The 47,827-nt window shown below is 66.8% G+C and carries 31 protein-coding genes and 1 pseudogene; 15 read left to right on the top strand and 17 right to left on the bottom strand.

The window, feature by feature from the left end; genetic code table 11:
• Nucleotides 1-1,295 precede the first annotated feature (1,295 nt).
• The 10 genes from haaN to queC all read right to left on the bottom strand — a co-directional run bounded on the left by haaN (nucleotide 1,296) and on the right by queC (nucleotide 11,402).
• Nucleotides 1,296-1,793 carry a cyclophane-containing RiPP N-acetyltransferase HaaN gene (haaN, locus tag WA762_RS31320; RefSeq protein ID WP_335940284.1) on the bottom strand — a complete coding sequence of 166 codons (498 nt, stop codon included), beginning with the start codon at nucleotides 1,791-1,793 and terminating at the stop codon, nucleotides 1,296-1,298.
• Between the two features lie 54 nt (nucleotides 1,794-1,847).
• Nucleotides 1,848-2,999, bottom strand: coding sequence for an FxsB family cyclophane-forming radical SAM/SPASM peptide maturase (locus WA762_RS31315; protein ID WP_335940282.1), 1,152 nt, complete (start codon nucleotides 2,997-2,999; stop codon nucleotides 1,848-1,850).
• Between the two features lie 13 nt (nucleotides 3,000-3,012).
• Nucleotides 3,013-3,207 carry a HaaA family cyclophane-containing RiPP peptide gene (gene haaA / locus WA762_RS31310; protein ID WP_335940281.1) on the bottom strand — a complete coding sequence of 65 codons (195 nt, stop codon included), beginning with the start codon at nucleotides 3,205-3,207 and terminating at the stop codon, nucleotides 3,013-3,015.
• Between the two features lie 107 nt (nucleotides 3,208-3,314).
• A complete protein-coding gene (gene haaT, locus WA762_RS31305; protein WP_335940280.1) occupies nucleotides 3,315-6,089 on the bottom strand; it encodes a cyclophane-containing RiPP biosynthesis TPR protein HaaT in 2,775 nt (924 codons plus the stop codon).
• 316 nt (nucleotides 6,090-6,405) lie between these two features.
• Complete coding sequence (locus tag WA762_RS31300; RefSeq protein WP_335940278.1) at nucleotides 6,406-7,629, bottom strand: hypothetical protein; 1,224 nt, start codon at nucleotides 7,627-7,629, stop codon at nucleotides 6,406-6,408.
• Between the two features lie 372 nt (nucleotides 7,630-8,001).
• Nucleotides 8,002-8,433, bottom strand: coding sequence for a hypothetical protein (locus WA762_RS31295; protein ID WP_335940277.1), 432 nt, complete (start codon nucleotides 8,431-8,433; stop codon nucleotides 8,002-8,004).
• A gap of 499 nt (nucleotides 8,434-8,932) precedes the next feature.
• Nucleotides 8,933-9,709, bottom strand: a complete 777-nt coding sequence (locus WA762_RS31290) for a GTP cyclohydrolase I FolE2 (protein WP_335940276.1) — start codon at nucleotides 9,707-9,709, stop codon at nucleotides 8,933-8,935.
• A 3-nt stretch (nucleotides 9,710-9,712) separates the two neighbouring features.
• On the bottom strand, nucleotides 9,713-10,069 hold the full coding sequence (queD, locus tag WA762_RS31285; protein ID WP_335940274.1) for a 6-carboxytetrahydropterin synthase QueD: 357 nt from the start codon (nucleotides 10,067-10,069) through the stop codon (nucleotides 9,713-9,715).
• Entirely contained in the window at nucleotides 10,069-10,704 is a 636-nt protein-coding gene (gene queE, locus WA762_RS31280) for a 7-carboxy-7-deazaguanine synthase (protein ID WP_335940273.1), read from the bottom strand. The genes queD and queE overlap by 1 nt, the downstream gene beginning before the upstream one ends.
• 2 nt (nucleotides 10,705-10,706) lie before the next feature.
• On the bottom strand, nucleotides 10,707-11,402 hold the full coding sequence (gene queC, locus WA762_RS31275) for a 7-cyano-7-deazaguanine synthase QueC (RefSeq protein WP_335940271.1): 696 nt from the start codon (nucleotides 11,400-11,402) through the stop codon (nucleotides 10,707-10,709).
• Nucleotides 11,403-11,858: 456 nt separating this feature from the next.
• Here queC and WA762_RS31270 point away from each other — a divergent pair, with 456 nt between their 5' ends.
• The 13 genes and pseudogenes from WA762_RS31270 to dpdD all read left to right on the top strand — a co-directional run bounded on the left by WA762_RS31270 (nucleotide 11,859) and on the right by dpdD (nucleotide 36,964).
• Entirely contained in the window at nucleotides 11,859-12,419 is a 561-nt protein-coding gene (locus WA762_RS31270) for a hypothetical protein (protein ID WP_335940270.1), read from the top strand.
• Complete coding sequence (dbpB, locus tag WA762_RS31265) at nucleotides 12,419-13,552, top strand: DGQHR domain-containing protein DpdB (protein ID WP_335940268.1); 1,134 nt, start codon at nucleotides 12,419-12,421, stop codon at nucleotides 13,550-13,552. The genes WA762_RS31270 and dbpB (WA762_RS31265) overlap by 1 nt, the downstream gene beginning before the upstream one ends.
• A complete protein-coding gene (dpdA, locus tag WA762_RS31260; protein WP_335940266.1) occupies nucleotides 13,549-14,769 on the top strand; it encodes a tRNA-guanine transglycosylase DpdA in 1,221 nt (406 codons plus the stop codon). Before dbpB (WA762_RS31265) ends, dpdA begins: the two co-directional genes overlap by 4 nt.
• 38 nt (nucleotides 14,770-14,807) lie before the next feature.
• The gene (dbpB, locus tag WA762_RS31255) at nucleotides 14,808-15,911 is read left to right on the top strand and encodes a DGQHR domain-containing protein DpdB (RefSeq protein ID WP_335940264.1); all 1,104 of its coding nucleotides are present in this window, start codon (nucleotides 14,808-14,810) and stop codon (nucleotides 15,909-15,911) included.
• A gap of 735 nt (nucleotides 15,912-16,646) precedes the next feature.
• Nucleotides 16,647-17,578, top strand: a pseudogene (locus WA762_RS31250) (IS5 family transposase).
• Between the two features lie 1,252 nt (nucleotides 17,579-18,830).
• Nucleotides 18,831-22,442, top strand: coding sequence for a protein DpdE (gene dpdE, locus WA762_RS31245; RefSeq protein WP_335940262.1), 3,612 nt, complete (start codon nucleotides 18,831-18,833; stop codon nucleotides 22,440-22,442).
• The gene (gene dpdF / locus WA762_RS31240) at nucleotides 22,439-25,042 is read left to right on the top strand and encodes a protein DpdF (RefSeq protein WP_335940260.1); all 2,604 of its coding nucleotides are present in this window, start codon (nucleotides 22,439-22,441) and stop codon (nucleotides 25,040-25,042) included. The genes dpdE and dpdF overlap by 4 nt, the downstream gene beginning before the upstream one ends.
• Nucleotides 25,042-25,965 (top strand): protein DpdG, encoded by a 924-nt coding sequence (dpdG, locus tag WA762_RS31235; protein WP_335940258.1) that lies wholly within the window; start codon nucleotides 25,042-25,044, stop codon nucleotides 25,963-25,965. Before dpdF ends, dpdG begins: the two co-directional genes overlap by 1 nt.
• The gene (dpdH, locus tag WA762_RS31230) at nucleotides 25,962-29,054 is read left to right on the top strand and encodes a protein DpdH (protein ID WP_335940256.1); all 3,093 of its coding nucleotides are present in this window, start codon (nucleotides 25,962-25,964) and stop codon (nucleotides 29,052-29,054) included. Before dpdG ends, dpdH begins: the two co-directional genes overlap by 4 nt.
• Complete coding sequence (locus WA762_RS31225; protein ID WP_335940255.1) at nucleotides 29,051-29,761, top strand: hypothetical protein; 711 nt, start codon at nucleotides 29,051-29,053, stop codon at nucleotides 29,759-29,761. Before dpdH ends, WA762_RS31225 begins: the two co-directional genes overlap by 4 nt.
• The gene (gene dpdJ / locus WA762_RS31220) at nucleotides 29,758-34,239 is read left to right on the top strand and encodes a protein DpdJ (RefSeq protein ID WP_335940253.1); all 4,482 of its coding nucleotides are present in this window, start codon (nucleotides 29,758-29,760) and stop codon (nucleotides 34,237-34,239) included. The genes WA762_RS31225 and dpdJ overlap by 4 nt, the downstream gene beginning before the upstream one ends.
• Nucleotides 34,236-34,748 (top strand): phospholipase D-like domain-containing protein DpdK, encoded by a 513-nt coding sequence (gene dpdK / locus WA762_RS31215; protein ID WP_335940251.1) that lies wholly within the window; start codon nucleotides 34,236-34,238, stop codon nucleotides 34,746-34,748. The genes dpdJ and dpdK overlap by 4 nt, the downstream gene beginning before the upstream one ends.
• Nucleotides 34,745-36,964, top strand: a complete 2,220-nt coding sequence (dpdD, locus tag WA762_RS31210; RefSeq protein WP_335940249.1) for a protein DpdD — start codon at nucleotides 34,745-34,747, stop codon at nucleotides 36,962-36,964. Before dpdK ends, dpdD begins: the two co-directional genes overlap by 4 nt.
• 666 nt (nucleotides 36,965-37,630) lie before the next feature.
• Here dpdD and WA762_RS31205 read toward each other — a convergent pair.
• The 6 genes from WA762_RS31205 to WA762_RS31180 all read right to left on the bottom strand — a co-directional run bounded on the left by WA762_RS31205 (nucleotide 37,631) and on the right by WA762_RS31180 (nucleotide 43,397).
• Nucleotides 37,631-38,134, bottom strand: a complete 504-nt coding sequence (locus WA762_RS31205; protein WP_335940248.1) for a GNAT family N-acetyltransferase — start codon at nucleotides 38,132-38,134, stop codon at nucleotides 37,631-37,633.
• Between the two features lie 5 nt (nucleotides 38,135-38,139).
• Nucleotides 38,140-38,277: a hypothetical protein gene (locus WA762_RS31200; protein ID WP_335940246.1), complete on the bottom strand. Its 138-nt coding sequence runs from the start codon at nucleotides 38,275-38,277 to the stop codon at nucleotides 38,140-38,142.
• Nucleotides 38,278-38,462: 185 nt separating this feature from the next.
• On the bottom strand, nucleotides 38,463-39,590 hold the full coding sequence (locus WA762_RS31195; RefSeq protein WP_335940245.1) for a hypothetical protein: 1,128 nt from the start codon (nucleotides 39,588-39,590) through the stop codon (nucleotides 38,463-38,465).
• 98 nt (nucleotides 39,591-39,688) lie between these two features.
• Nucleotides 39,689-40,588: a hypothetical protein gene (locus tag WA762_RS31190; RefSeq protein WP_335940243.1), complete on the bottom strand. Its 900-nt coding sequence runs from the start codon at nucleotides 40,586-40,588 to the stop codon at nucleotides 39,689-39,691.
• A 462-nt stretch (nucleotides 40,589-41,050) separates the two neighbouring features.
• A complete protein-coding gene (locus tag WA762_RS31185; RefSeq protein WP_335940241.1) occupies nucleotides 41,051-41,821 on the bottom strand; it encodes a hypothetical protein in 771 nt (256 codons plus the stop codon).
• 604 nt (nucleotides 41,822-42,425) lie between these two features.
• Complete coding sequence (locus WA762_RS31180) at nucleotides 42,426-43,397, bottom strand: rubrerythrin family protein (RefSeq protein WP_335940239.1); 972 nt, start codon at nucleotides 43,395-43,397, stop codon at nucleotides 42,426-42,428.
• Nucleotides 43,398-43,827: 430 nt separating this feature from the next.
• On the opposite strand from WA762_RS31180, the gene WA762_RS31175 reads away from it, so the two are divergent.
• On the top strand, nucleotides 43,828-44,109 hold the full coding sequence (locus tag WA762_RS31175) for an SHOCT domain-containing protein (RefSeq protein WP_335940237.1): 282 nt from the start codon (nucleotides 43,828-43,830) through the stop codon (nucleotides 44,107-44,109).
• A gap of 76 nt (nucleotides 44,110-44,185) precedes the next feature.
• On the opposite strand, the gene WA762_RS31170 is transcribed toward WA762_RS31175, so the two are convergent.
• A complete protein-coding gene (locus WA762_RS31170) occupies nucleotides 44,186-46,006 on the bottom strand; it encodes a choice-of-anchor A family protein (RefSeq protein ID WP_335940235.1) in 1,821 nt (606 codons plus the stop codon).
• Between the two features lie 415 nt (nucleotides 46,007-46,421).
• On the opposite strand from WA762_RS31170, the gene WA762_RS31165 reads away from it, so the two are divergent.
• The gene (locus WA762_RS31165; protein WP_335940234.1) at nucleotides 46,422-47,798 is read left to right on the top strand and encodes an alkaline phosphatase; all 1,377 of its coding nucleotides are present in this window, start codon (nucleotides 46,422-46,424) and stop codon (nucleotides 47,796-47,798) included.
• The last annotated feature ends 29 nt before the right edge of the window (nucleotides 47,799-47,827 follow it).

The following is a 47,827-nucleotide window of genomic DNA, read 5'->3' as shown; positions in this document are numbered from 1 at the left end:
CTTAGGGGTGCCGCTGGCGTCCCGACTTACAGTCAGGGGCAGGAGCACACCATCGAGTGGATCCTGATCTCTCCCTGACGACAGCTGACCGGACTGGAGCATCGGAAGGACCCAGGTCAGCTGGCTCAAGTCGGTCGAGCCAGCTACTCAATGGGGTCCGTGCCAACAACTGCGACAGCCTCCAGAGTGGATGTGGATGGGGGGCTTGGAGCACGCCAGTGAGGGCTGCGGAGTCGCATTCAGGTGACGCTTATAGCTTGACGCTCTGCGTAGGAGGGAGGGGGTTTGGCTCCCGACTTGGCAACTACAGCAGGTGGCTCCTGCAGGGCATCGTCTTGCGCACTCACCCGACGGCCATTTGCTGTGGCGCAGCACCGTCCCGTACCGCCTTGCCCGCGAGGAACCTGATGACGATCCGGAACGCTGAGTTGGGCCAGTTCCGAACGACGATCGACCAGTACTAATCTGCGTCGCCCTGACGCTGCGAGTGTGTACCCTCCCCACCGCGCGTACGCGGCTCAGATCACATGCGGAAAGACCCAGCATTCCTTCCCTTCGGCTCCTCATCACGGGGAGAGAGTCCGGCCCGACGCGCAGCGCGAAGCCAGTAGTGCCCGCAACCTTGCCTGAGACCCGAGCCCTGCACCTGGAAGCCGTGAAGGTCGACCAGCACTTGACGCCGCCGCTCGGCAGCTCCCATTCCTGGAGTTTGGCCTGGGCGCAGGCGGCCGGCCAGGCCGCTGCCCTGGCCACTGATGGGGAGAGGGGCAGCCCGTAAGCAGAGACAGCTGCGCGACGAGGACCACTGGAAAGCAACCGTCTGCCCAGTCCTAACCCCCCAGGGCTGCAGCGTCCGGCTACAGCCCTGTGAGCGGCCACCTGGCGAGCCCAGGTCGGTCACGCGCAACCGCGCCCACGGCGGCTTAGATCACGACAATGCCGAAACTGACACTTCGCGCACCGTCGTATCGCCTGCCATGCGGTGTTCCCCTCTGTCGCGGTCGCCGGGTGGCTGCTGCTCAACCGGTCCCAGAGCCCGGGGGCGGTTCGGGGATCCAGCCCCAGCGCGGGGCCGTTACCAACTCCTCGGTCAGGTGGGCGCAGGCCCCGGGCCGGTGCGCGTACCGCGTCGGCGAGATCAGGATCGTGTCCGCGGGGAAGCGCCGCCACTCCTGCCTGTGCTGCGGTACAGCACGTCTTTCCGATACGACCCCGTTTGGCAAGCAGGCGCATCCCAACCCGACGATGCATTCACACCGGTCGCACCGCTCTTCCTTCACAGCCGCACCCCGCCCTCAGCCCGTGTTGGTGTCCACCCGGTAGACGATCTTCCCATCGAACTCCGCGAATCCCAGCGACTTGTAGAAGGCCCGCGCGTTCGGGTTGTCGCGGTCCGTCATCCACTCGACCCGGCTGCACCCGGGGCGTGCGGCGGCCAGGGCACGGAGCTCGTCTATGAGGCGGGCGCCAACGCCCTGGCGGCGGAGGGTGTCGCGGACGTAGAGCTCCTTCAGAAACAAGGAGTGGGAGGAGCCGGCCGCTGGCCAGAGGAACGAGTAGGCGGCGAGCCCGACGAGGTTGCCAGCCCCGTCCTCGACCAGGAGCGCGGACGCCAGCGGTGGCGAGCCGAAGAGCGCCTCCTCCACCTGGGAGTGGCGTTCCTCGAGCGGCTGGATCTCGGTCGATCCGTAGAACCGCTCGATCTCCTCGATCAGTTCGGCTACAGCCACGATGTCCCGCCTGTCGGCGGGTCGGATCGTCACGGTCATCGACATCTCCTGTCGCTCTTCCATCGCTTCACTCGCTCATTCCAACGCATGATCCTGCCGTGGCGGCACGGCTCATGGCTACGGGTGCGGGGCCGCCGGGTCCCAGCCGTGCCGGCGTAGGGAGCCCTGGACATGCCGGATGAGGTACTCCAGGTCTGCGCAGTAAACGGAGGGATTCAGGTAGCCACGGGCGGTGCTGAAGCGATGCGGGAGGTAGCCTCCGCCGCACACCTCCACCAGAGGGCAGCTCTGGCACTGCTCAGCGAGCGCGACCTTCCCGTACTGCCGGTGCAGGAGCTTTGGATGGTGAAGGACCTCGTCGAAGGACTGCCTGAAGACGTCGAGCCCCAGCCAGGAGGCGCCTTCCTCGACGGACCGCAGGGTGTCCACGCCCTCGATCGTGCCGTCGGACTCGATCACGACACTCGTCGGCGGGGCCAGACCCAGGGATTCCACCGAGCCGCGCACGCCGGAACTGAGCGCCACGATGTCCTCCAGCATCCGTATGCCGTGCCTGTCTTCGGGCCGGGCAAGCCAGGCGTCGTAGACGCGGCTCATCCACACCCCGTACTCGGGCACGCTCGGATCGCTGCGGTGCGGTGGCTCGTCGTGCGTCCCGTGCGGCAGACCGAAGTCGATCACCGGAGGCTCGAACGACGCCAGGTAGTCGTGGACCTCGACCGGGTCGTTGGCCAGGTCCACAACGGCGAGCACTCCTGCGAACAGGTGGGGTCGGGACCGCAGGAGGTCGATGCCGCGTACGGCCGAGGCGGCGCTCGACCGGGAGGCATGGGTCAGCCGATGCCGATCGTTCGCGGACGGCGGCCCGTCGAGGCTGACGCCCACGACAACCTCATACCGCTCGAAGAGGTCCAGCCACGGCTCCGTGAGAAGCGTCCCGTTGGTCTGGAGCTCGAAACGTACCTCCACACCGGCCGGAACGCTTTCCCGTACGACGCCGAGCAGGTCAGCCATGTGTCGGGGGCCGGCGAGTAGGGGCTCTCCACCGTGCAGAACGACATGCGCGCCCGGCAGGCCGTGCGCCACGGCGTGCTCACCGATCCTCCGCCCGGCAGCCTGGGCGACATCCACACTCATCCGGGCGGGTAGACGCTGCCACGCCTGGTCCGCGGAGTTGAAGACGTAGCAGTAGTCGCAGTCGATGTTGCAGCGATTGGCGACCTTGAGAATGAAGGACCGAAAGGGAGCGATGTTCTCGCGCGGCGTCATCGAGCGGGAGAGCTCACAGGGGCCAGGTCCAGATCAGTGAAGCCTGGTGACCACCTTCGCCTGTACTGTTCGCCACGGTCCGCTCGGCTGCCAGTCGCTGCCGTACACGGGCGGCGACGCGGTCCAGGACAACCGAGCTCTGCGTGGGTTCCGGGGCCACGGGCGTCACCGGGGCGTGCGGCGTGGGAACGGACGTGCGTGCCAGCATTCAACGCTCCTCGTAACAGTGCGACGGCGGTTGAGTCGGCAGATCGGCCCGCAACGTAGCAGTCCCACTGCCTACGATGGCATACCGAATCCGGCCACAAGCTCGGCTCACCCCGCCTGCGACGCAAGCAGCCGCTCGAGAGTGTCGGCAGCCCCGTTCGCGCCCAACTGCCTGTACACGGCGAGTGCTTCGCTCAGCAAGCCCTCAGCCTGCGCGGGTCCGTCTGCCATCCAGCCGCAGCGTCCGATCCCTTCCAGTGCCCGCGCTTTCTCCAACGGGCAGCGGATGTCCCGAGCCAATTCCAGCGCCTGCTCGAAATGCTCCCGCGAGGCGGCCCAGTCGCCAGAAGCGTGCAGCAGTATTCCCCAGTGGTTCAGGACCTCAGCCTCCCCGCACCGGTCGCCGAGCTCCCGCAGAATCTCCAGGCTCTGCTGGAACGCTTCGACAGCGTGGTCCTGCTCCGCGACGATTCCGTGCGCCACACCCAACTCGCCCAGAGTGGCGGCCTCACCGCCACGGCTACCGAGATCACGGTACGAATCCAGTGCGTCCTCCAACACGCGGATCGCCTCGGTGACGTTCCCTTCCATGCGGTCCAGCACCCCGAGGTGGCGGACGCTATTCGCGCGCCCGAACCGCTCGCCGAGCACGGTGTAGTGATCCAGCGCCTGGGCATGGGCCTCCCGTGCCCCGGGCAGGTCGCCGGTCAGCCGCCGTACGACGCCGAGCTCGTTGAGGGCGTACGCCTGGTGGACCCGGTCGTCGAGCTCCTGATAGATGTCGAACGCCTGACGGTGCCACCGCGTGGCCAGCTCATACTCACCCATGAGGCAGTGCACGATGCCCAGGTCCCGCAGCGAGTTGGCCTCTCCGTAGCGGTCACCCAGCTCGCGATAGATCGACAGGGCCTCGGTCTGCGCCTCCACCGCCACGTCGAACTGGCTTGTCTGCCGGCGCACCATGCCGAGGTCCGCGAGCGCGTTCGCCTGGCCGAGCCGGTCGCCGATGTCGCGGTAGAGGGCGAGGGCCTCGGTCTGGGCGCGGGCCGCGGCGTCGTTGTCCGCGATCATGTACGAGACGATGCCCGCCTGGTTCAGAGCGTCCGCCTTGCCGCGTCGCTCGCCGACTGCCTCGTACTCCGTCACCGCCTCGTTCAGGGCCTCGATCGCCTCAGGGTAGGCGGCCATGAAGCGCTGTACGACTCCGACCTCGGCGAGCGCACCGGCCAGCGCGTGCCGGTCGCCGGTGTGCCGGGCGGCCTCGACGGCCGTGCGGTGAAGGTTGACGGCCTGGTCCCACGGGCCGGCCTGCCGCAGGAAAGGGGCCATGGCCGCGGCCATACGGATGACCAGCTCATGCAGCGCGAGCCTGTTCGCCCGCCGGATGCAGGCAAGGACGTTCGCCCGCTCGTTCTCCAGCCAGCCCAGGGCCGCCGTACGCGACTCCATGGGCGGCGTCTCCACCTGCGCGGCGACGTCTGGTGGCGCCGGTGTGGCAGCGCCACCGCGAAGGATGTGTCCGTTCGCGACAGAGAGGGCGGCCAAGTAGTAGGTGCACACGCGCTGAACGGCCTGAACATGTTCCATGGTGCCTCCCTCGTCGGCGAGACCGCGGGCGTAGTCGCGTAAGAGGTCATGAAGCCGGTAACGGCTTCCAGGGTGTTCGTCGATCAGATGGGCGTCGTAGAGCGCGTCGAGTTGCTCGCGCGCCGCGGCCACCGAGACTGAGCAGAGCGCGGCACCGGCATAGGCGTCGAGGTCGGTACCAGGGTAGAAGCCGAGACGCTGGAAGAAGCGCTGCCGCTCCGGCGCGAGGTCACGGTAAGACAGGTCGAACGTTGCGGCGACTGCGCGCTCCCCGGCCCGGAGTTCTCCCAGTCGGCCCCGTGCCGCCACCAGCCGCGCCCGCAGGTCCTCGGCGCTCCACGACGGATGATGGCGCAGCCGCGCTGCGAGCAACGAAACCCCCAGCGGCAAATACCCGCACAGCCCCACCAGCTCCGCGAGCACGGCATGGTCGAGCGAGTCCGCCGGCCGCCTGCTGAGGCGTACGAAGAGGTCGACCGAGTGCTCCGGCGGCAACGCCGCCACCGGCAGGACCACCTCCTCGTACGCCGCCAGCCGCTTCCGGCTGGTCACCAGCACGAGACAGCCGCTCCCGCCCGGGAGCAGAGGCTCAAACTGGCGATAGCTGGCCGCGTTGTCGAGGATGAGTAGCGCCTTCTTGTCCGCGAGCCGACTCCGCCACATGGCCGCCCGCGCCTCGGCGACCGCGCCCACGTCGTCGCCGACGGGAATCCGCTGCACAGGCACGCCGGTCGCGGCCAGCAACGAAGCCAGTGCCTCGGTGGCTTGCACCGGCGCGCGCCCCGTCGTATGCCCGTTGAGATTTACGAACAGCTGCCCGTCCGGGAATCGTTCCGACAGCACATGCCCGGCGTGCACGGCGAACGTCGTTTTGCCGACCCCTGGCATTCCGTCGATCACGTGCACGGGCAGCGCTGAGCCGCTCTCCTGCGAGACACTCACGGACCGGACAAGCGCTTCGAGTTCGGCGCTCCGGTCGGTGAACGCTGCGGTGTCGCGCGGTAGCGACCGCAGCACCAAAGCGGCCCCTGGAGGTTCCGACCCGTTCCTCGATTGATGCGGCTCAGGGGACCGCAGGGGCGTGCGGGTCTCCGACAGTGCGGTGAGCAGCACGGTCAGCCCGACCGTGGCCCCGCCCAGCACTGCGAACGAGAACCAGGCATGCCGCTGTAACCACCCCAACCAGCCCGGCCACTCCGACTCAGACACCGCGTTCGTGACGAGTCCCACGAGCATCGTTGTCACGGCACCCCCGGCTGCCACGACGCCGATCGTGATCCCCCGCCGGAGCCTCATGCGCAGGCCGCCCGTCCACCGAGCGGAAAGACTGAATCCGCCTTGCTACCACGGGCGCGACACATCGAACCGAGAACAGCCCTGATCACGCAGCCCCCCGAGTCCGACGCCTCAACTTCCCAAGCGCATCAGCTATTGAGGACCTTGGTCAAGGCCGCCTCCACGCCAATAAACGGGCTCTTCGCAGTTGAGGGTGTAGCCGTGGGGCGTCCGGCGATCGCCGAACTGGGTCGAGCCCGTCGAGGCATACCCAGGGGGAGAGACTTATTTGTCCAGTCCAACCCGAGAGCCCACACGGTTGACGGCCGACGCTCGCTCACTCCTCTTCGCCGGGTTCTTCGCAGGCAAGGGCGGTGCGGCTCGCCCAGACCCCCGCAGCCCCCACGACCGCCACACCCGCTCCTATGGCCGCTTTGCGTCCCGCCTCTGCGGCGGCGTTCTTCAATTGCGTCGAGTCTCGGGCCGCGTCCCACCATCGTGTCGCCTCCAATGAATGTCGACCAGACTCGATTCCGAGCGGCCTGTGAAAGTTATCGACGGCGATGCCGACATGGTTGACCGAGCCCACCACAGCCCGGTGCGCGGGCAAGTGCAGCAGCACATTCGAGTTGGCCGTGTCGGCAGCCGCATCCATGCGTGCCATCAGGTGCTCAATCTTCTGTGAAATGAGTTCCCGCCGCTTCTGCCGGTCATCCTTCAGCACGAGCCGACGCCCGTCCAGTTCGTCGGGAGACTTGTCCAGCACCCGCTCCAGTCGCAGCACGTCGAGCGAGTCTTGCAGTTCGAAGCAACGAGCCACAACGGCGAGCAACTCCTGAACCTCGGACTCTGCTTCCTTGGCCATCTTGGCGAGATCACCGATCTTGGTCGTGCTTTCCACCCTCTCCGCGAGTGCGTCGAGTCGACCCAGCGCCCACCCCAGGGCGTCCGTGATCGTATGGGTCCTGGCCTGCACGGTCGACCACGTATCGTCGTCGACCCGACCCGTTCGTTCCAGAACGGTCATGGCGGACTCGATGTCGAGGCCCGCTCCGAACACCTTCGCCAACTCGGCATCCTTCTGAGCGCGGAGCACGTCGTCGACCTTCTTGTCGATCGTCGCGAGATAGCTCTTGATCTCGCTCATCTCGTGCTGCCTCGCGAGTTGCGCCATAATCCCCGCGGCACCAGCAAGAATCGCCGGGTTGGTCAGGAGCGAGCCGGGCCCCTTCGCGATCTGGAGCCATGACTTGATTGATCCCGGTTTCCCCACCATTGCATAGCTGACACCTGGCGTCTTGCTTTCCATCAGCCCGAATTTCTTGACAAGCTGCGTGGACTCCTCGGTCAGCTTCACCCAGCGACCTGAGTTGGCGGCAATTTCAGAACTTGCCTGTGCGACTCCAGCCCCGGCACGGAGGAGAGGTCCGAGCCTTTGCAATCCGAGGTCCTTCGACAACGACAACAGTCCCTCTGAGGCGAGGAAGCGATCGACATCCGTCGGGTTCCCGATGACCGCAAGTCCATCGCCGTCACTGATCAGCTGAATCTCGTTATCCATCGCCCGCTCCTGTAGTGACTCCTCGCAGTTGAGGGTAGTTGGGGTGAGCGGCGCAAGAGCCTCCATCATCGGAAGACGTCGATCCCTAGCCAGCCACCGACGCGCGCACCGCACGCCCTGCGGCTACCCCCTCAACTGCGAAGAGCCAATAAACGCCCTGCTTCAGGCCGCCTGTCTCAGAGGAGGAAGATACCCAATGCACTGAATGCTCCGGAGCTAGGATGCCCGTGGTCATCGAACTCGATGCAGGGTGCGCCGCCGCTATCTGCCCAGGGCCCGATCTTGCCTGTCACACAGATGGGATCCTCGTGATGGCCCGTAGGTAAGCAGATCGCTGACCAGGGCGTGTCGGCCGGCGCTGCGGCGCCACTCTCACCGGAGAGTGATGGGGCCATCAGGAATCCATCCTTCGACGTAACCGGTGACCAGTAAGACGATCCCCTCTGGGGAGATTTCCCTTCTTCGCCGTTGCAGTTCCTCGATGCTCCATCGGGCGTGTGTGACCGACTGCTTCTCAATTGCCGACCCTTCGCCGTCGCTGATGCGGACGATGAAGACCCGCGTAGCCGTGGCTCGGTCGAACTCCCAATCGTCACCGATGCGTGACTGCCGGATGCCATACACCGATCCATAGCGTGGAGCCGCCACTTCGAATCGCTCCTGCAGGAACCGGGTGGCTGACTCCAGGAAACTGGCGCTGGATGTCATGCGCACCTGGGGGACGGTCCAGCCGCCGCAGCATCCGCCGCACAGAAGGAGCCGACGCTGGTCATCCAGCAGGAGGAGGTAGGCGCGACGGTCCAAGCGGGGCCATGGGACCCAAGGGGCAGTGGGAGACGGCATGCCCCAATCTTGAGGCGCCGCTACTTGAGTAGCAATATCTGGGCGTCGGATGGGTGAACTGTCATGCAGGGAGGGCCGGGCTGAGGTGCGTCACCCTAAGCGACCTGATGGAAGGGCGGCCAAGGTCGACCACCAATGTGGTCAACATGCGATCGCCGAGCAGGCCGCCGATTGAGCCTTCTTCTGACCGGAGCGATTCATGTAGCGCAAGCTCCTGGCTTCTGTCGGCGGCCCCGCCGTGCGCCGCGTGCGCGCCGCACACGGCGCACGGCAGGACGCGAGACGATGGGCTCGGGCCGGGCATGCTCGGGTGCGCGAGGGGTGCTTCTTGGGCTGGATTCGTGCACGGGGGTTGGCTTCTCGCCTTGGCGGTGACCGGACCGTTGGTGTTGGTGCGACCCGGGTAGGCAGTCGCCACATTGATCGTTGCGTGGTGGCGGTCGGGGCCGCCTGTGGCGGGTCAGTAGTGGTTGTAGGTAAGGGTGGCGATGGCGTCGTGGCTGTGAATGCTTTCCAGGTTCTTCGCCGTGACGGTGTGGGTGAGTCCTTTGTCGCGGCAGGTGAGGCTTATGTCCCGGATGATGTCTTCGACAAAGACGGGGTGGTCGTAGGCCTGCATGGTGACGACGCGTTCATCAGGCCGCTTGATAAGCGGGATGACGGGAGCGGAGCCAGTCGCGCGCAGCAGCTGGATGATCTCGTGGACGGGCAGGGGGTACGGGGTGTCGTCGGTGCCGGTGATCTCCAGGGTGATCTCGCTGCGCTGGTTGTGGGCGCCGTAGTCGGAGATGGCTTTGGAGCAGGGGCACAGGCTGGTGACGTGCGTGGTCACCGAGGTGGTGACAGTGCATCCGGAAGCGGTGATGCGGCCGGTGACGGTGACGTCGTGGGCCTGCCAGGATTCCCGCTGGCTGGCAGGGGCGGTGACAGCCGTGGCGATGGGCAGGGACAGAATGAGGGTGAGAGCCGGTGCATCGAGCAGGGCGAGGCCACGCTTGAGGGCGATGGGAAACTCCTGCGGGGTCAGCGTGGCGACTTCCTCGTGCACGAGCGCGATCATGCGGCTCATGTGGGTGCCGCGCCGGTCGGCTTGCAGGCCGACGGTGGCGCTGATGTCAGCAATGCCCTGCTGTCGTGTGTAGCCGTCGTCGAAGGTGAGGGGGTAACGCAGGCCGCTGATGCCCACCTCGTCGATGGCAATGCCGCGCCGGTCGGGTTCGTTTTGGATGTCGTGCATGCCTTACGCGCCTCGGTAGGTGCAACCGGAGGTGCAGGTTTCGCGCACGGTGATCTCGGACAGTGCGGGAAGTTCGCCGATCAGGCGGTCCCAGATCCAGCGGGCCAGGTTCTCGCTGGTGGGGTTGTCCAGGCCTTCGATGTCGTTCAAGTAGTAGTGGTCGAGTTGAGCATCGATGGGCTTGAAGGCCCGTTTGATGTCGCCGAAGTCCATTACCCAGCCCAGTTCTGCATCGACGGGGGCTTCGACGTGCACGATCACCTTGTAGGAGTGGCCGTGGAGGCGGGCACACTTGTGGCCCTCAGGCACGCGCGGCAGGCGGTGCGCTGCTTCGAAGGTGAACTCGCGAAAGATTTCCATTACTGAATTCCCAGATACTTGTGCGTCTGGAGGGAGAGAGTCCAGCGCGGGTTCTTCATGCAGTATTCGACGGTCGCACGGGTGTGGGCTTCGCGGTGAGCGTCATCCAGCGGTTGCAGCCTGAAGTGCCGGAACTCCAGTTCTTCGAACTGGACAGGATCACCGCCAGCCTGCGGGTAGACCAGTTTCAGTTCGTCACCCTGAGTGAGGACCAGAGTGGAACCGATCTTGGGGCTGACGCACAGCCAGTCGATTCCTCGGGGGGCCGGGCGAGTGCCGTTGGTTTCCACTGCGACTTCGAAGCCGCGCTCGTGCAGAGCCTCGATGGCTTCCTCGTCCAGTTGCAGCAGGGGCTCTCCGCCGGTGCACACCACGAACCGGTGGGCTCGATCGGTCGTGGGCCAGGCGGCCTCGACGGCATCGGCCAGGTCCTGCGGGGTGTGAAAGCGGCCGCCGCCTTCACCGTCGGTACCGACGAAGTCGGTGTCACAGAACTGACAGATGGCGCGGGCCCGGTCCTGTTCCCGGCCCGTCCACAGGTTGCAGCGGGAGAAACGGCAAAAGACCGCTGGACGTCCTGCGTGGCTGCCTTCTCCCTGCAGGGTGTAGAAGACTTCCTTGATCAGGTAGGCCATGCTCAGACGCTCTGGTAACGGACGGGGTCCTTCACACCGGCTTCAGCGAAGCCCTTCAGACGCAGCAGGCAAGTGTCGCACTTACCGCAGGCCCGCCCCTGCTCGTCGGGGTCGTAGCAGGAGGAAGTAAGGGAGTAGTCCACGCCCAGCCGCAGGCCCTCGCGCACGATGTCGGCCTTGGACAGCGCGATCAGGGGGGAGTGCAGGGTGATCTTGGAGGTTCCCTCTACCCCGGCCCGGGTGGCGAGGTTGGCCATGGTGGCGAAGGCGTCCATGTACTCGGGGCGGCAGTCGGGGTAGCCGCTGTAGTCCACCGCTGTGACCCCGGTGAAGATGTCGCTGGCACCAACCGTCTCGGCGAACGCCAGCGCGAACGACAGGAAGATCGTGTTGCGGGCCGGCACATACGTGATAGGCACCCCACCCTCCTCGACGTCCTCCAGCGTCTCGTGCTTGGGCACCTCGATGTCGGAGGTCAGGGCAGAGCCGCCGAAGACCCGCAGATCGATGTCGGCAATGACATGACGGGCCACGCCCTGAGTCTGCGCCACGCGCTGAGCCGCCTCCAACTCGATGCTGTGCCGCTGGCCGTAGCGGAAGCTGAGCGCGTAGGGAGTGAATCCCTGGTCCTTGGCGATGGCCAGCACCGTGGTCGAGTCCAGGCCGCCGCTCAGCAACACGATCGCGGGACGGTCCATGCTGTCACTCCCCTATCTGCAGTCCAGTTTCCTCGGTTGAGGCAGGTGCAGCCTACCCTCCTAACTACCGGCTACAGTAACCACAACAAAAATCGAGTTACGGAAGCCAGGGGTCGAGTCGCAGTGAACGAGTTGCCCATCGTGGTCACGTGCACGGACCGGAAGGCCTCACCACCCCCCGCGGACCTGCAGGCCCGCACCCTGCCCACCGGCGACCTGCCGCAGCGAGCCGCGGAATGGGCACGTCGCCTGCAGGCAGTCCAGGGCCGGCAGGCGAAACTGCAAGACCTCTACCAGGGGGATCAGTGGCGGCGTGCGCTCGCTCTCACCGACGCCGCAGCCCGCGCAGGGTTTGCCCCTCGCCTCTATGTAGCCTCGGCCGGCCTGGGCCTACGGCAAGTCTCCAGCCTGGCGCCGTCGTATGCAGCGACTTTCGTACCACGACACGCAGATTCCGTGGCTTTCGCCAGTCCTGAGGCATCCCGGTGGTGGGATCACCTGCAGCACCTAGACGGCACCAGCGATCTATCTAAGATCGCCACGGCCGCCGGACGGGCACTGGTGGTGCTGTCGGAGACCTACGCCCAGGCCATGCAGCGGGACTTGCGTGGGCTCGCGGCCGCCGACGCCGAGGTGGTGCTGATCGGGGGCGCCTGCGATCTGGACGGGGTGTTGCGTGTGCCGGCCAATGCTGCCCTGCGGCAGGCCCTCGGCGGAACCCTCACCAGCTTGAACACCCGCATGGCAGCCTCCTGGCTCGAGCACTGCACGCCGGGCCGCCTCATCAGCCCTGAGGCACAGGCGCGTTGGGATGCCTGGGCCTCTCAGGCGGCCCGGCCCGAACGTTACGCCCGCACACCTATGTCGGACGAGCTGGTGATCGCCTTCATTAAAGAGATGAAGGCCCTCCACCCCGACTCCTCCCGCACTCGTCTGCTGCGCCTCTTCAGAGACAAGGGAATGGCCTGTGAACAGAAGCGCTTCGCAGACCTGTACACATCAACGATTGGCCGCTGATGACTTTCACTGTGCTTAAGCGTCGGGCCCTGCGGATCGAGCAGCACCCCACGATCCCGCTGTATGTGTTCACGTTGGCGGCCGAAGAGGTGCGCCAGGTCGCCGACGTGGCGCGGATCTCTCGGGACGAAGCGGGCAAACTCATCGGCTATCAGCGCCCCGAGAAGAAGCAGCACGTCAAGCAGATCCTGGAGTACCTCGACGGTGATGAAGTCCTCTTCCCTAATGGGCTGATCCTCGCCCTGCCCTCCAGCGTGCGGTTCAAGTCCAGCCCCGGCCCGAGCAGCAGCGACGGCCTGTGTACCTCCGGGACGCTGGAGATCCCTCTGCCGGATTCCCCCGATGCCCCCCGTCCGGCCTGGATCGTCGACGGCCAGCAGCGCAGCCTCGCTCTGGCCCGCACCAGCAACACCCGCCTGGCCGTGACCATTGCCGGTTTTGTTGCCGAAGACCTGGAAACCCAGCGAGACCAGTTCCTGCGCGTGAACACGGTCTCCCCGCTGCCGACCAACCTCGTCACCGAGCTGCTTCCCGAAGTCGGCACGGTCCTGCCGACCAAACTGTCCGCCCGCAAACTGCCCTCCGTCCTGGTCGAAGCCCTCAACCACGACAAGGACTCCCCCTTCCGTGGACTGGTGCGCCGCCCCTCCACCACCGCCGAACAAAAAGTGGAGGCCGTCGTCACGGACAACAGCCTCACCACAGCCATCCAGGAATCCCTCAATTCCCCCTCGGGCGTCTTCTTCCCCTACAAGAACCTGTCCAATGGCACCGTCGACACTGCCACCATCCGGCAGATCCTCGTCATCTACTGGAGCGCCGTCCGCGACACCTTCCCCGAAGCATGGGGCCTGCCTGCGACCCGTAGTCGGCTGATGCATGGCGTGGGCATCCGTTCTATGGGACGCCTCATGGACCGCGTGATGATGGCCATCCACCCCGGCTCGCCCCACGCGTTCGAGCAGACACAGGCTGAACTCGCCCTGATCGTTCCGCACTGCCGCTGGACCGAAGGGCGCTGGCCGGACCTGAACACCCCCTGGAACGAACTTCAGAACAACCCGCGCCACATCAGCACGCTCTCGAACTACCTCCTCCGTATCTATGTGCAGGAAAAGGCAAAGGCCGCGTGAAATTCTATTTCCCTGACAGTCAGGACCTGGTGAGTCCCACCTACGACTTCGTCAACGACGAGTACTCGCCCTACCGAGTGCGCCAACGTGATGACGTCTACGCTCACCAGGTTGTGACGCCGATCCCCTATGACGGGATCCTCGTCAGCAAGGCGGTTGTCGACGGATCCGTGAAAGGCTCGGGAAAATATTCCTCCCCGCAGCGCGAGCGTTTCTACCGCCTGGGCGTGAGAAATTTTTTCCGTCTCCCCGAAGCCTGTGCCACCATAGGTGACTGCGGCGCCTTCAACTATATCGAAGAAGAGCGCCCGCCTTACGAGGTGGGCGAAGTCATGGACTTCTACGGCCGTTGTGGATTCGATGCGGGAATCAGTATCGACCACATCATCTTCGGGTACATTCCCGAAGAGTCCGATACGCAACCCGAGGACGCCTGGATCACCCGGCAGCAAATCTCCCTAGAACTCGCCGAAGAGTTCATCACCGCAACACAAAAATCAGGCGCGCGCTTTGAGCCGGTCGGTGCAGCGCAGGGTTGGGGCCCACAAAGCTACGCGCACAGCGTGAAGCAGTTGCAGAAGATGGGATACCGGCGCATCGCACTGGGTGGCATGGTCCCCCTCAAATCACACGAAATCCTCACCTGCCTACGCGCTATCGACGGCATCCGCTCTCCGGAAACGGAACTGCATCTCCTCGGCATCAACCGGGTCGACAGCATGGAACAGTTCGCCCGTCACGGCGTGACCAGTTTCGACAGTACCTCCGTCTTCCGGCAGGCCTTCATGGATGACCGCAACAACTACCACTCGGCTACTGACTCTTATACGGCGATCAGAGTCCCCCAGGTCGACGGAAATCCCGCACTCAAGCGGCTCATCCTGTCCGGGAACGTGTCGCAGGCAGAAGCGATCGCCGCCGAGCGAGCCAGCCTGCGCGCCCTGCGCGAATTCGATCGCGAGGAAACCTCCATAGAGGAGGTTCTGACTGCCCTCGGAACCTACGAATCCCTCGTACTCGGGCCGAAAAAGAAAAGCTACCTCGAAGTGTACGAGCGTACCCTGAGCGATGCGCCTTGGCGCATCTGCCCCTGCGCCCTATGCAAGAAGCACGGAATTGAGATCGTGATATTCCGGGGGAGTGAGCGAAACAAGCGTCGCGGATTCCATAATTTGACCGTGCTCGAAGCGAAAATGCGATCACTCACCTTCGGGTAAAATCCGCCATCTACTTTTTAACCATGTCAGGAGATGCGATGGCCGACCGCTATGAACTCAGGCTCCCCGCACTTGAAGTGCGTCAGGGAGACAGAAAAATCTACTGCTTCGCTGTCGACGGAAAGAAGATCCACAGCTTCGCCGCCGTCTCCCGCGTCCGGCGGGACGACAGCAGCAGCCTGCAGGGCTACCAGCGGCCCGAAGTCCTCAGCCACATCCGGGGAATCCGCCGCTACCTCGAGTCCGACAACGCCATGCTCCCCAACGCCCTGGTCCTGGCGTTCGACGAGTCCGTCAGGTTCGAGACCGGAGCACGCCGATCTGCCGACGTCGACTACTCCGTCCCGGGAGAATTGGTCATCCCCGTCGACGAATCCCTTCCCGATGAGGGAAAGCCCGCCCTGATTGTGGACGGTCAGCAGCGCACCGCCGCCATCCGCGACGCGGACCTGGCCGAATTCCCCGTCGCTGCCGTCGGATTCATCGCCGACGATCAACAAGACCAGCGTTCCCAGTTCATCCTGGTCAACTCCACCAAACCGCTCCCCAAGGGCCTCATCCACGAACTGCTGCCCGAAACCAGCGGACACCTCCCTCCCTCCTACGCCCGCAAGCGCCTGCCGGCCCAGTTGATGACCCGCCTCAACACCGACGGCAAGGGGCCCTTCTACGGCCGCGTCGCCAGCCCCACCTCCCCCCACGGCAACATCAAGGACACCAGCCTGCTGCGCATGCTGGAGCACAGCCTTTTCGAGGGGGCCCTGTACCAGTACCGCAACCCCGAAGACGGCTCCGGCGACGTCGAACGCATGCTCCTGCACTTGCGCTCCTTTTGGACCATCGTGCAGGAAACCTTCAGCGACGCCTGGAAACTCCCGCCCCGCCAGTCCCGCCTCACCCACGGAGCAGGCATCCAAGCCATGGGCTTCGTCATGGACAGCCTCACCGACGGCATGGCGGCCGAAGACGTCGACTGCGACCGCGTCCGCAACGCCATCCTGAGCCTGATGCCGGTCACCGCCTGGACCTCTGGCATGTGGCGCTTTCCCGACGGTGAACAGCGCCGCTGGAACGGCCTGCAGAACACCCCCAACGACATTCGCCTGCTCACCGACCTGCTGGTACGCGCAGGGCGAGGCTGACCTGCGGTTCACCGTGTCCGAGGGGACACGGTGAAAGCCGCCCCTCACCTACTGGCACAGCGTGTTGACGTGGACGCCGACGCTGGGCCCTGCAGCGTGCGCGAATGACTCAGTTCGTGGACGTGATGCCGGCGAGGACTGACGGATGACGATGGCTGCGGGTCTCCCCGCGTTAAGAGGCGGCTGCAGGGCGTTCTGAACGCCCAACGGCGGGCATGTCGCTAAGGGCAGCACGGGCGGCGTTTCCATGATCATCTTGACTCTCCCGGCCGTCCATAGATGCTGCGCCCGGCCCGGCTTCCGTCTCGGGTCTCGGCCAGGCGGGGGCGGAGTAGCAGCGAGAAGACCATCGGCTGCTGGGGGAGGAGATGCGGCCCATGGTGGAAACGCCGTACGGGAATTGAGGATCTCCATCGCCCTCAAGGACGCGACTGCCCTCTCGATGACGCCGTCCACCACCCACACCCGGGCCGTACATCGCAATGCCCCGGCATTCCTGGGTGCGAGGGCGGTGTCGGTGCTGCTTCTTGCCGTTGTGCTCGCCAGCGGCAAACGGCGTGCATGGCGTCGAGCGGCATGCGGACCTCGTTTGCTTGCGGAGGCGTTGTGGCCAGTTCGGCGCTCGGCGCGCAGGAGAACTGCAGATCGCACGGTGATTCACCGGTCGCACCCAGGGCTAGGCACTGTTTCTCGGATCTCCTGACATAGGCGGGGTGTTGGGGGCAGGCTGGCTGTATGGGCCGTGGTGATCTGACGAATGCGGAGTGGGATCGGCTGGAGTCGTTCCTACCTCCTGGTGGTGCGCGTGGAGGTCGGTGGAGCGACCACCGCCGGATCATCAACGGGGTTCTCTACCGGGTGCGGACCGGCGTGCAGTGGCGGGATCTGCCGGAGCGGTTCGGGCCGTGGGAAACGGTCTACAAGCGGCATCGTCGCTGGTCAGCCGATGGAACGCAGCAGATGCTGCTGTCTCGCATCCAGGCTACCGAGGACGCGGTGGGCGCGATCGACTGGGACGTGTCGGTGGACTCGACAGCGGTGCGAGCCCACCAGCACGCCGCCGGCGCGAGGAAAGCGGCCCCGGTCGCCGTTCCTCAAAAGGGGGCCGAGCGGGGGACGAACCAGGCCGATCTGGTCTTGCGGAAACTGGCAGTCCGCCTGGAGGCGGTGGTCAGGTCGGCGAGTGTCTGGGACGTTCCCGCGGAGGATTCACCACCAAGATCCACCTCGCCGCCGAGGGGCGATGCCGGCCCCTCGCGTTCGTCCTGACACCCGGACACTACGGTGACGGGCCCCAACTCGAGCGGGTACTGGAGCAGGTTTCGGTGCCCCGAACCGGAGTCGGCCGGCCTCGCACCCGGCCCGACCATGTCCTGGCGAACAAGGCCTACACGTCCCGGCGGAACCGCCTCTACCTGCGACGACGCGGAATCCGGCACACCATCCCCGAACGTCTCGACCAGCAGAGGCATCGGAAGAACCGAGGTTCCCGAGGCGGTCGACCCATCAGTTTCGACAGCGAGCGCTACAAGAAACGCAACACCGTCGAACGCGCCGTCAACCGCCTCAAAGGCTTCCGGGCTGTTGCCACCCGCTACGAGAAACGCGCCTACATCTACCTCGGCACCGTCACCCTCGCAGCCCTCGCTATCTGGCTCCGAACATGATCCGAGAAACAGTGCCTAAGGGACTACCGGTTTCGGAGCGCTGTGGAGGCGCGCTGCCGGGATGCCGCGGCGGGCTCCATGAAGTGACGTATCGTCACTTGTGTGCGCGGTCCCGGACGCTCCGGTTACCTGCCTTGATCTCCTGTGCGGGGGCGGGACGTCATCTGGCCCCAGGCGCACGGTGCTTGAACAGACCGGCGCGTGCGGGGATCACGCGGCGGGCTGATCCGGTCTCCAGGTTGGTCTCTTGTGGGCTCGTCGCCCAGGTGCATGCAGGCGGCGAAGCTGCCAGCCGCACCAGCAGTCCGGGTCCACGAGCGCCGCAGATCGTTGCCGAACTGCCGTGCATATATAGCAACGGGTGACGCGGCGTCAACCGCGCATCGCGCGTGTGTATCCATTGACGGCTGATGGGTGCGCGATCGGCGTCATGTTTCGAATAAGCGTTCAACTGCGCCGCCTTGGGGCACCTGCGGTCAGCGGACTGGGGTCGCGTCCGGAGCGCCTTCGTCATCGGCTTCTGGGCGCAAGGCATCCGCTGCGCTTGCTCGCCGCGCCTTCTGGCCCGCCCGGCCCTGTGCGGCTCGGTGGTCATCTCGGGCCCTTCGTGCACGGCTCGGACTGAGCCCCTGCCGACCCGGTGCATCAACACTCGCGCCTGTTGCTTCAGTGAAGGCAGTCCATCGCCTTGCGTGTGCGCCATGGATCAGCTATCCCGTAGAGATCACGAACGACACGATCGCCGCAACGTGAACTGAACTCCACGTACGGGGCAGGATGGCATGAGTTGCTACGTGCAGCCCCGGGTGGCGGTGAGGAGTAGGTGGGGGTGTCGATCGCGGTGAGCAGCGGTTTGGTATCTCGCGCCCAGGCCGGACCGGTGTACTCCTCCCATGAGCGGAGGGATTGTCAGTGGCTGCGTCTACGCTGCAAGCAGCTAGATGTGAACACTCTGTGAAGGAAATGTAATGTCGGGGCTGAGGGTGGGGGATTTTGTTGGCGGTGTCGGTTGTTCGGGAGTTGGCCGGGTCGCGTCGGTTGAGGGGGGAGAGGGCCAAAGGTGCCCCCTTTGAGCCGATAGCAGGCCCTGTCGTGCAGGCGCAGCACGCTGCTGCGACGCTGCGCCTGTCGGTGTGTCCGCTGGCGACTGCCCGAGCCTGCCGGTGTGATTCAGGCACGGGGGGATGGAGCGTGCAACGGGTGCGGGGGAGCGGTGTGCCGTGGCGCCACGCCCCGTTGCCCCTCTGCCCGAATGTGCCGCTGCGCGCCGACGGGACGCGTGCCTGTGCCCGGCGGGACTGGCCGGCATCGAATTCCGTGGAGACCCGTCGGGAGGGCGTGCGCGAGTGTGTTTCCTTCCACGCGGCCCACCCGCCGAGACCGTGCGCCCGCGCCTGCTGTAGAGGGGCGACCATTGATGGATAACGCTGTCCTGTGCCCTGTCTGCGGGGCCGGTATGAAACTGCAGTTTGCATCCAGAGGATCCAATGCAGGCAACTGCTTTTGGGGTTGCTCACGCTTCCCGCAGTGCCGTGGGTCGCGCAACGTCGATACTCAGGAGGCCCAGGGAGCGACCACCCGCCCCCGCGCAGCGAGCAAAAGCCGTCCAGCGCCCCGTAGTCGTGCCCCCCGCACATCGCTGAAGCGCGGCGACCTGCTCGTATCCAGCGCCAATGCCCTGGGCCCTGGGAAATTGGTGGCTCGCAACGGTGACGAGTTGGTCCTGGAGTACTTCGACACTCCCGGACAGGATCCGGACGAGCGCCGTCGTCATACCGTGCCCAGGGAGGGGCTCAAGCGGTTCACGCTGGCACCCGAGACGCGGGTGTTTTGGCACACGGGCACCGCATGGCGCTCCGGGCGCGTCATCGAGGCCACAGCCCATCGGGACATCCACGTGCGGGCGCGCAACTGGGAGGGATACCTTGCCGAAGAGGACCTGTATGTCCGCTGGGACCAGCCGCTGACCGACCCCGTCGGCTTTGCCGGCGCCGGACTGCTGGAATCGCCTCTGCTGGCCGACATGCGGCGCCCCTTCCTGCAGAGCACCCTGACGCAGCGTTCGGCGGCCCATGGCATGCGCGGCGCCCTCTCGAGCGGTATCGAGTTGTACGAGCACCAGGTCGAGACCGTGTGGCGCGTGCTGCAGGACCCGGTGCAGCGCTACCTCCTGGCTGATGAGGTCGGTCTTGGCAAGACGATCGAGGCCGGCCTTGTCGTGCGGGAACTCCTGCTGGACCAGCCCGACCTCACCGTGCAACTGATTCTCCCGCCGTTCCTGGTGGAGCAATGGCGCCGCGAACTGTCGGGCAAGTTTCGCACCGGTGACTTCCCGGGCGCCCGCATCATGTACTCCCGCGACGACGCACCCGACACGTGGGTACCGGCTGATCTCGTCGTGGTCGACGAGGCGCACCATCTGGCCCGCCTGGCGCACAGCGAGCAGCCCGAACTGTCCAGCCGTTACACGCGCCTTGCCGAGGTTGCCACCGCCAGCCCGCGCCTGCTGCTGCTGTCGGCGACGCCCGCGCTGCACAACGAACGTGCCTTCCTGGCCATGCTCAAACTGCTCGACCCGGCCGTGTACCGGGACACGACGGCCGAGGACCTGCGACGGCGCATGGAGGCGCGTTCCGCGCTGGGCCGGCTGTTTCTTGGACTGCAGCCCCACTTTCCTGGCGTGCTGCTGAACAAGCGCCTCACGGAGATCGGCGCCGCGTTCCCTGAAGACGCTGAAGTCGGCGCCTTGATCGGTGAGGTCAGGCAGGCAGTCGCAGGACCGGACCGGCATGCGTTGGCCGTTGCGATCGGCGCGCTGCGCACCTACGTGTCCGAGGTGTATCGGGTCCACCGCCGGATGCTGCGCACCCGTCGTACCGCTGCGCTGCATGAGTCGTACCGGGTCACCGGGCGTTTGCGCCCCCAGCAGGTGGTTCTTCCCTCGTCCGCTTTTGCTGGCCTTGCCTCCCTTTTGGACAACTGGCGCCAGGAGGCTCTTGCTGCTTGTGAGTTCGACGAGGAGGCCCGCCGCGAGGCAGCGTCGGCCTTCGCGACGGCCGTGGCATTGTCCTTGGATCCGGACGCCCTGTGCGCGTGGGCCCAGTCCCGAGTGGCCGCCACGCCGGGCGAGCAGGACGCGCTCGACCGCGTCGAGAGTGACCTGCGCTTCGTCAGCCGCCGCCGCGACATGGCACGCCCGCTGGCCGATGCACTGACCTACCTGTTCAAAGCACGTGAGCGGGTGGTGGTCTTCTGCCCGACCCCGCAGTTGGCAGGGGAGTTGGCCGGGGCGTTCAAGGAAGTGCTTCCCGGGGCTGTCTACCAGCACCTGGTGAGCGACTCGCCCACAGCCTCCGAGCAGGCAGTGCGGGATTTCGAGCAGAGCCGGACGGCAGCTGTCCTCGTTGCTGACCACTCAGCGGAAGAAGGACGAAACCTCCAGTTCGCCGATCTCCTCATTCACGTGGGTCTGCCGCCCAGGGCAAACCGCCTCGAGCAGCGGATCGGCCGATGTGACCGGTGGGACGCACAGCGCGAAGGCGGCGTCTGGCGCTCCTACTCGGTGGCGGAGACGACCGACACGCAGTCGTTTGCCGCAGCGTGGATGCGGATCCTCAGCGAAGGGTTCGCCGTCTTCGACAAGTCCGTAGCCAGCCTGCAGCATGCGGTGGACGCCGCCACAGACGCCGCCTGGGACATGCTGTTCGAGCACGGTGTTGCGGCGGCACCCGATGCCGTCCGCATGGTCCACACCATGCTCGAGGACGAGGTCCAGCGCGTCCAGGAACAGGACGCCCTGGACAGCATCGAAGCACCTGCCGACGAGCGCTCCGTGTACGGCCGGATGATGGCTTCGGAGGGCGAGGCGGCCTCGTTTGCTGACGTCACAGATGCGCTGCTGTCCGCGCGGCGGGGGGCGGGGAACCTGCGGTTCGCACCGGCCGGCGACCCCGCGCATGCGATCGGCGGCTACGAACCCGTCAGCCGGCAGACAGCCGGACAGGTTCAGATCCCGCTGATACCCGCTGCGAGACTGAAGCGCGACTTTGTGCCGCTCGCAGGACACCGCGGCACCTTCGTACGCAAAGTGGCCGTCGAGCACGAAGACGTCCGCCTCTACCGCTACGGCGATCAGTTCGTCGATGCCGTGTCCGACTTCCTGTGGAACGACGACCGAGGCAGAGCCTTCGGCATGTGGCGGTGGATCCCCACCTGGCCCTACGCAGAGCGCCTCGCCTACCGCTTCGACTACGCCATCGAAGCGCAACCGCTCCAGGCCAGCACGGAAAGCGACCTACTCGACCAGTTGGCTGCAGCCTGGAGCAGCGACCTGGTGGACCTGCCGTCCCTGCGACGCCGCGCCGACGGGCTTTTCCCGCCGCTCATCGTGACCGTGTGGACCGACGCAAACGGCACCCCCATCACCGACGAGCGCCATCTCGACGCCCTGCAGGCACGCTACGCAAAGCCCGCACCCGGACAGCTGGGAGGCGACTACTCACTCAACTCCGAGCGCATCACACACGCATACGAGCTCATCCCGGCCGCCCAATGGGGGACGCGCTGGCGTGCTGCTGAGCACAGTGCCCAGCGCCTGGCCCACAGCGACGACGCCGTAAGCGAGACCCGCACCCGGGCCCTGGCCCTCGCCGAGACCGACATAGCCACCCGACTGCGGCAGTTGCAACTGCGCGCCGCGCGGTCAGAGGGAAACGAGCGCGCCGAACTGGAGGAAGAAGTGGAAACGGAAGCGCTGGCGGGCCAGGAATTGCTGACAGCCCTCCAAACGCCTTCGCTCCGCCTGGACAGCACCGGTGTGGTCGTGGTCTCGGGCCGCAGCCTGGAGCAGGACGGCAGCGCGTGACCGCTCAACTCGACATCGTCCAGCGCATCGTTCTGGGAAAGGAAGCAGCAGCGGATCAGCTCACCGGCCCCCACCGGCGCTTCGCCGACGCCTGGCGCTCCGGCCTTGCCGGGCCCGCCCTCAGCGGCGACATCGCCGCTCTCCTGGCTCAGATGCTTCGCCACCAAGCCGGCGTGACGGGCCAGCGCCACCACAAACTGGAGATCAACCTCCACGAACGCGGAATCGAAATGCAGGCGCTCAAGCGAGCACACCTGCATGTCGAACGGTTCGGCGCCACACGGCACACCGTGCGCCTCGGCGACACCTGGACACCTGACTGGCTCCACGGCGACCCCCGCTGGATCGATCTCGCCTGCGCAAGCCCCGGCCCGTTCGTCTTCGCCGACAACACGACGGTGGAGACCAGCGCTCGCCCCAACAGCCCGGTGCCCGTCGATCCAGCCCTGCACGCGATCGCTCCCGACATCCACCACTACCGCTCACGCAGCCAAGCCAGCGCAGTGCGCACCGCCTCCCTGGCCGATCCAGCCTCCACCCTCCACGTCGTCCTGCCCACCGGCACGGGCAAATCCCTCGTCGGCCTGGCACCAGGGCTGCTCCGTGCACGCGGAACCACCATCGTGGTGCTGCCCACCATCGCCCTGGCCCTCGACCAGGAACGCCACCTGCACAAACGATTCCCGGCGTCCGTACTCCCTCGCGAACTGGCCTACCACAGCGACCGCATCAGCGAAGAACGCGCAGCCATCAAGGAACGCCTGCGCGAGGGAACTCAGCGGATCCTCCTCACCTCACCCGAAGCCCTCGTACGAGGATTCACCACCACGCTGCGCACCCTTGCGACATCCGGCCAACTCACCAACCTGGTCATCGACGAGGCGCACCTGGTGCGCCTGTGGGGCTTGAGCTTCCGTCCCGAGTTCCAGATCGTCGCCTCGCTCGTGGGCGAATTGCGAGAACTCGCCACCGGGGCCGGGCACCCTCCGCCACGCATCACACTCTTGTCCGCAACGCTGTCGGCGCCCAGCCTCCAACTCAACGATCAACTCTTCGCGGGCAGCGCCGAGTCACTGTTCATCGGCTCGACCTTCCTGCGCTCCGAACTGCGATACTTCCTGGGCACCACCACGTCACCCGACGTCCGGATGGAACGCCTCATCGAAGCGATGCACCACCTTCCGCGGCCAGCGATCATCTACACCACCAAGAAGGAGCCCGCCAGGATCATCGCTGAGCGTCTGCGAGCTGCCGGGTTTGCACGCACCCGCGTTTTCCACGGAGACCTCGGTTCTGCCGAGCGTCTTGGCATCATGCGCGGATGGTCCGGCGACGACGGGTCGACCACGACCGACATCGTGGTCGGCACCAGTGCCTTCGGCCTGGGAGTGGACCAGAGCGATGTACGAACCGTGGTGCATGCGTGCGTCCCGGCCTCAGTCGACCGCTTCTACCAAGAAGTCGGCCGCGCGGGACGCGACGGCCACGCGGCGCTGTCAGTCTGGCTTCCCGCTACGCCTGACGCGGCCGAAGGCCAGCAAGTCGAAAACGCGACCGTGATCGGGAACGTCAAGGCGTGGAACCGCTGGGAAGCCATGCGGGACCACCGCCTTCCCCCGCAGCCGGGCAAGGGCCTGATCCTGGACACCACAGTCGTACCCGGGCACGGCGATGAGCCCTCGGACGCCAACGAACTGTGGAACCGCAACACGCTCGTCCTCATGGAACGCGCCAACCTCATCACTATCGACAGGCTGGACCCCCCGGTCGTCGAACGCATACCCGGCGAGCCCGAGCAGGCCTGGCAAGCACGGTTCAGCAAGGAGTGGACTGCCTTCGTCAGCCACGTTCCGGTACGGCTCAGATCGCACGTGGCCAACCTGGACCGACAGACCCTCGAGGCTGCCCTGCAGCGGACCCGCACGGAGATCAAGAACGCCGAAGCCGCCTCAACGGCGCGCATCACCCGCCTGCTGGAAAGCAGAGAATGCTGGGGACGCGTACTGAGTGAGGAGTACACCTACACGGACATCGGCGCGATGCGGGCCAGCCAGAACGTGGCGCCCGCGTGCTCCGGATGCCCCGCAGAAGCGCACGTGCACCAGCCCACCTTGCACACCGCGCGTCCCCTCGTCGCAGAAGCGCTCATGCCCGATCTCGGCAGAAAACCCAGCACAGCCCTGGCGAACCTGGCCGCCGGCCACCGCAGCATCGTGGTCACCTACCCCAGCGGACGCCTCAGAACTGCCCTGAGCAACCTCATCCAGTCATGCGTCACCAACGGCGTACGCGTCATCGTCGCCTCAGCAGCGCTGCTCGGGCTCCCCGCCATCCGTACGGCCTCACGGTTCGCCGACGAGGGCATGGTGGCCGTGGACCCCCTGCGAACCGGCGGGATACCTGCGCGCCTCTCGGTACCGAGTTTGATCTTGATGGGCCACGGGGAGACACCGCCCCTCTCATGGCTCGCCCCCACCAGCGGGCCACTACGCGTCGTAGTCGTCCCGGAAGACATGCCCGACCCGGCCTATCCAGATGCACTCATCAAGAGCATCCGCAGCCCTCACTGGACCATTGACGACTTCCTCAGGAGACTCTGATGGCTGTCTTGAACCCCCCGCGCACCCTCCCGGGCCTTGGCCGCGCCATCATCAACTTCCTCACCGGATCCAAACGGGCCTGGACCGAGAAGGAGTTGATCGAGGCGTTCAGACCGCCAGGCCTGAACGAGGCGGCCTCCTCCTCTGAAGGTGTCGCGGACACCCTCTACACCTTCCGGGCGATCGGGATGCTCTGCCTTGATGCGGACGATGCCATTACCGTGAGCGACAGCGTCGCGGCCAGGGGCACCACGCTGGCCCCGGCGGCGTTCCGCCGGGCACTTCAAAGGCATGCCCTCGATCTGGACCGCGACGGTGACCCGTGGCAGACGGGCCCGGGGGAGAGCCTCACCGGTGGGGCACGTGATCTGCTGAGGGCGCTGTCGTGGTTCCTTGCACAGGATGCGCTGGGGCGCCCCGTGGCGTGGACCACTGGCGTTCAGGCCCTACAGCACGCGCAATTCCCGAACCCGGACCGTGAGACCTGGGCCATCACCAACGACACACGCTGGGGTTCCGCCGCCCGGTGGGGACAGGCACTCGGCCTCACGGCGCCTTCGCTTCTACAAGCCAAATCGGGACTCGTGCCCCTACCCGTTGTGGCGATCAATGACGTCCTGGACGAACTGCCCGCCGGACAGCTACCCATTGGTGACTTCCTGAACCAACTGGCGGCCAAACTGCCGGTGCTGCACGGTGGCCTCGTCCGCGCCTCCCTCGTGGCATCCCTTCCCGGCGGAGACCCCGACCCGGGCATCGCACAAGACTGCGCCGACAGTTCGGTGGGCCAGGCACTGCGCGTCCTGCAGGACCGCGGCCGGCTTGTCTTCGACACCCTGCCGGACGCCGACGGCATTCGGCTGTCGCGATTCGACAGCCAACGCCAAACGCACGTCACCCTGGTTCGAGGAGGAAAGCGATGACTTGGCGGGGCACTCTTCCTGCCGCCTGCTGGGAGGCCCGTGAGGCCCCGGCAATCATTCCGGTCGAGGCAGAGAGCACCTCCAACGGAGTGTTCCTCGCCACGCACACCTCGATCCCGATCGTCCTGCGCGACCAGGTGGACAGCGCCATCGGCGGCACCGTCGTCGACGAGCACGGCCTGCGGCGCGCCGTCGAGGAACTGCCCGCGGACCAGCCCATCATCCCCATCCTCGGGAAGTCGGGCACAGGCAAGTCACACCTGATCCGCTGGCTTCGCATCAACCTGAAGCCCGATGACTCGACCCGGCTGATCTTTGTCCCCAAACACCGCATGTCGCTGCGCGGGATCCTCGAACTCATCCTGGAGCACGCCACCAGCGAACGTGCTGCGGAGTTGCGTGCCAAGGTTGCCGCTGCCACGGACGCCGCCGCGGACGAAACCACAGCACAACTTCGCCTGCGCAACGAGTTGGCCGTCCTGGTCGAGACCCGCGGAGCAGACAAAGACGGCACACCCGAGGAGAACGAACTCCGCGCCTTCCTTGCTTCCGCGGAGGGCCTGCCCGCACTGCTGGGAGACCCGGTCTTCCGCAGGCGGTTGCTCGCCGACAACGGCCCCATCGCGCGCCTGGTCCGGGAAAAGCTCTCCGGCAAGGGATCGGAGGACAAGGAGGACGCGTTCGGTTTCAGCGCAGCAGACCTCGACCTCTCGGTCGATGATGTCAGCAAGGCCGGCGTCGACGCTGCCAGTGTCGCCAGCGCACTCGCCAGCGATGCTCCCCTGCGGGACCTGGCAGCGAAGATGCTCAACGAGCAACTTGGACCGGCGGTCAGCGAGGTCTTCGGCATCGGGGGAGACGACCTCAAGCAACTCCTTGTCGAACTGCGTCTCGACCTGCACAAGCAGGGACTGGACCTTCTCCTCCTGATCGAGGACTTCTCGATCTTCCAGGGCATCCAGGGCGGCCTTATCGACGCAATCACCTTGCTGCCCACCGAGACCCTGGCCCTGTGCCCGATGCGCGTCGTCATGGCCGTCACCACCGGTTACTTCGTCAATCAGATGCCGGAGACGGTGTACACGCGGACCTACAAGGTCTTCGACCTCGAACTCCCCGCCGACAAGACAGCCCCGTTCGACCCCGCAGGGTTCGCCGCCCGATACCTCAACGCGGTACGCGTCGGCTCCAAAGAGATCGACAAGCACCACTTGGCAGATCGAGAAGTCCTTGATCAGGAGACCGACGAACGCCCGGAGCCCAACCACTGCCTGCAATGCCCCGTCCGGGACAAGTGCCACCAAGCGTTCGGGGAGATTGGAGGCATCGGTCTGTTCCCGTTCAGCAAGACTGCACTGGACCGGGCCATCCGCAGCCAGTCCAAGGGCGACGCCTTCGTCGCGCGCGACGTGCTGACCCGCGTCCTGCGCCCCGTCCTCCAACGCGACCAGCTCGAACTCGACGAAGGCCGCTTTCCCAGCACCGGATTCGCGAACGACTTCCACACCGGTGCGCTGGACGTCCTCGACAACGTCGAGGACCACGTTCAGCTGAGCACGCCAGGTGATCCCGCACTTTCTGAGCGCCGCATTCGGATGGTCCGCTTTTGGGGTCCGGGCCACGGACCCCAGAACCTCCACCCGACGATTCACGAAGCATTCGCCATCCCGCCCCTGCCTGACCTCACCACCGATCAGCACACCCTCCCGCAGTCGCCGGCACGACAAGAGCCCAGCCGACCCTCGGACAGGCCGCAGACTCCTCTTGGCGGGGACGTTGTATTCCCGCCCCCGGCTCCGGCTTCGGCTTCGGCTCCGAAGCCGTCTTTGGTCCAGGCGGTCGACGACTGGCACAAGACCGGCGAACTCATCCAGAGACACCGCACTGAACTCCGGAAGATCGTGCACGCCGCCGTCATCGGCTTTCTGGGACTCGAAGACGGATACGGAGGTGACAGCGGAGACTGGACCAAGGGAAGGGTGGAATTCACGCCGAGCTTTGTTGTGGACACCTCGATTGCACTGGACGGCAGTGGCCTGCAGACGGCCCTGGTCTCGATCGATCACCGCAACGTAGATGACGTCCGAGTTCTTCGTGCGCTCGCCTGGGTGAACGCAGAGGGGTCCTGGGAGGACGTGCCGCAAGGAGACGCGCTGCAGAGCCTGTGCATGAACAGGGTCCAGGAATGGGCGGACAGCGTGTCCGCTTTCCTCCTTCCTTCGGAAGATGACGACGCCGAACTGGGCCGGCTCGCGCACGCTCTTCTGACCGTCAGTAAGGCCCTGGGGGTCGCCGACTCGTACAAGAGCGATGCACTCAGCCGGGTCAAGGCGCTCTTCGTCAGTCCGCGGAAACTCGCTGATGCTGCGGAACGGCCCCTCACGCGACGATGGCAGGACCGCTTTATCGGAGCTGAATCGAAGGCGGATCGAGACCTTCTCCAGCAACGACTGCTGCGCCTGACGTCCTATCGTCAGGGCGCCGGCAAGCCGTTGGCTATTGATTTGCCCCGCCTGCTGCGAGCAATGCGCGACGATGCCGCTGCGGCGGCCTGGCCCGAGCACGTCCCCGAGCCCATCAGGAACGTGGTGGGCAACATCGAGAAGCGCATCACAATGCTGGATCCGCTGCTCGGCGAGACCCGACAGCTGGTACCCGACGTGAGCGATCTCGGCGGTGACGTCGCCGAGGTGGCTCATGCCCTCAACACTTTGCTCTCCGACCTGGCGGCGCTTGGTCAGTCAGCCAACTCGATCAATCCGTCCGCCCTCCATGACGCGGCGAAGTCGGTGAAAGCCAGTGATCTGAAGAAGGTGAAGGACCTGAACGCGGGCCTTGACGCTTGGCCCACCCTCACCGCCGACCAGCGCCTGCGCCTGATGACCCTGGACGAGGGGCCGACTCTGCGCATCCGCGCCTGGCTCGACCCTGCACTGGAAGCGGTGAAGGTGCTGGAGCAAAAGCTTCAGGCCGGACCCGCCTCGGAAGCTCAGCGTGAGTACGACGAGACCCTCCAGCGGCTCGTGGCCGGGCTGGAGACCTTGAGCCGTGAGGTCATGGACGTGGCCGGACCTGAGGGGGGCGCATGACGCTTATTGAACAAGTTCAGCGTCTGCGTGTGGCAGCGGTCGCTGCCCACGACGAGGACAAGATCAACCGCCGCACCGGCGAGTTGGCCGGACAGGCCGGGAACGTCGAGACCCTCATCGAGACGATCCAGCGCCTCAGCCGGGGCGTCGCCGAACTGCGCGCAGCCCACGCTGCCTTGGACACGGACCTCGGTCCGCAGGCCCCCCAACTGGCCGCAGACCTGCACGCGCTCGCCGAAATGCTCCCCAGCCAGGACGCCGATGCCCCACTGCAAGCACTGAAGGTGCAGGTCAAAGCAGCCGATGGCTTCGTGAAGGGCCTTCGTAAGTCCGTTGAGCAGGCATGGACTGCTGAACGCGAGCGTGAAGTGCCGGTGATCAATGAGGAGCTCGTCGCTACGCTGAGCAAGAGCGGGATCGACGTGGAAGAGATCCGCATCAAGATTGAGAAGGCGCAAGGCGTGCTCAATGTCCTGAACAACCGCGCCGTCCCCGAGTCGGGTGACGTCGCCAGGCTGACCGCGGCGCTGGAGAGCCTCCAGGCATGCGGCCAGCAGATCGCCGCACTCGTTGACCCGGTCCTCGCCCGAGTGATCACGGGCGCCCAGGAAGCCGCCGGGACGCCCTTGAACTCCTTCACCCCCGAGGTCCTTGCCGGGCTGTCGAGGCTGGGAATCCTGGACCGCTTCTGGGTGAGGCTGCGGTGACTCCTGAGACCGAGAGCGAAATCCTCGGCGTCCTCGAAGCACACGAGGACCCCCTGCTGTCCTGGGGCGTTGTTGACGGCGGATTCACCGACGACGAACTGCACACCCACATCGATGACGTCCTCATGGAGCGCGGCGAACTCGACACCGCCCAGGAGGCAATCGAGGCCCTCGAGGACAAGGGCCTGATCATCCGCGACGATGCGGTCTCGCCGTCACGGTGGCGTACCCGCAACGGCGAGACGCTGCGCCTGCTGGCCCGACTGCGCCAGATCTTCCCTTCCGGCGACCCCGCGGCCTGGCGCCAAGGCGCCGCGCTCGTCTCGGACTTCCGCTACGCGCGACGCCCGCGTGCCTACCCCCGGCGCGACCAGTCCAGACACGCAGTCATCGACGGCACCGATGCGCTCCACGACCTCTACCGCCAGGTCATCGATGCCATGACGCGCCGAGGGCCCCAACACGCCGACCTCAGCGGGTTCCAGGTCCGGGCCAGCCGCCAGATCTTCACGGCCCTGCAGTCCAACATCACCACCGCCACCGTCGTGGGTGCCGGCACCGGTAGCGGCAAGACACTCGCCTTCTACCTGCCGGCCTTCGCCTACCTGACGGGACTCCAGGACAAGTCGGCATGGACGCGTGCGCTGGCCGTCTACCCGCGCAACGAACTCCTCAAGGACCAACTCAACACCGCTTTCGCGAACGCCCGGCGGCTCGACCACCTGTGGACGAAGACCAACGGCCGGCCCATGACCATCGGGGTACTCAACAAGGACACCCCAACCAGCACGAAGAGCCTGACGGCCTCCTATTCCGCATGGACGAAACGGGCCGAAGGCTTTCAGTGCCCTCACTTCACCTGTCCCGGTGACGGATACACCGTGTGCGGGGGCACACTGTTCTGGTCCGAGCAGGACGCCAAGGCTGGAACGGAACGCCTGACCTGCGGCACTTGCCCGCGTGTGTTCGACGACTCCATGCTGGTTCTGACCCGGAACCGGATGAGCCGACGGCCGCCGGACGTGCTGTTCACCACCACCGAGATGCTCAACCGCGGTCTGTCCGACCTGTCCCTGGGCACACTGTTCGGCGTTGGCGCGGCCAAGAAGCCCCGCTTGATGCTGCTCGACGAGATCCACACCTACAGCGGCACCACCGGCGCCCAGGCAGCCCTCGTCCTGCGACGCTGGCACCACTCGCTGCGCAGTCCGGTCACCTTCGTCGGCTTGTCCGCGACGCTGTCGAACGCCGTTCGCCACATGGCCGATCTGACGGGCGTTGACGACGGACTCGTCACCAACATCGAGCCGGGCGCGCACGAGATGGAGTACGACGGCGCCGAATACATGGTCGCCGTGCGCAGCGACCCCACCAGTGGCGCCTCCGTGCTGTCCACCACCATCCAGACGGCGATGCTCCTCCCGCGCGTCCTCGACCACCCGGCAGAGCGCACATCCCAGGGACTTCTGGGTACCAAGGCGTTCGTCTTCACCGACGACCTCGATGTCACCAACCGGCTCTTCTTCTACCTCCTCGACGCGGAAGGCCAGCGCTACCGTGCCCCGCGTACCCAGCAGTTCAAAGACCCCTTGGCATCCCTGCGACGTCCCGGGCAAGACAACCTCACCGACCAGCGGCGCGCCGGCCAGGTCTGGGACCTGCCGGTGAAACTGGGCCACAAACTCGACCGCCCGGGCCTCAACGTGAGCCGGACCACCTCGCAAGACGCGGGAGTCGACACCGCCTCCCAACTTGTCGTCGCAACTGCCTCGCTTGAGGTCGGCTTCGACGATCCGGACGTTGGCGCCGTGCTGCAGCACAAGGCGCCCCGCGGTGTCGCCGCATTCCTGCAGCGCAAGGGCCGTGCCGGGCGAAGCCGCCGCATGCGGCCGTACACCGTGGTGGTGCTCTCCGACTACGGACGCGACCGTGCCACCTACGAGGCCTGGGATGCACTGTTCGATCCCGTCCTGCCCGAACTGGTACTTCCTATCCGCAACCGGGCAGTCCTGCGCATCCAAGCCACCCTGGCGATGCTTGACTGGCTGGCAGCACAACTGCAGTCCGATCACCGGTACGCAAAGCTGTGGCGTGATTTGAAGGGTCTCGTTGATCCGAAGTACCCGGACAACCGCAAGGTCCAGCAGACAGCCGTCACCATTCTGCGCGATCTGCTGCGCGATCCCGGCCGCCAGCGCAGCCTCCGTCTGTGGATCGAAGGCGCACTTCAGGTCTCCGAGGAGTTGGCCGCCGAGATTCTGTGGCATCCCCCTCGCCCGCTCATCCTGGCGGCCGTGCCCACGCTGGCCCGACGGCTGGACAGCGAGTGGGCTGTCGCGGAGGACCACACGTACGTCAAGGGCAAGGATTTGATGGGCAAGAATCCGCTGCCCGACTTCTTCCCCGAGAACCTCTTCAGCGAACTCGCACTTCCCGAAGGGTACGTGGTCATACCCCCGCAGCAGCCGTGGGAGAAGGAACCTGAACTGCAGGCGATGGGCCTGGCTCAGATGCTGCGCGAGTACGCGCCAGGACGAGTGTCACGGCGCTTTGCCACCCGCAACCTCGAGCACCGGCACTGGATTCCTGTGCCCTACGGCCAGCGCGAGACCGTCATGGACCTCGCCCCTGCCTTGCAGGCGCACCATCGGGAGGAGACCGCCACCGTCGAAGTCGGCGGAGTCCCCACCCTCATTCCCATCGTCCGCCCCGACAGGGTGGAACTTCAACTCGCACCGCCAGAACTCAAGGATGCTTCCAACGCGTCCTTGGTCTGGCGATCCCAGTTCCTGGAGAGGGGCCTCGGCCTGGTCGCCCGCCTTCCCCTGTCGGACCCCATCGGCAGCCTCATCGACGAAGCACGCTTCTTCCTGCACGCTCAAAACGCCCACGTCGAAGTCCGCCGTCTTGCCGTTGAGAGCGAGGCCAGTTTGGTCTTCGCCCGCGGCGGCGAAGCCCGGGTCAAAGCACAGTTCTCGCTCGATGACGAGCGGGTCGGTCTCGGAGCCACCTACGACGTCGATGGCCTGCGCCTGACCGTCACGGTGCCGGACGTGATTGCTCCATCCGGCGACCTCGACCCGGCCCTGCGCAGTGCCTGGTTCCAGCATGTTCTGACAAGCGACCCCGAACTGCTGGAACAGATGAACAAGTTCCAGTTGGAATGGCTGCACCAGACGATCGAATGCATGCTGCTGATGTCCGCCGTGAGTGACGGCACGTCGCTTCCCCACGCCTACCAGATGGTGCGGGAAACCTTCGCCGACCGGTTGACGGACACCCTGAAGGCGATGTTCCGCAGTTCTGACGTCGAGGAGAGCGAAAGCGCCACACTCGGCCGGGTGGGTGAGCGGCTGCGTCAACTCCTTGCCGACAAGGACATCATTGCCCGCCTGGACCACCTGACGGACCAGGTCTGGAACCCTGACCCCGCACAATTCCAAGCCTGGCTGCGCCAGTGCGTCCTTGCCACCCTTGGACAGGCGGCCCTGTGGGCTGCCCGGGAGATCTGCCCCGAGCACGACCCCGAAGGCATCATCGTCGACATAGAACCCGGCTACGCCCCCGACGGCACATGGCGCCATGGCCAGGTCTGGCTCACCGAAGCCTCGATCGGCGGTGGCGGCTTCATCGAAGCGCTGGCCACACGCGTACGCCCCGACCCGCGGCGGTTCTTGCGGCTGATCATGAGAGCCGTCCAGCCCTCCACCACTGAACTGGTCGACGCGCACATGCGGCGGATTGTGCGCTACACGACCGAGCGCAGCGACTGGCTCGACCTTGTTGCTGAATACCGTGGCTCGGCGACACAGACGGACCGGGTGAAAAACCTTGACCGCATACGGGCGCAGTTGCGCGCCTCAGGCATCCACGGCGCGGAGCAGTCCGTCGTCTCGAGCCTGGCGAACCGCCTGCTCCGGCCCGGATCGACTGCACAGACGGACCAGGCACTACGTACCCTCATTGACGAGTGGGAGATCCAAGAGCAACGCCTGGGGCTTGAAATCTCGCCGCGTACCTGGGCTTACCTGATGCGCCAGAGGCACGACCTGGACGCCGGACTGAACCTGTCCGCGAACTCCTCGGACCGCCAGCGCATCGACGCCATCCAAAGCGCACTGTGGCCACGCGGATGGGCCATACGCGCCGGGGCACTGCAGTCGTGGAACCCCTACTTCGACAGCCCGCCGGCCGCACCCGATCTCATCCGGGGGCTGTTCACGTCCACAGACGACCTCATCAGCGTGACAGATCCCGACGCAGACAACCTGGTGCGCACGCGCCTGGCCCAACAGGGATCCGCCCAGCTCATCGCGCCGCCCGAGGACGTACCCGCCCTGGCAGACATGCTGGTGGACCTGTCGATCCGCGCCATCGAAACGGACTTCCTCCAAGTGTTCCCACGAGTCGTCGAGATCGACCACCGCTCCGAGGGCAGCGTCGTGGCCACCCTCGAACTTGCCGAGGTGTCCGCATGAGAAGGATCACCACCATCGGGGCCGGTGAGACCCGACAACTCACCGATCTGCTGCAGAATCTCCTGGTGTCTGAGTTGCTGGCTCCGTCAAATCACCTGTGGGTACTGTCCCCGTGGATCTCCGACATTGTCGTCATCGACAACGCATCCGGACAGTTCAAGAGCGTGCTCCCCGCCTTGCCGGCCCGGCCCATCCGGCTGACGGAAGTACTCATCGAACTCGCCCGCCGTGGCTCGGACGTCCGAGTGATCATGCGCGATGAGCCGCGCAACGCCGTCACAGGACAACGCCTCACCGACCTCGCCCCGGTGGGGCCGCGGCCGACCCTGCTCATCCGGAACACCCTGCACGACAAGGGCATGGTGAGCGACAGATTCCACGTTCACGGCTCGATGAACTTCACCTTCTTCGGCCAGAGAGTGAACCAGGAAGGCGTCACCGTCGTATCCGATCCCGACCAGATCGCCCGCGCTTGGGTCGAATACCAGAACAGGTACCAATTGCCATGAGCGTTGATTTCAAGGAATTCTTCGGTCCAGGCAACGACATCACGCCCACACGGGTAGACCCGAACCTGCAACTCATCCTCGAGAACTTCATGGCAGGCATCCAGCAACGCCAGGTCGGATTCCTGCCGCGAAGTTCCGGCGGCCGTCTGTGGTGGTACGGCTTCGCACCCACCTCACGTCAGCAGCGTGAGACACTCGCCATCCTCGACAGTTGGATCGGCCCCACCTTCAGTGACCTGCCCCGCCACCGGGGTGCTCTCAACCCGGCTGATCCGTTCGACGCCGCACTGGCAAAGGCACCGGTCAAGCCACTGCGCTTTGAGGTGCTGCCCCGCCCGGCAGCAGGGTCGAAGGCTGCGGGACACGCGCGAGGCCAGGTACGTGACGCCCTGCTGGTGCTCAGCAAACTCCTCAACGGCCGGCCGCCCTCGGAGTTCGACGCCCCCCGAACCACCGTCGAGGTCCTCGACGACCTCGGACACGCCATCGCTGCCCGCGACCGTACGGTCGCCCTGGCCTGCCTGCGCGAACTTGAGGCCACCGCCGATCTCGACCAGGCGAACCTGGCCTTCCTGCGACTGCGGGTCTTCGCCGGGCTCGAGGACTGGAAGGCCGTTCTCGGGGACCGGGATCTCGACCACGTCCTTGCCATGCGCCGCCCCTTGAGCGTCACTCACGTGATCCAGCAGGCGGTCTACGCCAGATGGTTCGCCCCGTACGACGCAGCAGGCAAAGAGGAAGACCTGCTCGCTGCCGTTGCCGCGCTCCCTGCAGCGCTCCGGCCGCTGTTCTCTGGCGCACCGACAACGAGTCGGGCGCAGGCTGTCGTGGAGTTCCTCATCGCGGTCGAAGACGACGCGGGAGACGACACACTCAACCGAATCCTCGACGAAGCCGGCACGATCGAACCCGGCCTCCCCGCCCACCTGCGCAACGTGCTCCACCTGCACAGGGAACAGACTCCTCAGCCCACCGCCCCGTCGGAGCCGCCCGCCCCCCTGGATCAGCCCGGCGCCTCGAGCGAATCGCCCCTCGAGCGTGCGACCGGGATGATGGCCCGGGGCGAAGTTCAGGCAGCCATCGACCTCGTGCTGACACTCGAACCGAGCCTGCACGCGGCATACCTGCTCCTGACCTGTGCACGCGACCTGCAGTCACCACAGCAAGCAGCGTTGGCACTTGAGTACATCTCCACGCATCACCTGCGTGGCTTGATCGACGGAGCGAGTGCACGCCTGCGCGATGATCTTGCCTGGCTGGAGCAGTTCACCCAGGACGGACCCAGCCTGGACTGGCACACTTGGCTGGACGCCCTGGACGCAGACCAGGGCAGCGCAGCATTGGCTGCCGGCCCCGAAATCACCGACGCCTGGACGCCACTGAGCAGCGATGCGCTGACCGCATGGCTTCACGATGCCTCCGACGAGGTACTCGGCATACTCGGTGAGAGCGGAGGCCAGTTCATGGCGGCGCACCGCGACATCTTCACTCAAGATGGAGCGGCCGAACTCAGTGAACGCGTCCTTGCCGGTCTCGCGCTCAGCAGCAAGAACTCGGCTGGCGTTCGAGTGCAGACCCAAGCCCTACTGGACTATCTGCTGTCCGCCAATCCCACATCTGCAGTGTTCGCCTCAGCACTCGAGTGGACCGATCTCATCATCTCCGCGAACGTCTCGGCTGTGACCACGACGTGGGCGATCGACGTACTGCAGACGGCGACAGCCACATCGGCAGCGGCAACGAACCCCGCCACTGTCGACTTCTTCTACAAGATCACCAATACGGTAAGGCCCTTCAAGACGGCGCTGGATCCGACCGACATTGAGGCCATCAAGCTCGTAGCCGGTGAACTGGGGCTCGGCGTCCCGGAGGACCTGCTCGCCGAGCAGGCGCAGGATGCCGATCCCGGAGCGCCGTACCGCTACCTGCAGGACTCAAAGGTGGTGCTGTACTCCCTCACCGAGTCGGCCACCACCCGAGCAGCACAGGTGCTGCGCATTTTGGTGCCCAGGATCGAAATCGAGACGAGCGCCGAGCACGACGGCAGTAGCAAACTCGCCGCACAGGCAGCCAACGCCGACGTCTTCGTCGTGGTGACAGCATCGGCGAAGCATGCCGCCACCGACTTCATCGCCGCTAAGCGAGGGGCGCGACCGGTTGTGCTCGTGAACTCTCGCGGCTCGTCCGCCATCTTGCGCGAACTCGCGGAAGGCTGAGTTGGTTGAACTCCCCGTCTTCACCACGCCACGCTCGGCGTAGCTCGCCTGCGCAAAGAAACCAGCAGGTCACCTGGCACGTCAAAGTTTATTTATGGAGCAGCCCTCAGCGAAGAGAGATGGGGCCATCGGGAAGTCATCCTTCCGCGTAGCCTGAGCCGAGGAGGACGGCACCCTCCGACGAGACTTCGCGGGGCGGTCCTGGTCATCGAGGAGGAGCAGGTAGACGCGGCGGTCGATGAGCCGCTGTGGGGTGGCGGAAGTGGGCACCCTGCAAGACTGCACAGCCGACTATTCAAGTAGCAATTTTTGAGCCTTCCTCTGGGCGTGAGCCCCTCACCCCCAGAGCGCCAGCCGTGTGCGGCCAACCGGGGTTGCCCTGCTACCGGGGCGTGCACAGGCTGTGGTGTATTACGCCTCGTTCTGCCGAGTGCGACACATGTCGTGAGCCGCAAAAACACAGCAGAGGCGTTTGGGATTCAGCGCTGCAGCGTTTGGAGGCGTCGCATGGCATCAGGCCTGAGCTGCGACGACGGAATTTTCGACACATCCCACGAAGGCCGGGGACTGGTTGGGTGAGTGGTTGAGAATCGCTACTTCTTGTTGCAGTCTCAACTATCACCGGCTAGTCCCGGTGGCCGTCTGGGTGGACGGCCATGAGGCAGCTTACCGGTTCTGCTCACCCGGGGTGGCGCCAGCCGTCAGGATGGTGTCGACCGGCGCTCCGAAGGTGGCGTCTGGAGTGTGACGGTCGATCGAGGCCAAACCACATTTCCGGAAGAAGCGGATGCGGTCGGCGAGTCTGTCGTTGCTGTCGGCGGTCAGTGCCAGGAAGGTACAGCCGGCCTGCTGCGCTGCCGTGGAGAATCCCACCAGGAGATGCTGGCCAATGCCCTGGCTGCGGTGTGTGGGGTCGACCATCAGCAGTTGAACCCAGGCCTGGGGTGCGGGGTGGTCGGGTTGCGCGATCTCGTCGACGTAGCCTGCATCGAAGCGGCCCTCGAGGAGCCCTACGATTTCACCGTCGAGGAGAGCGACCCATGCTGTGTAGCACCGGGTGGGAAGACCGCGGGCGTAGCCGCATCCGTCGAGTTCGTCGGGCTCGGCTCTCAGTGTCATCGCGTGGATGGCAGGGGCGTCGGCGGGTTCCGCCGGGCGGACGGTAATCATGTTGGTCAGGCTACGGCGGGGCCCGTTCCTGGCGCGTCGTAGATGGCTGCCTGCCGGTGGTGGAGGTGGCGGGTCAGGGCGTTCTGGGCGAGGGCGAAGCCGAGCATGACCAAGGTCTGCTGGGGTGCTCCGTAGGCGATCATTCTGCGGTTCCAGAGTGTGGCGTCGAGCTGGGCGTTGAGGGACTCGGCGTCGGGCCGCCAGCGATAGCAGTGGATGTAGCTGTCGGTGTCCGGTGGGTGCTGGCGCAGGTGCTCGGTGCGGTTGAGCCCGCGCCGGTGGTCCTCACGAGTGGTGTCCAGGCGTTCGCGGTGGGTGTTTCCGCAGCTCAGCCGGGTGAGAAGGTACCAGCGGTGTCGGCGGCCACCGCGGGGTTCGAGCCGGGACCCGGTGGTGGGGGTGAGGTGGATTTCGCCGGTGTCGAGGCTTTCGGCCTCGTGCAGGGCGCCGCCCTTGGACCATAGGTCGTGCCGATTCCCGCAGGGACAGCCGGTGACCAAAGCAATCCGGCGGGGGCGATGCCGTCGTGCTGCGGGGAGACGATCAGCAGGCCGGCCTTCATGAGCTGATCGCGGTGGATTCCGCGCAGGGCACCGTCCCAGCAAGCCCCGGTCAGACCCGGGAGCCGGGCGGCGGCATCCATAAGCATGGACACCGCAAGGGCGGCCTCTCCGCCGTAGCCCTTGCCGGGCCGCTGGTAGCGCACGTCTAGAACGATCCGCGAGAGCGGGCGGTCGTCTCGGACGGAGGTGAGGACGAACTTCGGGCCGAAGACACGGTGTCCGCCGTCTTCTTCCTCCCCGCCCTCGACATGCCAGCCTGCGCCCGGGTCCTTCCGTCGTGGATTCGCCTGCGGCTCGTCCTCGGCGACCTTGGGACTTTCCCCGCCAGTGGCCGCGCTGCCCCCGTCGCTTTCGGCGCTGCCCGGCTCCTTCTTCTCCCGCGCGTGCTTCTTCTTGGACTTCGTCTTGCTGCCCGGCCCGCGGACAGGGGAGGCGGGGACGGTGCCGTCCCCGACGACGAACTGTCCCCGCCCGGGGGCGGTCATCGAGCGGGTCTGCCCGGGGTCGGCGTATCCGGCCTCCCTCGCCTGGTATGCCGCCAGCCTCCTGAACTCCTCCTGCAAGGAGGGAAGGTAGGGGTGGAGTCGTTTGGAGTGCCAGTTCCACATGTTCCGGCTCGGGCCGCGGGCCGGAAGGCGTAAGGCTTCGGCCGGGCCCAGACGGGAGGTGACACCGTCGATGATGAGCTGCCAGTAGGCCGTATCGGCCATGGCAGCAGCGGTCTTGCGGGCCGAGCCGAAGATGCCCAGCATCCCGAAGAACAGTACCCAGACATAATTGGGGAAGACCGCCTGGCGGCCCGCCGTCCCGGCAGGGCGCGGTGGGATCACGCCTGCCAGGGTGTAGACCTCGGGGCAGGCGGCCAGGGCCCGAACCCGGGTGGTCTCCAGCACAGTCATCGAAAGACCGGCATCGGCAACTGCGACCGGATCAGGAGTGTGATCGCGTCCCGGCGGATGTTGTCCGCCGGAGCTGTTCATCGCGCCGCCCGCTATGCGGCCGCTGCGGGGCGCCGCCAGTCGTATCCGACCAACTCGGCCGTACGGTCCAAAGAGCCCATGCCCAACACCCGGGCCGCGTCCTCGACCCGTCCACTGGCCTCGAACGCCGCCCGTCCCGCGTACGCGGTAATCGAAGCGGGCCGCAGCGAGAGGTCGTCCGCGAGTCCGGCCCGCACCAGCACGTCCCGCAACGCGACGCAGATCCGCGCCTGCTGCTGGGGAGGAGTGCCCCCGCCGGTGCCGATCAACGGCACCACCGGGGTCGGCAGACCCTCGATCCGGCGCCGCAGGCACTGCACCGACCACCGGTCCAGGTCGCACCAGCGGGACGCGATCCGTGCGCTTCCCGCTGCGAAGACCCGGCACCCCGCCAGGTCGACGTGCTCGGGCAGCACCCGGGCGACCTCTGCGGAGTGCACCCCGGACAGCGCGAGCGCAAGGACCGCCGCGTGCCGGGTCGCCCCTTCGGTGAGCTGCGCGAAATGCCGGCACAGCTCCGCCTCCAGCGCGTCCAGAGGACGGATGCGCCGCTCGGGGCGGCCGGGCAAGGCGATGTCGAGCGTGGGATCGGCGTCGGTCAGCAGCAGCTGCCGGGCCGTACGGAAGAACGTCCGCAGCACCGAGCGCCGCAGTCGCATCGTCGAGATCGCCGCGACCGCCACCTTGCCGCGTCGGCTGCGACCGCGTGCTGTGATGAACGCTCCGGTCAGTCCCGCGTCGACGTCCGCCAGGGCGAGTGTGTCCTGGGCCTTGGCGTAGCGGATGAAGCGGTCGGTGAGCTGGATGAACTTTTCCACCGTCTGCTCCGACATCGCCCCGTCCACGGCGGCCTTACGCCAGATGTCCGCGACCAGCTCGGCAGCCTCGGCCACGGTGATTTCCCCGCTCACCCGCGCACTCCACCACAGGGTGTGCAGGGGCAGCACGAGCTGGCGCCCGAACGGTCGTCGTGATGCGTGTACTTCACCATGACCGCAGCCCTGCCCACTTCCCGTCCCTGAGGAAGACTTCAGGCAGACATGGCACTCGGTCGGGCGATACGAGGCCGCGGCAGGTTGACGTCGAAGCGGGGGCGGCGGGACGGTCCCTGCTCTGACGCCGATACCGTCCCGCCTGGGTATGCCGCTCACCACCCCCACACCCGCGACCAGGCGATCGCCTCATGGATCACCGACGAGACGACTACGAATTGACAGGAGAATCGGCGCACTCGACACCAGACTTGCGAGAGCACTGAATTTCCCGGTGTCCCGCGGGTATGGTGCGAAGAGGCCGGATTCTCCTCGGGGACTTCGCCTTGGACGGCCGTTCCGAGGGATGTAGCAGATCCCTCGGCGCGGCCGTTCGTGATGTCAGGCGGCGGATCTGGCCGGATCGGAACCATTCGCCGAATACCCAAACTGGGCCTCCTCTGATGTGACATGTGGCCCGCCTTCTGCGAACCACACACTTCCGCCACCGGCGAGGGTGTCGGACGTTCGCTCTTCCGCACCAGCATTGCCGGGGAAGTGGTCTTCGGGGTCAGGGTCGTTCTCCCGGCCTGGCACGATATAGATCCCGCGCTCACGCCGGGTGATCACCCGACTCTTCGCCATGGCAGACACCGCGTTCTGCACCGCCTTGCGCAGGCGGCCCAGGTCGGCGTAACCGGGCGGAGGGTTCTCGCGCAGCACGACGAAGACGCTGTTCGGGGTGAAGTACTTCTCTCTGCTCGCGGACAGCGCAGCGAGGATGTGCTCCCGCACGCCCGCTTCCCCGCCACCGCTGTGAGTGGTGGCGTCTGCGGCGGGCGGCTCGGGTTCGTTCTGTCCCAGCCTGCGGAGGAAGGTTCCCCAGTCCACCTGGATGGCCTCCACGTCCGGGGCGACCAGGGCCAGCAGGTGCCGCAACTTCTCGTCAGCGGAACGGAGATGGCTGGCCGATGCCAGATCCAGGCCGGCCTCGCCCACAGCGGTAAGCATCACCAGGTCACGTGCCGCCTCGGCGGCCGAAGCCTGTGCGGTACTCAGCCGCGTGACGAGAGAGCGGCGCACGAATGCGGAGGAAGACTCGTCCGGCAACACACACCCCCAGGAAGTGAAGACACACCAATCATGCCCAGAGGAAATCCAGTTGGAGACCACTTTCCCGCACCGGATTCAGACTCTGCTCAACATAGAGAAGTGCATTCGAAAAATCGATCGAATCTGTACCTAGGGCGCCGGACACCAGAAGTACCGTCAGTCTGAAGAGGCCTTGTTGGGAAGGCAGTTGCGCGCGGCGGGCAGGACCTGGGTGATACGGACGAAATCTGCGAACGAAGGCCACCGCGTGCCCTGCACAGTCTTTCGGAGAGTGCTGACCGCTATGGCGAGACGGTCAGCCACGTCCTGCTCGGCCTGCCCGACCGGGCCGCGCGCCGCCCGGTCTATCCGGCTGCATCTCATGATCTCGTCACGAAGGACCCGCGCAAGGGAGACCGCGGCCTGCAACTCCACCGGTGCCGACGCCGGAAGCCTGATGTCTGCGAACCGGACTGTCGACGGAATAGCCCGAGAGCCAGCCGCGTCGGCACCAGAAGCGAGTCCCCTCAACCGGGCTGCCATGCACCAGGGAGACTCGACCTTCGGCTTCCCCACGAGCACCTCACGCATCGCTCGCCAGACAGAGAAGTGCCGAATCCGTTCTGAAATCAGGCACTCGACGTTTCCGGGCCATCTGGCCCAAGTGCCCCCACCTGCTGGTGAGTCAGCGCAGCTGGTCGAGTGCCTGCTGGAAGGCTGTCGCGTGCCTGACCTCATCGGCGGCGGTGTCGCGGAAGTAGCGGGCGGCGGCGGTGTCGCCGACGGACGCGGCCCGCTCGGCGAAGCCCGGGTACAGGGTGGTCGCCTCGTTGCGCTCTCCGGTGACGGCCTTGCGCAGGTTCGTCTTCGTGGTGCGGACCAGTCCGGCCAGGACGGCCTCCCCGGCGAAGTGCTCGCGCAGCTCGACGCCGGCGGTGCCCTCGAAGAGGCGTGCCAGCGCCGGGTTGCCGGTCTGCCGCGCATGAGCGGCGAAGAGCATGTACTTGGCGTGGGCGAGCGCCTCACCGTGCATCGCGGTGTCGAGGTTGGCCATGGTGCGGGCGGCCTTCACCTTCGGCAGCCCGGCCGGTACCGGCACCGCGTCGGCTTTCGGCGGCGCGGGGATGGTGCCGCGGCCGGTGGTCACGACTGTGAGCGCGGTGCGGTAGGCGTCGCGGTGACGGCCTTCGTCCGCTGCGATCTCGGTGAACAGCTTCGCCGCCTCCGGGTCGCCGTCCTTGCGGGCCTGGTCGGCGAAGCCGCGGTACATGACCTGGTGCTCGTAGGTCTCCCCGTTGATGGCCTGGCGCAGATTGGCCGCGTTCGATCCGACGGTGCCGGCCGGGGCGGCAGCCTCGCGCAGATGCTCGTTCAGCTCGGTCTGCGCCGTGCTGCGGAAGAGCCTGCCGACGGCCGGTCGGCCTTGGCGGTCGGCCTCGGCGGCGAAGAGGCTGTAGGAGGCGTAGGCGAACGCCTCCCCCTTCATGCCGGTGGCCAGGTCGGCGAGGGTTTGAGAACGCAGTGCCCGGGTGGCGTCGGTGTGCGCGGCCCCCCGCTGATCGGTCGGCGTCGTGAGGGCCACAGCCGTGGCCGCCTGGGATGCGGCGGTCAGCGTGCACAGACCGACCACCAGCGCGCGTATCGAGTGGCGGAACATGATGTCCTCCTTCCGGGGCGCGCCCTTCTGGACGTGGCGCCCCTCCTCATGCCACCCGCACCCGCACACCCCTGCCTCTTCACGCCACCCTTTCGAGTGACTACACACAGTAATGGCGCGAGCTTTCGGGCGACGTCGAGTGCCCTGGACGCACGCTCCTGAGCAGCGGGAACGGGGAACTACGACCGGTCGCCCGTGCCGACCCCGGGACCGCCTCGGAGTTCCTCGCCCGCGACAGCACAGACCCGCTCGGGGCACACGGGTCCGACCGCGCTCGATGCCGAGTGCCGCCCCGCCCGGCCGACCGCGGACGGGCGGTGAGACCGGCGGGCGGCCGTGCCGACGGCGGACCGGCCGCCCGCCGCCCTGCGCGGGCAACCGGGCGGGGGCACGCTGGAGGTGAAGGCTGTGCCGCCGACCGAGGAAGGCGATGGATGCGATGTGGTACGATGGCGGCTGGGGCTGGGGGTGGGTCGTCATGGCCGTGATCATGGTGCTGTTCTGGGTGTTGCTGATCGCCGGTGTCATCGCGCTCGCCCACTACCTCACCAGAGGTCATCGAGGCCGGCAGCCCGGCCTCCCCCCGCCTCCCGGTCAGCCGGTGTGGGGCGGCGGGCGGGCCGAGGATCTGCTGGCTGAGCGGTTCGCACGCGGGGAGATCGACGAGGAGGAGTACAAGCGCCGTCTCGCGGTGCTGCGCGAGCACCGGTGAGCGGCCGTGGCTCACGGACACGGGTGCGCCCCGGCCCCCTCGTACGGCGGGTGGGGCCGGGGCGCGGTGGGTCAGGTCAGGCGTTCTTGCAGTGCTTGCCCTTGCACGGTTCGCCGCGCTGGTTGGAGAGCGTGACGGCCACGCCGGTGGAGCTGTTGGCCTCGGTCACCGCGTAGGGGCCGAAGACCGGGTTCGCGGGCAGGAGGTAGCCCTCGGGCACCGCCGTCTCGCGCAGGTAGTACTCGCCGAGCGGCAGGTCGTCGAAGGTGCACAGCCCGGCGCGGTCGGTGGCGCAGCCCGGGCCGACCCTGGTGTCGGGGTTGATGCCGGTGGTCTGCAGACCGGCGACGCCGTTGGTCTCGCGCCATGCCTCGAACACGGCTCCGGCCAGGGGGCGGCCGTTCTTCCGGTCGGTCTTGGTCAGATGGATCGAGCCCGTCGTCGGCGGCACCGGGACGCGGGTGTCGCGCACCACGATCCCGACGCCCTGGCCCGCGTTGGCGGCGGTGAGGGCCAGCGGGCCGAACACGTTCGGCGTGGGCAGCTCGTATCCGGGCGGGGCCGCGGTCTCGCGCCAGTAGTAGCTGCCGGCCGTGGTGGTGACGACGCAGCGCCCGTCGGCGGCGGTGGTGCAGTCGGTCACCCGGGTGTCGGGGTTCGTCCCCGTGGTCTGCAGGCCGGCGACGCCGTTGGTCTCGCGCCACAGCTCGAACCTGGCGCCCGGCAGCGCCCGCCCGGTGTCGGCGTCGGTCTTCCGGACCCGCACCTCACCGGTGACCGGGGCCGGTCCCGAGCAGTCGGGCAGGTCGCCGTTGAACGGGTACGCGTGGAACTCCTGGCCGCCGCCGCGGTCCGCGAGGCTGGTGTGGGTCAGCGAACCCGTGGTGAAGAAGCGGCCGTTGACGCCGGGAATGGTGACCGTCGACATGGACGACTGCTCGCCCATCAGGAAGCTGCCCTGGAGCTGGCCCGTGCCGGCGAGGCGGACGGACGTGGCGTCGGGGAAGTTCCACAGCAGCCGCTCGCGGTAGGCGTTGAGCGGGGAGGTGCTGTCGTCGATGCCGCCGCTGAAGGTGTTGATGACGCGGTTGGCGCCCCGGATGTTGACCAGGATCGTGGCGCCGGCGGGGATGCGCTCGAAGACGATTCCCTGCTGTCCGCCGTTCGGCGCGGCCAGGTCGAAGTCCACGTCGAAGACCTGGAGCGCGGACGTGCCGTCGCCGCGGAACAGGGTCCGGTTGCCCTCGTTGACCGCGGTGCCCGTGGCCGGCCGGGGCCGGCCGTCGACCCGGGCGTAGCAGCGGCTGGCCGCGGTCAGCTCGTCGCGCAGGGCGGTGTACGGCCGGGCGGCGTTCGGGTCGTGGACGAGGCGTCCGGTGACGGTGCCGGACTCCGTCCCGGCGTAGCGCACGACGCCCTGCTCGCCGATGAGTCCGCCGGTGGTGTCGAGGCGCTGGCCGCCGGCGATGGTGACGTTCCCTCCGGTGGTCAGGAAGTCCGCGCCGTTCGGCGGGGGCACGCGGGACCCCACGCCCACGATCCCGAGGTTGTACAGGCCGCCGGCCGCCGGGTCCTTGCTCTGGTCGAAGTCGTCGAGGACGACCACGCGGCCCTCGGCCTCCGCGGCCCGGCCGCGGACCAGGAAGTCGTTGCCGACGAAGATGTTGATGGCGTTGTCCCGGCCGGCGATCGGCCCGTTGTTGATTCCGGGGAACGGGCTCGGGCAGGAGCCGGGAACGCAGGGGCCGAGGCCGCCCGGAAGCGTCGCCGCGGAGGCGGGGGCCGCTCCGAGGCCGAGGGCGAGGGCGGGCACGGTCGCCGCCGCCACGGCCAGGGCCGTTCCGGTGGCGCCGACGCGGGCACGCAGCGCGCCGAACTGCTGGGAGATGCGTCTCATGGGGGGAATGGTCGGTGGCCGCCGGGCGCGATCGGTTCGTATGACACGTGCCGCTGATCGGATCTCGCGACTTTTCTCATGCGGACGGAGTACGGGGGAGTCCGGGGGCATACGGCCGGATGGCGGGGCGCGGGGGCGGTCGCGGTTGCGGGCAGGCGATTTCTGTGCGTGCGGACGCGCGGGCGTGCGTGCGGGCGGGCGGGCCTGTCCGGCATATGCGCGTGTGCGGGCGCGTCTGTCCGGCGTGCGCGTACGGCCGGTCCCCGTCGCGGGCGCGGGTGGTGGTGGTCATGTCACGGCAGAACGGCGGGCATCTCGATGTCGCCCGAGGTTCACGCGGCGCTGATGGACTCTCGGCGTCGGCGTCCCCTACCGACCGATTCCACCCCGTATCCACCCGTTCAAGGAGTCACGCATGCCCGGAGCGCGCCTGTCCCGCCGCCGCCTGACGGCCGCGAGTGCCGTCGTCGTCGCCACCGCCGCCGTTGTCGCCGTCACCTCGACCGCGGGCGCGTTCGGCCCGAAGGAGCACGCCCAGCAGGCCATCAAGAACGGGAAGGCGAAGAACGTCATCCTGCTCATCGGCGACGGCATGGGCGACTCGGAGATCACCCTCGCCCGCGACTACACCGTGGGCGCGGCCGGCCAGCTGAACATGGACAAGTTCCCGATGACCGGCGCGTACACGACGTACGCCGTGCACGCCGACGGCACCCCGGACTACGTCACCGACTCGGCGGCCAGCGGCACCGGCTGGGCGACCGGCCTGAAGACCGTCAACGGCCGGATCTCCAAGACTCCGGGCACCGACAAGGCCGTTCCCACCATCCTGGAGCTGGCTCAGAAGGGCGGGTACGCGACCGGCTCGGTGACCACCGCCGAGCTCACGGACGCCACCCCGGCCGTCCTCGCCTCGCACACCACCGACCGCTCCTGCCAGGGCCCCGCCGACATGGCCAAGTGCCCCACCGACACCATCGCCAAGGGCGGCCCCGGCTCGATCGCGGAGCAGAGCGTCAACCACAAGGTCGACGTCCTCCTCGGCGGCGGCAAGCAGCGCTTCGACCAGAAGGTCACGGACGGCAAGTACAAGGGCCTGACCGTCACCGAGCAGGCGCGGAAGCTGGGTTACCAGGTGGTCACCGACGACCGCTCCCTGACGGCGGCCAAGGGCGACAAGCCCGTGCTCGGGCTCTTCGCGCCGGGCAACGTGCCCACCGAGTGGACCGGCAAGCCCGCCGCGGTCGGCGGCACCGCCCCGCAGCGCTGCGTCACCGGCAACCCGAGCCGCCCCGCCGGCACCCCGGACCTCGCCGGCCAGACCACCAAGGCCATCCAGCTCCTGGAGGCGAAGCAGAAGCGGAAGCACGGCGACAGCAAGAAGGGCTTCTTCCTCCAGGTCGAGGGCGCCTCGATCGACAAGCAGGACCACTCGGCCGACCCGTGCGGCCAGATCGGCGAGACGGCCGCGTTCGACCGCGCCGTGAAGGTGGCCCGCGCGTACGCCGCCAAGCACCCGGACACCCTGGTCGTCACCACCGCCGACCACGGCCACACCAGCCAGATCGTGCCGCTGGAGGCCCAGCCGCCCGGCCTGTCCTCGACGCTGATCACCGACGAGGGCCAGCAGCTGAAGGTCAACTACTCGACCAACCCGCCCGGCCAGTCGCAGGAGCACACCGGCACCCAGGTCCGGATCGCGGCGCAGGGTCCGCAGGCGTACCGGGTCCTCGGCGTCACCGACCAGACCGACCTGTTCACCACCCTCCGCGAGGCACTCCGCCTGCGCTGAGGCCGCGCGGTACGCACGCCCGTACCGCC

This window comes from Streptomyces tyrfis, assembly GCF_037034285.1.
In the GTDB taxonomy this organism is placed as follows: domain Bacteria; phylum Actinomycetota; class Actinomycetes; order Streptomycetales; family Streptomycetaceae; genus Streptomyces.
The sequence above is the reverse complement of the archived record's forward strand: the minus strand, read 5'-3'. Positions and strand labels throughout refer to the sequence as shown.

Excerpts from the sequence above, each read along its gene's own strand:
- haaN (WP_335940284.1), bottom strand. The coding sequence starts at position 1,793 with ATGGAAGAGCGACAGGAGATGTCGATGACCGTGACGATCCGACCCGCC.
- WA762_RS31315 (WP_335940282.1), bottom strand. The coding sequence starts at position 2,999 with ATGACGCCGCGCGAGAACATCGCTCCCTTTCGGTCCTTCATTCTCAAG.
- haaA (WP_335940281.1), bottom strand. The coding sequence starts at position 3,207 with ATGCTGGCACGCACGTCCGTTCCCACGCCGCACGCCCCGGTGACGCCC.
- haaT (WP_335940280.1), bottom strand. The coding sequence starts at position 6,089 with ATGAGGCTCCGGCGGGGGATCACGATCGGCGTCGTGGCAGCCGGGGGT.
- WA762_RS31300 (WP_335940278.1), bottom strand. The coding sequence starts at position 7,629 with ATGGATAACGAGATTCAGCTGATCAGTGACGGCGATGGACTTGCGGTC.
- WA762_RS31290 (WP_335940276.1), bottom strand. The coding sequence starts at position 9,709 with ATGCACGACATCCAAAACGAACCCGACCGGCGCGGCATTGCCATCGAC.
- queD (WP_335940274.1), bottom strand. The coding sequence starts at position 10,069 with ATGGAAATCTTTCGCGAGTTCACCTTCGAAGCAGCGCACCGCCTGCCG.
- queE (WP_335940273.1), bottom strand. The coding sequence starts at position 10,704 with ATGGCCTACCTGATCAAGGAAGTCTTCTACACCCTGCAGGGAGAAGGC.
- queC (WP_335940271.1), bottom strand. The coding sequence starts at position 11,402 with ATGGACCGTCCCGCGATCGTGTTGCTGAGCGGCGGCCTGGACTCGACC.
- dbpB (WP_335940268.1), top strand. The coding sequence starts at position 12,419 with ATGACTTTCACTGTGCTTAAGCGTCGGGCCCTGCGGATCGAGCAGCAC.
- dbpB (WP_335940264.1), top strand. The coding sequence starts at position 14,808 with ATGGCCGACCGCTATGAACTCAGGCTCCCCGCACTTGAAGTGCGTCAG.
- dpdE (WP_335940262.1), top strand. The coding sequence starts at position 18,831 with ATGTGCCGCTGCGCGCCGACGGGACGCGTGCCTGTGCCCGGCGGGACT.
- dpdG (WP_335940258.1), top strand. The coding sequence starts at position 25,042 with ATGGCTGTCTTGAACCCCCCGCGCACCCTCCCGGGCCTTGGCCGCGCC.
- dpdH (WP_335940256.1), top strand. The coding sequence starts at position 25,962 with ATGACTTGGCGGGGCACTCTTCCTGCCGCCTGCTGGGAGGCCCGTGAG.
- WA762_RS31225 (WP_335940255.1), top strand. The coding sequence starts at position 29,051 with ATGACGCTTATTGAACAAGTTCAGCGTCTGCGTGTGGCAGCGGTCGCT.
- dpdK (WP_335940251.1), top strand. The coding sequence starts at position 34,236 with ATGAGAAGGATCACCACCATCGGGGCCGGTGAGACCCGACAACTCACC.
- dpdD (WP_335940249.1), top strand. The coding sequence starts at position 34,745 with ATGAGCGTTGATTTCAAGGAATTCTTCGGTCCAGGCAACGACATCACG.
- WA762_RS31205 (WP_335940248.1), bottom strand. The coding sequence starts at position 38,134 with ATGATTACCGTCCGCCCGGCGGAACCCGCCGACGCCCCTGCCATCCAC.
- WA762_RS31200 (WP_335940246.1), bottom strand. The coding sequence starts at position 38,277 with ATGATCGCCTACGGAGCACCCCAGCAGACCTTGGTCATGCTCGGCTTC.
- WA762_RS31180 (WP_335940239.1), bottom strand. The coding sequence starts at position 43,397 with ATGTTCCGCCACTCGATACGCGCGCTGGTGGTCGGTCTGTGCACGCTG.
- WA762_RS31175 (WP_335940237.1), top strand. The coding sequence starts at position 43,828 with ATGGATGCGATGTGGTACGATGGCGGCTGGGGCTGGGGGTGGGTCGTC.
- WA762_RS31170 (WP_335940235.1), bottom strand. The coding sequence starts at position 46,006 with ATGAGACGCATCTCCCAGCAGTTCGGCGCGCTGCGTGCCCGCGTCGGC.
- WA762_RS31165 (WP_335940234.1), top strand. The coding sequence starts at position 46,422 with ATGCCCGGAGCGCGCCTGTCCCGCCGCCGCCTGACGGCCGCGAGTGCC.